Annotated in this window: 51 protein-coding genes, 1 tRNA gene and 1 pseudogene (1 of these 53 running past the window's edge); 14 read left to right on the top strand and 39 right to left on the bottom strand. The window is 65.0% G+C overall.

All coding sequences use genetic code 11. The annotated features are described in order from the left end of the window. From QOH60_RS10840 to QOH60_RS10795, 10 genes and pseudogenes are all read right to left on the bottom strand, one after another. Window positions 1-1,031, bottom strand: the 5' end (the start) of a protein-coding gene (locus QOH60_RS10840) for an NAD-glutamate dehydrogenase (RefSeq protein ID WP_526420022.1). It extends 3,811 nt beyond the left edge of the window; 1,031 of the gene's 4,842 nt are visible here — the first part of the coding sequence; the start codon lies at window positions 1,029-1,031; the stop codon falls past the left edge of the window. Window positions 1,032-1,121: 90 nt separating this feature from the next. Continuing rightward, complete coding sequence (gene ettA, locus QOH60_RS10835) at window positions 1,122-2,795, bottom strand: energy-dependent translational throttle protein EttA (protein ID WP_526420020.1); 1,674 nt, start codon at window positions 2,793-2,795, stop codon at window positions 1,122-1,124. Window positions 2,796-2,865: 70 nt separating this feature from the next. Continuing rightward, the gene (locus QOH60_RS10830; RefSeq protein WP_526420018.1) at window positions 2,866-3,324 is read right to left on the bottom strand and encodes a single-stranded DNA-binding protein; all 459 of its coding nucleotides are present in this window, start codon (window positions 3,322-3,324) and stop codon (window positions 2,866-2,868) included. Window positions 3,325-3,527: 203 nt separating this feature from the next. After that, window positions 3,528-4,375, bottom strand: a pseudogene (locus QOH60_RS10825) (type IV toxin-antitoxin system AbiEi family antitoxin). A gap of 159 nt (window positions 4,376-4,534) precedes the next feature. Continuing rightward, window positions 4,535-6,538: a bifunctional copper resistance protein CopD/cytochrome c oxidase assembly protein gene (locus QOH60_RS10820; protein ID WP_526420016.1), complete on the bottom strand. Its 2,004-nt coding sequence runs from the start codon at window positions 6,536-6,538 to the stop codon at window positions 4,535-4,537. Window positions 6,539-6,567: 29 nt separating this feature from the next. Beyond that, a complete protein-coding gene (locus QOH60_RS10815; protein WP_526420014.1) occupies window positions 6,568-7,023 on the bottom strand; it encodes a PPOX class F420-dependent oxidoreductase in 456 nt (151 codons plus the stop codon). A gap of 196 nt (window positions 7,024-7,219) precedes the next feature. Continuing rightward, on the bottom strand, window positions 7,220-9,559 hold the full coding sequence (locus tag QOH60_RS10810; RefSeq protein WP_526420012.1) for a glycerol-3-phosphate 1-O-acyltransferase: 2,340 nt from the start codon (window positions 9,557-9,559) through the stop codon (window positions 7,220-7,222). After that, on the bottom strand, window positions 9,556-11,175 hold the full coding sequence (locus QOH60_RS10805) for an HAD-IB family hydrolase/lysophospholipid acyltransferase family protein (RefSeq protein WP_526420010.1): 1,620 nt from the start codon (window positions 11,173-11,175) through the stop codon (window positions 9,556-9,558). The genes QOH60_RS10810 and QOH60_RS10805 overlap by 4 nt, the downstream gene beginning before the upstream one ends. Then, window positions 11,172-12,653, bottom strand: a complete 1,482-nt coding sequence (locus QOH60_RS10800) for a wax ester/triacylglycerol synthase family O-acyltransferase (RefSeq protein ID WP_526420008.1) — start codon at window positions 12,651-12,653, stop codon at window positions 11,172-11,174. Before QOH60_RS10800 ends, QOH60_RS10805 begins: the two co-directional genes overlap by 4 nt. Before the next feature lie 257 nt (window positions 12,654-12,910). Beyond that, window positions 12,911-12,983: transfer RNA gene (locus QOH60_RS10795), tRNA-Arg, on the bottom strand. A gap of 64 nt (window positions 12,984-13,047) precedes the next feature. Here QOH60_RS10795 and QOH60_RS10790 point away from each other — a divergent pair. Both QOH60_RS10790 and QOH60_RS10785 read left to right on the top strand, forming a co-directional pair. Next, window positions 13,048-13,491, top strand: coding sequence for a group I intron-associated PD-(D/E)XK endonuclease (locus QOH60_RS10790; RefSeq protein WP_526420006.1), 444 nt, complete (start codon window positions 13,048-13,050; stop codon window positions 13,489-13,491). A 172-nt stretch (window positions 13,492-13,663) separates the two neighbouring features. Next, window positions 13,664-15,028, top strand: a complete 1,365-nt coding sequence (locus QOH60_RS10785) for an NAD(P)/FAD-dependent oxidoreductase (RefSeq protein ID WP_526420004.1) — start codon at window positions 13,664-13,666, stop codon at window positions 15,026-15,028. A 556-nt stretch (window positions 15,029-15,584) separates the two neighbouring features. Here the strand turns inward: QOH60_RS10785 and QOH60_RS10780 are convergent. After that, window positions 15,585-16,325 (bottom strand): helix-turn-helix domain-containing protein, encoded by a 741-nt coding sequence (locus QOH60_RS10780; RefSeq protein ID WP_526420001.1) that lies wholly within the window; start codon window positions 16,323-16,325, stop codon window positions 15,585-15,587. A gap of 199 nt (window positions 16,326-16,524) precedes the next feature. Between QOH60_RS10780 and QOH60_RS10775 the strand changes: the two genes are divergently transcribed. From QOH60_RS10775 to QOH60_RS10760, 4 genes are all read left to right on the top strand, one after another. Beyond that, entirely contained in the window at window positions 16,525-17,136 is a 612-nt protein-coding gene (locus QOH60_RS10775; RefSeq protein ID WP_526419999.1) for an RNA polymerase sigma factor, read from the top strand. 94 nt (window positions 17,137-17,230) lie between these two features. Next, complete coding sequence (locus tag QOH60_RS10770; protein ID WP_526419997.1) at window positions 17,231-18,094, top strand: L,D-transpeptidase; 864 nt, start codon at window positions 17,231-17,233, stop codon at window positions 18,092-18,094. A gap of 40 nt (window positions 18,095-18,134) precedes the next feature. Further along, the gene (locus QOH60_RS10765) at window positions 18,135-18,818 is read left to right on the top strand and encodes a pentapeptide repeat-containing protein (protein ID WP_526419995.1); all 684 of its coding nucleotides are present in this window, start codon (window positions 18,135-18,137) and stop codon (window positions 18,816-18,818) included. Window positions 18,819-18,935: 117 nt separating this feature from the next. Further along, complete coding sequence (locus QOH60_RS10760) at window positions 18,936-19,997, top strand: dihydrodipicolinate synthase (RefSeq protein ID WP_526419993.1); 1,062 nt, start codon at window positions 18,936-18,938, stop codon at window positions 19,995-19,997. Here QOH60_RS10760 and QOH60_RS10755 read toward each other — a convergent pair. The 3 genes from QOH60_RS10755 to QOH60_RS10745 are packed head-to-tail and all read right to left on the bottom strand — an operon-like array spanning window position 19,989 to window position 24,364. Next, window positions 19,989-21,134: an ABC transporter substrate-binding protein gene (locus tag QOH60_RS10755; protein WP_526419991.1), complete on the bottom strand. Its 1,146-nt coding sequence runs from the start codon at window positions 21,132-21,134 to the stop codon at window positions 19,989-19,991. The two genes, QOH60_RS10760 and QOH60_RS10755, sit on opposite strands and share 9 nt — an antisense overlap. Window positions 21,135-21,191: 57 nt before the next feature. Then, window positions 21,192-22,763, bottom strand: coding sequence for a class I adenylate-forming enzyme family protein (locus QOH60_RS10750; protein ID WP_526420053.1), 1,572 nt, complete (start codon window positions 22,761-22,763; stop codon window positions 21,192-21,194). Window positions 22,764-22,798: 35 nt separating this feature from the next. Next, window positions 22,799-24,364 (bottom strand): alpha/beta fold hydrolase, encoded by a 1,566-nt coding sequence (locus QOH60_RS10745; RefSeq protein WP_526419988.1) that lies wholly within the window; start codon window positions 24,362-24,364, stop codon window positions 22,799-22,801. Window positions 24,365-24,512: 148 nt separating this feature from the next. On the opposite strand from QOH60_RS10745, the gene QOH60_RS10740 reads away from it, so the two are divergent. Next, window positions 24,513-25,199 (top strand): hypothetical protein, encoded by a 687-nt coding sequence (locus QOH60_RS10740; RefSeq protein ID WP_526419986.1) that lies wholly within the window; start codon window positions 24,513-24,515, stop codon window positions 25,197-25,199. Here QOH60_RS10740 and QOH60_RS10735 read toward each other — a convergent pair. The 10 genes from QOH60_RS10735 to QOH60_RS10690 form a co-directional block, all read right to left on the bottom strand. Beyond that, on the bottom strand, window positions 25,196-26,425 hold the full coding sequence (locus QOH60_RS10735; protein WP_526419984.1) for a cytochrome P450: 1,230 nt from the start codon (window positions 26,423-26,425) through the stop codon (window positions 25,196-25,198). The genes QOH60_RS10740 and QOH60_RS10735 overlap by 4 nt on opposite strands. Window positions 26,426-26,440: 15 nt before the next feature. Then, window positions 26,441-26,866 carry a VOC family protein gene (locus tag QOH60_RS10730; protein WP_526419982.1) on the bottom strand — a complete coding sequence of 142 codons (426 nt, stop codon included), beginning with the start codon at window positions 26,864-26,866 and terminating at the stop codon, window positions 26,441-26,443. After that, window positions 26,863-27,912: an NAD(P)H-dependent amine dehydrogenase family protein gene (locus QOH60_RS10725; protein ID WP_526419980.1), complete on the bottom strand. Its 1,050-nt coding sequence runs from the start codon at window positions 27,910-27,912 to the stop codon at window positions 26,863-26,865. The genes QOH60_RS10730 and QOH60_RS10725 overlap by 4 nt, the downstream gene beginning before the upstream one ends. A gap of 13 nt (window positions 27,913-27,925) precedes the next feature. After that, on the bottom strand, window positions 27,926-28,363 hold the full coding sequence (locus tag QOH60_RS10720; RefSeq protein ID WP_526419978.1) for a hypothetical protein: 438 nt from the start codon (window positions 28,361-28,363) through the stop codon (window positions 27,926-27,928). A gap of 18 nt (window positions 28,364-28,381) precedes the next feature. Further along, window positions 28,382-28,987, bottom strand: a complete 606-nt coding sequence (locus QOH60_RS10715) for a hypothetical protein (RefSeq protein WP_526420051.1) — start codon at window positions 28,985-28,987, stop codon at window positions 28,382-28,384. 119 nt (window positions 28,988-29,106) lie between these two features. Continuing rightward, entirely contained in the window at window positions 29,107-29,235 is a 129-nt protein-coding gene (locus QOH60_RS10710) for a hypothetical protein (protein WP_526419976.1), read from the bottom strand. A 12-nt stretch (window positions 29,236-29,247) separates the two neighbouring features. Next, on the bottom strand, window positions 29,248-30,051 hold the full coding sequence (locus QOH60_RS10705) for an AAA family ATPase (RefSeq protein WP_526419974.1): 804 nt from the start codon (window positions 30,049-30,051) through the stop codon (window positions 29,248-29,250). 19 nt (window positions 30,052-30,070) lie between these two features. Then, window positions 30,071-31,603 (bottom strand): nitric oxide reductase activation protein NorD, encoded by a 1,533-nt coding sequence (locus QOH60_RS10700; RefSeq protein ID WP_526419972.1) that lies wholly within the window; start codon window positions 31,601-31,603, stop codon window positions 30,071-30,073. 183 nt (window positions 31,604-31,786) lie between these two features. After that, the gene (locus tag QOH60_RS10695) at window positions 31,787-32,389 is read right to left on the bottom strand and encodes a TetR/AcrR family transcriptional regulator (protein ID WP_526419970.1); all 603 of its coding nucleotides are present in this window, start codon (window positions 32,387-32,389) and stop codon (window positions 31,787-31,789) included. Window positions 32,390-32,566: 177 nt separating this feature from the next. Further along, a complete protein-coding gene (locus QOH60_RS10690; RefSeq protein WP_526419968.1) occupies window positions 32,567-33,202 on the bottom strand; it encodes a TetR/AcrR family transcriptional regulator in 636 nt (211 codons plus the stop codon). Between the two features lie 199 nt (window positions 33,203-33,401). Between QOH60_RS10690 and QOH60_RS10685 the strand changes: the two genes are divergently transcribed. Then, window positions 33,402-34,190 carry an SDR family NAD(P)-dependent oxidoreductase gene (locus QOH60_RS10685; RefSeq protein ID WP_526419966.1) on the top strand — a complete coding sequence of 263 codons (789 nt, stop codon included), beginning with the start codon at window positions 33,402-33,404 and terminating at the stop codon, window positions 34,188-34,190. A gap of 13 nt (window positions 34,191-34,203) precedes the next feature. Next, a complete protein-coding gene (locus tag QOH60_RS10680) occupies window positions 34,204-35,307 on the top strand; it encodes an NAD(P)H-dependent amine dehydrogenase family protein (protein WP_526419964.1) in 1,104 nt (367 codons plus the stop codon). Between the two features lie 16 nt (window positions 35,308-35,323). On the opposite strand, the gene QOH60_RS10675 is transcribed toward QOH60_RS10680, so the two are convergent. After that, the gene (locus QOH60_RS10675) at window positions 35,324-35,701 is read right to left on the bottom strand and encodes a hypothetical protein (RefSeq protein ID WP_526419962.1); all 378 of its coding nucleotides are present in this window, start codon (window positions 35,699-35,701) and stop codon (window positions 35,324-35,326) included. Between the two features lie 42 nt (window positions 35,702-35,743). Next, entirely contained in the window at window positions 35,744-36,763 is a 1,020-nt protein-coding gene (locus QOH60_RS10670) for a hypothetical protein (RefSeq protein ID WP_526419960.1), read from the bottom strand. A 117-nt stretch (window positions 36,764-36,880) separates the two neighbouring features. Between QOH60_RS10670 and QOH60_RS10665 the strand changes: the two genes are divergently transcribed. Continuing rightward, the gene (locus QOH60_RS10665) at window positions 36,881-38,194 is read left to right on the top strand and encodes a PE-PPE domain-containing protein (RefSeq protein ID WP_526419958.1); all 1,314 of its coding nucleotides are present in this window, start codon (window positions 36,881-36,883) and stop codon (window positions 38,192-38,194) included. A gap of 7 nt (window positions 38,195-38,201) precedes the next feature. Here the strand turns inward: QOH60_RS10665 and QOH60_RS10660 are convergent, their stop codons facing one another. Both QOH60_RS10660 and QOH60_RS10655 read right to left on the bottom strand, forming a co-directional pair. Further along, complete coding sequence (locus tag QOH60_RS10660) at window positions 38,202-38,366, bottom strand: hypothetical protein (protein ID WP_526419956.1); 165 nt, start codon at window positions 38,364-38,366, stop codon at window positions 38,202-38,204. Next, entirely contained in the window at window positions 38,363-39,754 is a 1,392-nt protein-coding gene (locus QOH60_RS10655) for a purine-cytosine permease family protein (protein ID WP_526419954.1), read from the bottom strand. Before QOH60_RS10655 ends, QOH60_RS10660 begins: the two co-directional genes overlap by 4 nt. Before the next feature lie 164 nt (window positions 39,755-39,918). Between QOH60_RS10655 and QOH60_RS10650 the strand changes: the two genes are divergently transcribed. Then, window positions 39,919-41,322, top strand: coding sequence for an HNH endonuclease signature motif containing protein (locus QOH60_RS10650; RefSeq protein WP_526419952.1), 1,404 nt, complete (start codon window positions 39,919-39,921; stop codon window positions 41,320-41,322). A gap of 141 nt (window positions 41,323-41,463) precedes the next feature. Here QOH60_RS10650 and QOH60_RS10645 read toward each other — a convergent pair whose 3' ends face one another. Next, a complete protein-coding gene (locus QOH60_RS10645) occupies window positions 41,464-42,537 on the bottom strand; it encodes an NAD(P)H-dependent amine dehydrogenase family protein (protein ID WP_526419950.1) in 1,074 nt (357 codons plus the stop codon). A 67-nt stretch (window positions 42,538-42,604) separates the two neighbouring features. Between QOH60_RS10645 and QOH60_RS10640 the strand changes: the two genes are divergently transcribed. Beyond that, window positions 42,605-43,357 (top strand): enoyl-CoA hydratase, encoded by a 753-nt coding sequence (locus tag QOH60_RS10640; protein WP_526419948.1) that lies wholly within the window; start codon window positions 42,605-42,607, stop codon window positions 43,355-43,357. Window positions 43,358-43,429: 72 nt separating this feature from the next. On the opposite strand, the gene QOH60_RS10635 is transcribed toward QOH60_RS10640, so the two are convergent. The 6 genes from QOH60_RS10635 to QOH60_RS10610 all read right to left on the bottom strand — a co-directional run bounded on the left by QOH60_RS10635 (window position 43,430) and on the right by QOH60_RS10610 (window position 51,806). Further along, window positions 43,430-44,734: a 2-oxo acid dehydrogenase subunit E2 gene (locus QOH60_RS10635; protein WP_526419946.1), complete on the bottom strand. Its 1,305-nt coding sequence runs from the start codon at window positions 44,732-44,734 to the stop codon at window positions 43,430-43,432. Then, window positions 44,731-45,759: an alpha-ketoacid dehydrogenase subunit beta gene (locus QOH60_RS10630; protein ID WP_526420049.1), complete on the bottom strand. Its 1,029-nt coding sequence runs from the start codon at window positions 45,757-45,759 to the stop codon at window positions 44,731-44,733. Before QOH60_RS10630 ends, QOH60_RS10635 begins: the two co-directional genes overlap by 4 nt. A gap of 26 nt (window positions 45,760-45,785) precedes the next feature. Continuing rightward, on the bottom strand, window positions 45,786-46,898 hold the full coding sequence (gene pdhA, locus QOH60_RS10625) for a pyruvate dehydrogenase (acetyl-transferring) E1 component subunit alpha (RefSeq protein WP_526419944.1): 1,113 nt from the start codon (window positions 46,896-46,898) through the stop codon (window positions 45,786-45,788). 168 nt (window positions 46,899-47,066) lie between these two features. Then, a complete protein-coding gene (locus tag QOH60_RS10620; protein WP_526419942.1) occupies window positions 47,067-48,248 on the bottom strand; it encodes an acyl-CoA dehydrogenase family protein in 1,182 nt (393 codons plus the stop codon). After that, window positions 48,245-50,227, bottom strand: a complete 1,983-nt coding sequence (locus QOH60_RS10615; protein WP_526419940.1) for an acetyl/propionyl/methylcrotonyl-CoA carboxylase subunit alpha — start codon at window positions 50,225-50,227, stop codon at window positions 48,245-48,247. The genes QOH60_RS10620 and QOH60_RS10615 overlap by 4 nt, the downstream gene beginning before the upstream one ends. A 4-nt stretch (window positions 50,228-50,231) precedes the next feature. Beyond that, on the bottom strand, window positions 50,232-51,806 hold the full coding sequence (locus QOH60_RS10610) for a carboxyl transferase domain-containing protein (RefSeq protein ID WP_526419938.1): 1,575 nt from the start codon (window positions 51,804-51,806) through the stop codon (window positions 50,232-50,234). 62 nt (window positions 51,807-51,868) lie between these two features. On the opposite strand from QOH60_RS10610, the gene QOH60_RS10605 reads away from it, so the two are divergent. After that, window positions 51,869-52,495: an SACE_7040 family transcriptional regulator gene (locus tag QOH60_RS10605; protein ID WP_526419936.1), complete on the top strand. Its 627-nt coding sequence runs from the start codon at window positions 51,869-51,871 to the stop codon at window positions 52,493-52,495. Here the strand turns inward: QOH60_RS10605 and QOH60_RS10600 are convergent. From QOH60_RS10600 to QOH60_RS10585, 4 genes are all read right to left on the bottom strand, one after another. Continuing rightward, entirely contained in the window at window positions 52,492-52,656 is a 165-nt protein-coding gene (locus QOH60_RS10600) for a DUF6131 family protein (protein ID WP_526419934.1), read from the bottom strand. The two genes, QOH60_RS10605 and QOH60_RS10600, sit on opposite strands and share 4 nt — an antisense overlap. Before the next feature lie 46 nt (window positions 52,657-52,702). After that, entirely contained in the window at window positions 52,703-52,927 is a 225-nt protein-coding gene (locus QOH60_RS10595; RefSeq protein ID WP_526419932.1) for a hypothetical protein, read from the bottom strand. A gap of 82 nt (window positions 52,928-53,009) precedes the next feature. Next, window positions 53,010-54,854 (bottom strand): alpha/beta hydrolase family protein, encoded by a 1,845-nt coding sequence (locus QOH60_RS10590; RefSeq protein ID WP_526419930.1) that lies wholly within the window; start codon window positions 54,852-54,854, stop codon window positions 53,010-53,012. A 38-nt stretch (window positions 54,855-54,892) separates the two neighbouring features. Then, window positions 54,893-56,674: an N-acetylglutaminylglutamine amidotransferase gene (locus QOH60_RS10585; RefSeq protein ID WP_526419928.1), complete on the bottom strand. Its 1,782-nt coding sequence runs from the start codon at window positions 56,672-56,674 to the stop codon at window positions 54,893-54,895. Between the two features lie 147 nt (window positions 56,675-56,821). Here QOH60_RS10585 and QOH60_RS10580 point away from each other — a divergent pair, with 147 nt between their 5' ends. Further along, a complete protein-coding gene (locus QOH60_RS10580) occupies window positions 56,822-57,595 on the top strand; it encodes an MmpS family transport accessory protein (protein ID WP_526419926.1) in 774 nt (257 codons plus the stop codon). Window positions 57,596-57,671: the final 76 nt, after the last annotated feature.

Below are 57,671 nucleotides of genomic sequence, written 5' to 3'. Positions count from 1 at the left end.
CGCCCCGACATTTCCAACACCTTGTCGACCCGGCTGCAAATGACCGGGATCTCCATCACGTTCGCGTTGGTCGCCGCGACCGTGAACAGGCCAAGGAGCCGATGCTCGGTGGAGTCGCCGCCGGACTCATCGCGCACGACGATGACGTACGGGTGTGCGCCGTAGCGGAGGTAACTAGTGAGCGTGGACTGCGTCACCGCCATCAGCTGGTCGGCTCTGGTCAGCTGGGGGAAGTCCTCCCGGCGGTGGCGCAGCACGCCGAGGCGGCTTGACTCGTCGACAACCGCGTCGCCGTCGCCAACGGAGCAGCGTTCGTAACCGACCAGCACGAAATGTCCGTCGTCGAGCCACCGCAGCAGACGGGCCACCTCATGGCGGGTCTTGGCCGGGAACCGGCTGTAGGTGTCGGTGTCGACGGAGTCGGCGATTCCGCGCATCACGCTCCGCATCGCGTCGGAGTCGCGGGCGGTCTCCTGCACGCCGGTGACAACCACTGGGAGTTGCTGTCTGAGCTCATCGAGGGACCTGCGTTCCACGCCCTTGGCCAGCTCGACGTGGATCCAGTCTTCCTGGACGCCGGGTCCCGCGTCGTTGTCCGAGGCGACGTGGATGTCCTGCAGGTGGCCGTTGGGGTCGCGGCGGACGCGGAACACGGGGTTCATGATCGAGACGTACGGAACGCGGAGCCGATTGAGCAGGACGGTCACCGCCTCGAGCACCATCGGCAATTCGTCGGTGACGACCTGCAGCGCCGGCGCGGCGCTGTCGAGATCGCCGTCGGCGTAGGTGGCAACGTTCGTCGCGCCCGGTGTCCGCACCGAGCCCAAGCGACCGTGCGCCGCCAGCACGGCCGGCGTCAGTACCTGCAGGGCACGGACCCGAATCGGGGCGGTCAGGCCGCTGTCACCGATGGCGGGTGCCTCACCTTGCGGACCCCGATAGCTTTCGATGTAGGCCTGCGCAAGCCGCGGCGCGACCCTCCCCCAGTCGGCGATCGGGTCGACGCTGGTGGAGTCCGGCCGAACCGTCATGGGGGTGCTCCTCAGTCGACGTGGCGCGCCCTCGTTGGCACGCAGCCGCAGCCCACAGTAACCCCGGCACCTGGCCGGAATCCCGGGACTTTAGTCGCGTGTCAGCCTGCGGTGTGTCACCCGATGCGGACGCGCGGCGTCGGCACCGAGCCTATCCACCTTGTTTTCCTCGTAGGCCGCGAAATTGCCCTCGAACCAGAACCACTTCGCCTCGTTGTCCGCATCGCCCTCCCACGCCAGGATGTGCGTGCAGGTGCGGTCGAGGAACCAGCGGTCGTGGGAAATCACCACGGCGCAGCCGGGGAATTGGTCCAACGCGTGCTCCAGCGAGCTGAGGGTTTCGACGTCGAGGTCGTTGGTCGGCTCGTCGAGCAAGATCAAGTTGCCGCCCTCTTTCAGCGTGAGCGCGAGGTTGAGCCGGTTGCGTTCACCGCCGGACAGGACGCCGGCCGCCTTCTGCTGGTCGGGTCCTTTGAAGCCGAACGCCGAGACGTAGGCGCGCGACGGTATCTCGTTCTGGCCCACCTCGATGTAGTCGAGCCCGTCGGAGACCACCTGCCACACGTTCTTGTTCGGATCGATGCCGGCGCGGGACTGGTCGACGTAGCTGAGCTTGACCGTCTCGCCAACCTTGACGTTGCCGCTGTCCGGTTCCTCGAGGCCGACGATGGTCTTGAACAGCGTGGTCTTCCCGACGCCGTTGGGCCCGATCACGCCGACGATGCCGTTGCGCGGCAGCGTGAACGACAGGTCCTTGATCAGCACTCGCCCGTCGAATCCCTTGTCGAGGTGGTCGACCTCGACCACCACATTGCCCAACCGCGGCCCCGTGGGGATCTGGATTTCCTCGAAGTCGAGCTTGCGCGTCTTCTCGGCCTCGGCGGCCATCTCCTCGTAGCGCTGAAGGCGGGCTTTGCCCTTGGCCTGCCGCGCCTTGGCGCCCGAGCGGACCCAGGCCAGCTCCTCCTGCAGGCGCTTTTGCAGCTTGGCGTCCTTGCGGCCCTGAACACCGATCCGCTCGGCCTTCTTCTCCAGATACGTCGAGTAGTTGCCCTCATAGGGGAACGCACGTCCGCGGTCGAGCTCCAGAATCCACTGCGCCACGTTGTCCAGGAAGTAGCGATCGTGGGTCACCGCCAGCACCGCGCCTTTGTAGTCGGCGAGGTGTTTCTCCAGCCACAGCACGCTCTCGGCGTCGAGGTGGTTGGTCGGCTCGTCGAGCAGCAACAGGTCGGGCTTGGCCAGCAGCAGCCTGCACAGCGCGACGCGGCGGCGCTCACCACCTGACAGGTGCGTGACCGGCTCGTCGGGCGGCGGGCAGCGCAGTGCATCCATCGCCTGTTCGAGCTGGGAGTCGATGTCCCAAGCGTCGGCCGCGTCCAGTTGCTCCTGCAGCCGTCCCATCTCGTCCATCAGCTCGTCGGAGTAGTCGGTGGCCATCAGCTCGGCGACCTCGTTGTAGCGGTTCAGCTTGGCCTTGATCGCCACGCCCTCTTCGACGTTCTCGCGGACAGTCTTCGTCTCGTCCAGCGGCGGTTCCTGCTGCAAGATGCCAACAGTCGCACCCGGCGCCAACAGCGCGTCACCGTTGTTCGCCTGGTCCAGGCCCGCCATGATCCGCAAGACGCTCGACTTGCCCGCCCCGTTGGGGCCGACGACGCCGATCTTGGCTCCCGGAAGGAAGGCCAGCGTCACGTCGTCGAGGATGACTTTGTCGCCGTGCGCCTTGCGGACCTTGCGCATGGTGTAGATGAATTCGGCCATTGCCGGGTGCGGTGCCTTTCGTGGTCTTCGGGGAATGCTCCGCGACCATCCTAGGCACCGCCCAACTGGGCTAAGCGGATAGAGGCAGCGCCTTTCCGTCGTCCGCCGACTCGCCTTCGGCCTCGTCCTGCGGGTTGGCGGCGGTTGACGGCTCCGCGTCCTTGGCCGCGGCCGGCACCGTGTCGGAGATCTGGGCGATCACCTGGGCCAGGTCGGGGCCGACGGAGATCGCCCGCATCTCCAACGACGAGCGCCGCACGCCTTCTTTGTCGTCGTACTCGCTGGTGTACACGTGCCCGACGGCGATCACCGCGCGGCCCTTGCGCAACGACGCGCCGACGCCGGTGACAAGCTTTCCCCAACAGTTCACGGTGATGTACAGCGTGTTGCCGGGCTCCCAGTCGCCATCGGCCGTGCGGCGGCGCGAATTGCTGGCCATCCGGAAGCTGATGACCTCCTGGTCGCCGACTTGACGGCGTCTGAGGTCGGTGATGATGCGGCCGACCACGGTCATAGGCGTTTCAAACATTGCGATTTCCTTTCGTTCACACGTTGCGTGACAACGCCCATTACGCCCGCGGGCCCCGACAACACCGGTCAGTCGTCGGGTCACCGCTTCGCATTTGTGGATGAAGCGGAATCTGTGGACAACCCGCTTCGTCCAGTCGCCGAGATTCACGTTATGCAGCGAAAGTGCGAGAACCGGCTGCATAAGGTGAATTTCGTTGCGGCTCAAGGCTTCCAGCCCCGTGAGATCATGACAGAGCGGGCCTCGGCGGCGACGTCAGCGCGGCGGTCCTCTTTGAATGCGCGCACCACGTACCACCCCATGCGCGCCAACTTGGGCAGTACCCCGCATCCTTGCGGTACTGGTAGCGACTGGTCTGGTGTTGTTCGCCGTCGTACTCGGCCGCGACCTTGAACTCTTCCCACGCCATGTCGACGATGCGCACGAGGTATCCGCGGCTGTCGGCGATCGGAAGCTGAGTCACCGGCTTGGGTAAGCCAGCGTCGACGAATGCCAGACGCAGCAGGCTCTCCTGAGGAGACGCGGCACCGCCGTCGACGAGTGGGAGCAACTCACGCAGCTGCCGGATTCCCCGTGCGCCCGAATAGCGCTTGGCGAGCAACAGCACATCCTCGGTCGAGAACACCATTGACCGCATTAGCGTATCCATCCGCGCCAAAGCGTCGCCCCGCGGCTGGTGCCGGCCGAGGTCGAACGCTGTGCGTGCGCGAGTGGTCACCGGAAGCCTTGCAATACGCGTGATCTCGTCAGGCGCAAGCGTCTCTGTGCGGACGACGAGCCCAGGCTGCGGGCGCAGGTGTCGTGAGATCAATTCGATTCCAATGTCGGCGTCGACCCAGTTCGAACCGTGCAGGCCAGACGCCGCCACGCCCGCGATCACACCCTGGCCATGCGTTGACAACCACGCGCCGACTGTGCGATCACGGAGGGTGACGGTCGTGGCCTTAGGGACGTAGACGTCACGAAAGATTGGGCGATACCACTTCTGCAGTTCGTGCCGGGACAGCAAACCATCCGCGACCGCACTTGAGCCCACGAAGACTTCACTCATAGCCGCATGGTGGAGTCACCCACCGACATCTCACCGAGATTCACGATATGCAGAGAAAGTGCGAGTGACGGGCTGCATAACGTGAATTTCGACGCAAAGGGTGGCGACGACGCACGGGCGGCGACTCGACGGGGGCGACGACGGGGCGTCGACGTCGACTCAGTCGGCTCGGCGTGATTCGCGACGTGCCAATTCGGCCAGCATCGCGTTGTAGGCAGCCAGGTCGGCATCCTCGTCGCGCTCGGCCGCGCGGTCCAACCGCTTCGCGGTGCGCTCGTCACTGCGCCGCCATTGCACGATCAACGCGATAATCACAACGGCCAAAGGGATTTCGCCTGCCGCCCAAGCGATTGCGCCACCCAGCCGCTGGTCTCCGAGCAGATCGGTGTGCCAGCTCAACTGAAGCGACCGATAGAACGGCTCGCCCATCACCATGGTCGAGCCCATCATCACCACCCCGAAGAACGCGTGCAGCGCCAGCGACGCGAACACCATGCCGAGCTTGGCCACGGGCGGAATCGGCCGCGGTGTCGGGTCGATACCGATGACCACCCAGTAGAAGAGGTAGCCGGCCAGCAGGAAATGCAGGTTCATCAGCACGTGCGCCAGGTGACTGCCTGCGACCTGGTCGAAGATGCCGCCCAGGTACAGCGCGTAGAAGCCGACGACGAACAGCACCGTCGCCACGATCGGGTGCGTCAAGAACCGAGACAGCTTGCTGTGCAACGCAATCAGAATCCACTCGCGCGGACCGGGCGGCTCACCCTTGCCCGCCGCCGGGACCGCCCGCAACGCGAGCGTCACCGGTCCACCCAGCGCCAGCAGGATCGGCGCCAGCATCGACAGCAGCATGTGGGCGGCCATGTGCATCGAGAACATCGCCGGCATGTAGCGGCCCACGCCTGACGACGTCGCGAACAGCAGCACGACGCACCCGCTCAGCCACGCGACCGTCCGCCCGAGCGGCCACCCGTCCCCGCGACGGGCCAGTCGACGCACCCCGGCCAGGTACACCAGTGCCATCACGACGGCGGCGGTGCCGAAGAACACATCGAAGCGCCAGTCGAGGAGCAGCCGCGCAACCGTTGGCGGGCCCGGGAGGTCGTATCCGATTGCGACCTGCGTGGCCGACGGAATCGCGCCCGACTCAGGCGGCGGGGTCCTGCCGAGCCCGACGGCGATACCGAACGTCGCGCCGAACACCGCGGCCTCGATCAGGGCGAGCCGGATCAGCGGCCCACGCGCGCCCGTGTCCTTCTCCAGCGCCGTGAGGCTGACGCGGCGCTGCCGCCACCCGAGGACACCCAGCGCGCACAGCGCCAACGCCTTCGCGACAACGAGCCGACCGTAGGCGGTAGCGACGAGGTCTGCGAGGTCGATCCGTACCAACGCGTTGACGGTGCCGCTGAGCGCCATCGCCACGAAGCACCAGAACGCCATCTTCGAGAAACGATGGGCCGCGAGGTCGGCGTGCTCTCCCCCGCGCATCGCATGGGCCAACAACGCAAGCAGGCCGCCCGCCCACAACGCACCCGCGAACAGGTGGATGACCAGGCTGTTCGTGGCAAGGTCGTGCGAGCCGCCCGCCGACGAATGCCCGGTCAGGCCCAGGGGCACCAGCGTCACCAACGAGGCCACGAACAAGAACGGAGTCAGCGCCCACCGCAGCACCGGCAGGCTCGCCAGCGTCAGCACCGCGGCGAGAAACGCCGTCCATCGCCACGCGCCGGCCACACCGATAATGTCGGCGGCCGACCACAGCACCCCCGGGTCCAGCAGATCCCCGACGGGGTGACCGGACACATCGGAAACCGTCAACGGCACCAGCAGCGCCGCGCACACCGCCCATGCCCCTGACGCAACGGTCCCGGTCCGCAGCGCACGGTATCCGGCCGCATCCAGCACGCCGTTGTCTTGAGGTGGGACAAGGAAACTCGCGAGGAGGAACGAGCCGATGGCGATGACGGCCGCGATCTCGCCTGCCGCTCGCACAAAGGGCAGCCCGTAGACGGTGACCGGCCCGGGGTCGGGGAGCCCGGTGGCCGTGAGTGCGGATGCCAACGAGAGCGCGCCGATCCCCGCGGCCGTCGCGCCGGCCAACGCAGCAACGCCGACGAACACCGGCCATACGACCGAACGCGACGTCGTCAGGCCCACTGTCATGAAATCAGCGTATGGCGGTTCGCTGACGGTCAGCCGGGCGGGAACCCGCCGGTGGCGATCGGACCCCAGCGTTCCGGCGTGACCCGCAGCAGACACTTGCACTGCTCGACCATCGCCCGCCGGTACTCGTCCCAGTCGGAATGCTCGCCGGAGATGACCCGGAAGTACTCCACCAGCGGCTCGACCGCGTCGGGCAGGTCGATCACTTCTGCTGTGCCGTCGACCTGCACATACGGGTCGTTGAAGTCGTCGGACAGCACCAGCACGCTGGCCTGCGGATGACGCCGGATGTGCTTGGTTTTGGCGCGCTGCGGGTAGCTGGCGACGACGATCCGGCCATCGTGATCCACGCCACCTGTAACAGGTGAACTATGCAGCGACCCATCACGTCGAAATGTGGTAAGGACCATTCGGTGTCTCGGTCGGACGAATTCGAGGAGGTCTGTAAGACCGACAACGTCGGCTTGTGCGATGCGTCTGGGCATGCCTCGACCGTAGCCGCCGTGTGTCGGTCCCGGAGGTTACGGACATCACGACGTAGGCTCCCGGGCAGGAGAAGATTATGAATGCCGTTGTCTTGGTGCTGTTGTCAATCATCATTGTCGCGCTGGCCGTGCTCATGCATCAGGCGCAGACATCGTTAGAGCGCTGGGAACAGCGCCGTCACGCAGACGACTAGAACTAGCCCGCCTCATGCTTGGCGCGGCGCTGCGCCTCCCGTTCGGCGAACTGCTCGAACGATGCCATCTCGATTCTGTCCATGTCACGCAGGATCGCCCGCACTTCGGCCAGGAACGCCGCGCGGCGTTCGGCAAGATCCGGCGAGGCCTGCAGCAGCTTCTGGTACGCGATCACCTTGTGTGCGGTCGCGAACAACAGAGCCGACACCGACTCGTTACTACGCACCCGGCCCTGCGCCGCATACTGCTTGCCGACCCCGAGCGCGAGCTTGGTCAGATCCTTCTCACTGATCTCGGCGGGGGTGTCGCGCAGCACGTCGGCTGCGATCTCATAGGCCTCCAGGAACGGGCGCAGCATCGCATGAGACATCAGCGGCTTCTTGTCGTGCAGCAGGATTTCGATGCCGCCGGCGCGCACGTGCTCCTCCCAATCGTCGTGCCACGCCATCTCTTCGGCGATGTGCTCGCGGAAAGCCGCCGAGTCGGCGAAGTAGAAGTCGAACTTGAGCAGATCGCGCAGCCGCATCGCCTGAATCCAAAACGCGTCGAGCCGGTCACCGTCCGCGCGTGCCGAATACGCCAGCGCGAGTTCGACGATCGAGGTCTCCAGGAACGCGTCGATCAACGTATTGCGATAGAACGCCGCTTCGTGCTCGTGCTCCGGCGCGATTCGCCAGACCGGCTCGCGTCCGCTGTCCACCTTGGTCACCGGGTGACCGTTCGACATGGCGTCAGCGGCGGTGCGCACGCCCTCGTGCGTGCGGAGTCGCAATGTGCTGTTGGTCATCGGCAGCTGCTTGCGTTCCAGATAGTCCAGCGAGTCCTGCATGGTGTGGTGTAGCTGGTCGAGCGTGAGCGCCCGTCCCCGCGTCGCCAGCAACAGCGCCGACACCAGCCCGGTGGCGTTCACGGGGGTGGCGCGCAGGATCCGCCAGGCCACCTCGAACGCCATCTTCTGCAGCGCAAGGCGTTTCACGGCGTCGTCTTCGGTCATCGGCCCGTGCGGCTCACCGAGGTATTCGCGCATCGAGACCGCTTCGGGGAAGCGGACGTAGATCTTGCCGTAATTGCGGTCGCCCTGCGCCTTGATGTAGTTGTACAGCCAGCTCAGGCCCTCGGGCGTTTTCTCACCGCCGCGCGCGTACGCCGCATATTCCGCCGTCTCGTGCAACTGGTCGAAGCTGATCGACACGGGCTGCAGCAGGATATCGTCGCTGCGACCATCGAGGTACGCATCGGCAACGTAAGCAAGCAGACCGAGCTTGGGCGGCAACATCTTTCCGGTGCGCGAGCGAGTGCCTTCGATCGACCAGCTGAGGTTGAACCGCTTCTGCACGATGTAGCCGACGAACTCGCGCAGCACGTATTTGTATAGCGGATCGTCGAGCTTGCGCCGGAGAAAGATGACGCCCGAGTGGCGCATCAACGGCCCCATGAACCCGAACGACAGGTTGATCCCGGCGAACGTGTGCACGGGCGGCAGCCTGTTCTCCTGCATCGCCACCGGCACGATCACGCCGTCGAGGTACGACCGGTGGGAGAACAGCAGCACCGCCGGGTGATTCTCCAGTGCGGTTCGCATTCGCTCGACTTCGGCGCGGTCGTAGTCGATGTTGGGATCGAAACCGCGGCTGAAGATCGCCCGCCCGAGCGACGGGATCAGGTCGACGGAGAACCGGCTCCACCCCGTGGACAACTCGTCGAGCATCTCACCGGCCTTATCGGCGGTGGCACCCGGAATCTGTTGCAGCCCTTCGACGAAACGTGACGACTCCAGCATCTCGGGTTTGATGAGCCGAGGCGACTTGTATTCGGGTCCAAGCAGCCGCAGTTCCACGCGTTCGATGGCCAGGGCAGCCCGGCGCAACACGAACCGAGCGAAGTCGCGGGGGTTGTTGCCCACGGTGGTGTCGTGCCATTGCTGCCGCAGTTCCGAAACCTTGGCCGGCTCCCCTGCCACCACCCGCGCTCTGCTGGGATCCTTGCGAAGGATGCGGCGCTGCAGGATCTCTGGTGGCCGGTAGGTGTCGCGGCCGGAGATCAGACCGACGAGCTTCGATCGTGTGGGTAGGCCGGCGGGCACCCAGAACACACGCACCGGGACGACGGACCTGTCCTCGTCCGCGCCGAGCGCTTCGACGAGTTGCGCGACGACGCCCGCGGGCGGTTCATCTTCCGCAGGAAGTTGCAGCACCTCGACGTTCGCGTCGGGATGCTCTTTACGCTGATGGGCGAGCCAGTTCTTCAGCAGCTCGAGCTCGGCGGGTGACGACACCGACGCCAGCACCAGCGCGTCATCGGTGGCGGTGAAGCTCGCTAGGTCGCCCGACCGCGCACTCATCGGGTTTCCTTGGCAGTCGCCTTCTTTGCGGGCGCCTTCTTTGCCGGCGCCTTCTTGGCAGGTGTCTTCTTCGCAGGTGCCTTCTTGGCAGGTGTCTTCTTCGCGACCTTCGTAGGCTTGGCGGCCGGCGGTTTCGGCGGGGCCTCGTCGCGCGGCCAGTTTTTCAGCGTGTGCAGGTACAGCTGGCGGACCGCCGCGATCTTGTCTCCCAGGTTATCGACGGTCCAGTCGTCGGTGGGGATCGGCGGTAGGACGACGACGTCGACGATGCCGGGATTCATCGTGCTCGAATCGCGGGCGGCGATCACTTCGGCGTTGCGAATCACAATGGGGACTATGGGGATTCCCGCCGCCATCGCGATCCGGAAGGGCCCCTTCTTGAAGGTTCCCACCTCGGTGGTGTCCAATCGCGTGCCCTCGGGCGCGATCACGACGGACAGTCCCTTGCGCGCGAGTTCCTCGACCTTCTTGAGTTCTTCGATGGCGGCCTTGGAGTTTTCGCGGTCGATGAAGACCGCGTCCATCATCCTGCCCAGCGGCCCCATGATCGGATGGTTCTCGAGTTCCTTCTTGCCCACCGACGTGAAGTTGTCGCGCACCAGCGTGCAGGCGATGATCGGATCGACTTGGTTGCGGTGGTTGAAGATGAACACTGCCGGGCGCTGCTCGGTGAGGTTGTCTTCGCCGAGCACGTTGAGATGAACGCCCGCGGCCGCCAGAAGCACCTCACCGCTGTTCGACGTGAAGAAGTTGACGCCGCGCCGCCTGCTGCCGGCGAGCAGACCCACGCCGACGGCTCCGGCGGCGACCGGCAGCCATGCCGCCATACCGGCGAGCGTGCGCAGCTGCGAGATCGGGCTGCTGCCGCTGCGGCTGGTGAACCGCAGCACCGGCCAGCCGCGCTTGGCGGCCACCGCCGCGAGCTTGCCCTCCGGGTTGGTGGGGCGCGGGTTGCCGACGAGATACATCAGCGCGACATCCTCGTCGCCGTCTGCGTAGAAGTAGCTCTTCTTCAGGTCAATGTCGTTGTCGGAGGCGAACTTCTGCACGGCGTTGGCTTTGCCTGGTCCCCAGATGATCGGCTTGAGGACACCGCCGGTGAGGATCCCGTTGTCGTCGGTCTCGAAGCGGTTGCTCACGATGTTGTCGATGCCGAGGAATCTCGCGACCGGTTCCACCTGTACTGTCAGCGCCGAGGAGCTGAGGACGACGGTGTGGCCGCGCGCCATGTGCGCGCGAACCAGCCCGCGCATCTCGGGATAGATTTTCGACACGATGTGCTGGACGAAAAGGCGCTCCCCGAGCTCGTCGATGTCGTCGAGCGAGCGTCCCTTCATCATCGAGGCGCCGCGGTAGATGAGCTGCTCGAAGTCCGCGCGTCCGAGCTGGTGGTTCAACGCGGCTTGCACGACACCGAGGAACTCGCCGACCCCGATTTCGCGCCGGCGGAAGCGATCTCGCGTCATGATCACACCGGTGAATCCGGCGACGAGCGTGCCGTCGACATCGAAGAACGCGCCGACCTTCGGGCCCGGTGGGCTGGCTTCGATCTCGGCCACCGAACCAGGCAGCCGGGCATCGCGGCGATCGAGCGATCGGTTGGTGGACGGACTCATGACGGTGAACTCCCGTTGCTGGATGCGGGTTCCTGCTCTGTCGATGCCGGCAACGTGAACGACGCCGGGGCGGCGCGGCCGGCTCCGCCGAGCGCCAGCACTTCGTCGAAACCGGTCAGAAGACATCGGGCCCATACATCTTCGTCAGTCACCGAAGCGCGATCGTATCGAGTGGTAACCGTGCACATTCCACCCCGGGAGATCAGCACGGCCATCATCGCGACGCCGGGCAGCGGGCCAAGACCGAACTGACGCAACACCTTTGAGCCTGCGAGGAAAGTGTCTCCCGCATAGACGGGCACGTTGCTGGCTTGGACGTCGGCCGATACCACAGAGCCGGCCACGGATTCGAGGATCGGGTCGGGCAGCAGGCCGAGCAGCGGGGCGACGGCACCGATCACGTCGATCGCGGCTTCGTCGCGTCCCTTGATCATCTGGGTGCGGACGCTGCGAATACGGGTGGCCGGGTCGGCGATCCCGAGGGGTGCCGAGATCATCACACCGGCGAAGCGGTTACCGCCGGCCGGGTCGGCTTCAGCGCGCAGATTGACGGGGACCGCCATCGGCAGCGCCTCGACCGGCATGCCGAGCTCGTCGTGATAGTGGCGCAGCGCGCCGCAGAGCGCGGCCAGGTAGGCGTCGTTGATCGAGCCTTCGGCAGCCTTGGCCGCGGCGCGGATATCGCCGAGTTCCATCTCGATGGCCTCGGTGCGCGATGAGAGGCTGCGCCGGCGGAGCAGCGGTGAATGGGTGGCGGCTGTGGACATCACCCTGCTGCCGGACCGTGCGTACTCGACAACTCCACCCACCGCGGAGGCGGGATCGCTCAGCACCTTGCCGACGGCCTTGGCCGCGCCAGCGAGGGCACCGCGAGAGCCACGAATGATGTTGTTCGGCAACCGGTTCAGGCCGACACGGGCCAGCTCGTTGGCCGTCAGATCTTGCGGAATGGGCAGCGGCGCGGGCTTGCGTGGCGGCGGGTCACGTTCGAGGTCGTAGATGTGGGCGAACATCTCGACGGCACCCACGCCGTCGGTCACGGCGTGGCTCATGTGAAGCAACGTCGCGGCGCGACCGCCTTCTAGGCCTTCGACCAAGGTTGCCGTCCACAGCGGACGGGAAATGTCCATCGGCGACTGCACGCTGACTTCGGCCAGGTCGAAAACCTCACGCAGCGTCCCGGGCTCGGGAACCCTGACGCGGCGGACGTGGTAGTTGATGTTGAAGTCAGGATCGACGACCCAGCGCGGCGATGCGGTGGGGACGGTCGGCACGACGACCTTCTGCCGGAGCCGCAGGACGTGGCGTGACGCCTGTTCGAACACGTCGACGAAGCGGTCCCAGGGCGGAGTGCCGTCGAGAACCTCCAGCGCCATGATTCCCGACCGGGTCCGCGGGTTCGCCTCTCCGCGGTGAAGCAATAGATCCAGCGCGTTGAGTCGCTCCGGCAGTCCAGCCGCGTCCAGAGTGTCAGCCACCGAGCCGCCTTTCCGTCGTTGGTCCGTGGACAACGCTAGTCCGCTGGCGGTTGGTGCGGGAGGGGTTATTGGTGCGCCCTGCTTGCGGGGGGCCGTTCGATTGAGTTCGCGCGGTGCCCCCGACTGTCCGCGCAGATGACTGCCAATCTGATACCTCACCCAGTCACGTGCGGAACAACTCAACTTGTGATGTCAAGGATCAGCCGGTCTAACACTCGAATGGATCCGCCGGGCATCACCCGGCGTCGTACACCGAGCACCCCCGGCAGGAATTGAACCTGCGACCTACCGCTTAGAAGGCGGCTGCTCTTTCCGCTGAGCTACGGGGGCAGCGGCCTAACCCTATCTGAATCCTGCCAACCGATGGATGGCCAATCCCTTACTCTAGAGATCGATGATAAGACACCACACGAAAGACAAAGGTGATCTAGCCGTCGCGAAAGCCCATGCCGACCTCGCAGGCAAGGGGTTCACGGTCCTGTTTCCAGCGACGGAGCACGCGCCGTTCGATCTGGTGTCATATGCAGCTGGCGAGTTCTATCGCCTTCAGGTCAAGTACCGGTCTGCTCGTGCGGGTGCCGTCATCGTGAAATTTCGGTCTACATGGGCGGACCGGAACGGCACGCACATGACACCGTTGGACAAGGACGCGATCGACATAATGTGTATCTACTGCCCGGACACCGATGAGTGCTATTACATCCGGCCGGACACACATGGCGCGTCAGTCACTCTCCGGATCAGGCCAAGCAAGAATAATCAGCAAGCAGGAGTGCTGGACGCCGCGGCATTTCGCGATCTACCGCCCACAGTTCGTCGCCGATCCCAACATCCGTGAATTTATCCTTGGGCTGGTAGCGCCCGAATGGCATCGACCGAGATAGAGTGCGTCGGCATCGCGGGCGGCTGCGAAACGGTGTCGGCATCAGATGCCGGCGGCGGTGGTCGAGCGATAGTTCGTAGACCGGCTGCAGTCTCGCTTTATCGACTCGGACGAATACCCTCGATCCGTGAGCAACAGTCGCATCAGCGTGTTGGTCATAGGAGGCGGCTTCGGCGGCCTGTTCTGCGCGCGCAGGCTTAAAGGCGCCGATGTCGAGGTCACGCTGCTCGATCGCGCGGCGTGCCACGTCTTCCAGCCGTTGCTGTACCAGTGCGCGACCGGCACGCTGAGCATCGGACAGATCAGCCGGTCGCTACGCGAGGAGCTGGCACGCCACCGCAACGTCACCACCCTGCTCGGCGAAGCGGTCGACCTCGATCCTGAGGCGCGCCGGGTTACCGCTCGCCGTCCCGACGAGACCACGTTCACTGTGGACTACGACGTGCTGGTCGTCGCTGCCGGGATGAGGCAGTCCTATTTCGGTCATGAGGAGTTCGCGCACTGGGCACCGGGGATGAAGACGCTTGATGATGCCCTGAGCATCCGCCGACGGTTGTTCAGCGCGTTCGAAATTGCCGAAACACTGCCGCCCGGACCCGAGCGCGACAGCTGGCTCACCTTCGTCGTGACGGGCGGCGGTCCCACCGGTGTCGAACTCGCGGGCCAGATACGAGAAGTGGCCACCCGGGCCCTGTGCAATGAGTTCCACAGTATCGCGCCCGAGGCCGCGCGCGTCCTGCTCTTCGACGGCGGCGAGCGCGTTCTCGCAAGTTTTGCACCGGCGCTGTCGACCAAAGCCGCCCAAACCCTCGAAAAGCTCGGCGTGGAAATACATCTCGGTGTTCACGTCACCGATGTTCGTGGTCACGGAGTGACCGTGTCTCCGAAAGCAGGTGGCCCTGCCCAGGACTATGCGGCGCGTACGGTCTTGTGGACGGCAGGCGTTGAGGCGGTTCCGTTCGCACGGCGAGTCGCCGAAGTGCTCAGTGCGAGTTCGGATCATGCGGGGCGCATCGCCGTCGATCCCGATCTATCGATAGCCGGACATCCCGAGGTTTTTGTCATCGGTGATCTCGCCGGCCGCGACCACTTGCCTGGCGTCGCCGAGAACGCGATGCAGGGCGGAATACACGCCGCCGCGTGCATTCGTCGCGACCTCGCGGGTCGGCGACGACGACCGTACCGCTACCGCGATCTCGGCTCGGCGGCATATATCAGCCGCGGACATGCACTGTTACAAGCCGGACCGGTCAAGCTGGCTGGTTTCGTCGGCTGGTTGGGATGGGGCCTCATCCACATCGCATTCCTCATCGGGCTGCAAAACCGCGTCAGCACCCTGGCCACTTGGCTGGGCACGATCGCACGGGCCAGACGCACCGACCGAACATTCTTGATTAACAGTCCGAATCCGCTGGAACACCACCACAACTGGCCGGCATCGGTTCACGCGCCGAAGACGCATCCATCCGATCGTTCGACGCCGCCGCAGTGACGTAGGCATCCCAGAACTCAGAAGTGGTCTGCGGGTCGACGTTGGTCATGGTGGTTGCTCCTCGGGTTCGGCGCTGCGCTCCCGCAGGCCGTCTTTACCTCCAATGGAATTCACGACGAGCACGTGAACCACGTTCGACCAATGTGACGCGTTCCTCACTGACTTGTGGCGTTGCCTGTGAGCGCGGTACGCCCGAATTCATTGGGATGCAGGACCTTTGTGATCTCCCGCACTCGATGAACACACCGCGAGTCGCCAGTCGTGCCACAGATAGCGTGCAAGTCAGGAGGCAAGACCACGAAATTCCCCTACCTCACAACGCTGTTGGCGGCCGCTAGCGTCGCGGCATGGATAGGTATCACGCCGACGGCCTCGGCCGACTCGAGTGCCGACGAGCAGTCGTGCACATCCATGGGCGTTGCTAGCGAGTGCCAGTCGCCGGGAAACGTCCAGATCAACGAATCGCCACCCGTGCAATTCGGTCCGCAATACCCTTTCTGGGAGGGCGATCTGTTCAGCCGCTTCCACGCTGTCAGGGGTCGTCGGTAATCCCGGATCAGCGAACAACGCTGCGCGAGACGGGATCCCGTGTTGGCGTTGGCTGTGCCGGTCGGAGTAACCCGGTAATCCGCGAAGCGGCCGTTCGCGTGAGTGTCAACAGCTCAGCCGGTGGTCGCGGACCCGTGTATAGCGCTGACACCGCTACATATTGACCCGGTCCCACACCGATGGGGACTGCGACGCAGCTGAGGTCGCGCAGGACCCCACCGGCGTCAACAATCGGTGCGCTGCGAGCGAATGGGGCATGCGCCCGCGCTTCGGCCGTTCCCGGCGGTACTGCGGCGCCGGCTTCGGCGACAAAAGGCTGCCGAACGCGGGCCTCGATGGTGTCCAGATACACCGAGTGACCGTCGATGGTGGCAGACAGGTTCACCGCCGCTCCCGTCGCGGCGGCCAGTTCAGCGATGGGCCGGCGGGCGGCGACGCGCAGTCGACGCTCTGGGGTCACCCGGCTGCCCAGGCCCAACAGGCTCGCCCCGAGGCAGTACCGCTTGCCCTGGCGACGAACCGCCCCTACCGCGATCAGCTGATGAAGCAGTCGGTGGACTGTGGGGCGCGGTATTCCCGTGGCGTGCGCCAGGTCGTGAAGCCGTGCGGGTTCCAACGCGCCGATGTGATCGAGGAGACAAAATGCAGTTTGGATGACGCCGCGATCGGCACCAGCAGTCGCGTCGACTTCGTTCAGTTCGTTTGGCGCGGCAGGACCTTGGATGTCCGCGGCTGCTTCGAGCGTCATGGCAACTCAATCAATCCAAACCTATATAGGTTCCCTATGCGTCAATGTACTCCCGTAACGACGGTATGGCTCGCGTCCCCATCGCTTTCACAGGTACCCGGGTGGATACACACAGGTTCACCATCAAGACCCCGTCAAGAGATTTCACTCAGCGGACTATCGGTCGTAAGTCGTCGCAGGTGTTTTTACCCTCGGGGAAATGACAACCGCATATGCGCCGGGACTGAGCCCGGTAACAAACGATCCCGACTCCGGGGTGTTGCAACGACTCTACGACGAGCACGCACCGGCGCTGTTGCGCTATGTCGTCGGGCTGACCGGTGACCGAGCCCGCGCCGAGGACGTCGTGCAGGAGACGCTGCTGAAGGCGTGGAAGCACCCGGAGGTGACAAACGACCAGCAGAGGTCACCGCGGGCCTGGCTATTCACTGTGGCACGCAACATGGTCATCGACGAGTGGCGCACTGCACGCTTCCGGAACGAGTCCGCGATCGCAGACCCCGGCAGGACATATGAGCGCGCCGGCGCGGACGAGGCAGATTCCGCAGTCGACCGGTTGTTGTTGAGCGACGCCCTAACCCGCTTGTCCCAAGCGCACCGTGAGGTGATCCAGCGGTCGTATTACCAAGGGTGGAGTACCGCGCAGATCGCTGCCGACCTCGGCATTGCCGAGGGCACCGTGAGGTCAAGACTGCATTATGCCGTGCGGGCGCTGCGCCTCGTGTTGGACGAAATGGGATACGGCAGCCCAGGTGATGGAGACAGTTCCGTAACCACGCTGTTCTTAACCCGTTGTCCCGCAAGCAAGTAGCTGTCGACCCCATATCGAACGGTGACCATTCCGATGTCGGGCCCGGCTAGCCTCACTGTGAACCGGTTCCGATCTCACAAGCGAGAGCGCGTATATGCGACGTTCCAAAGTCATCCGCGGCATCGCCGCGGCGGGTGCATCAATGGTGCTCGCGGCTCTGGTGTTCGCACCATGCGCGTTGGCCGATCCCGACGATGATTCGTCCGTGCCGAGCGATCCGCCGCAGGCAGCGAAGGTCAACGCTGCGGCCGTCACACCTCCGTTCAACCTCTCGTCGATCAACCCCTCAGACGGAGCGAGTGTGGGCGTCGCGAAGCCGATCATCATCAACTTCGCAGCACCCGTGGCTGACCGCGCGAGCGCGGAGGACGCCATTCATGTCACGTCTGATCCGGCGGTGCCGGGCAAGTTCTACTGGCTGAACGACCGCCAGGTGCGCTGGCGGCCACTTGATTTCTGGCCCGCGCATGCGACGGTGGATATCGATGCGGCCGGGACCACGTCCAGTTTCACCACCAGAGATGCCCTAATCGCGAACGCCGACAACGCTACTCACCAGCTGACCATCACACGGGACGGCAATGTCGAGCAGACATTCCCGATGTCGATGGGCAAGCCCGGCCACGACACCGCCAACGGGACATACTATGTGCAGGACAAGTCCCCTGATGTCGTGATGGACTCGGAAACCTATGGGGTATCGCATGATTCACCCGAAGGGTACTACCTGCATGTCAAGATGACCGTGCAGCTCGACAACAGCGGCAACTACGTCCACAGCGCGCCGTGGTCGGTCAGCGACCAAGGCGTTCGAAACGTCAGTCACGGCTGCATCAACGTCAGCCCCGACAACGCGAAGTGGTTTTACAACAACTTCGACATCGGTGACCCCATCATCGTGACCAATTCCGTCGGCGACTACACCCAGAACGACGGTGGCCAGGACTGGCAAATCTAGGCACTGAGCCCGTCGTGCAGGTGTCCACTATGATCCGGTGGTGCCAGCCCGCCGTCAGCGCGTCGTACCCGAACCACCCAGCCTGCCGAACGAACTCATCTCTGCAGCAGGCGATTTCAGCGACATCGCGGAGTGGGACGGCCTCGTCGCCGATTCCGCACTGACGCTGCCGGACGTCATTCACGACCTCGCGATCACCGAATGTGTATGGCGCGGGGTCGATGCCAGTTCCCGGACGTTCACCAACCTGCAGGCCCGGGACGTCGTCTTCGACCATTGCCACTTCGCCGGCGCAGTCCTCGACAGCGCGGTCCTCACCCGCGTGGCGTTCATCGAGTGCCGGCTGACCGGCATCGTGCTCAGCGGCGCGCAACTCGGCGATGTCGTTATCGAGGGAGGTGTGGCTGATTTGGCCAATTTGCGGTCCTCGGTGTCATCGTTCCTCTGGGTCACCGCCACATCGATGAAAGAGGCCGACTTCTACGGCGCCCGGTTGCACCGGTCCGCCTTGCTCGACACTGACCTCTCCTCGGCAAGCTTCGACTCGGCGACCGTGGAGCACCTGGGCCTTCACGGTTCGATAGTCGACACATTGCGCGGGACGAGCGCCTTGACCGGAGGACACGTCGGCGTCGATGCGAGCCAGCTCGTCACCCTGGGCGGCGCTGCGCTCGCCGAGATGGGCGTGCGCGTGGCCGACCGCCCCGGTGGCCCGAGCGATTAAGACCAGGCTCAGGCATCGAGGAAGCGCCTCGCGGGGAGTGCGATCTCGATAGATTGCAGCAATGGCAACCGAATCAGCACCCACGAATCAGTCAGGAGCGCTCGATTGGTAGTCCGGGTGGCGCAGTGGGCGACCGGCGCCGTCGGCCGCGCCGCCTTGCAGGAACTCGTCGAGAATCCTGATTTCCAACTCGTCGGCGTTCTGGTGTACGACCCAGCGAAGGACGGCCTCGACGCGGGTGAGCTGTGCGGGCTCCCGCCGACTACCGGCGTCATGGCGACATCAGACAAAGACGCCATCTTCGCCCTAGGCGCCGATGTCGTGGTGCACGCGGCCAGCAAGGCACACGCCGTCGAGACGAACGCCGAGGACATCTGCCGCCTGCTCGCATCCGGCACGACCGTCATCACGACGACCTCTTACAACCATCTGCCGACCTACGGTGCCGACGTCGAAGCCGCCTTCCGCGATGCGTGCGAAAAGGGGCAGTCCCGATTCCACGCTGCCGGTGAGAATCCCGGCTTCATGTTCGAACGGCTGATCGCGACGATCACCGGCCTGAGCAAGAACGTCGACCGCATCGACGTCTACGAAGCCGTCGACGTCTCCGGTCTCGACAGCAGGCCGATGCTCGTCGACCTGATGGGCATGGCACGCCCACCCGAAGACGTCAGCGCCGATTCGGTGATCATCAAGAAGCTGGACATGGCGTACCGACAAGCCCTCAACGCCACCGCTGACGTCCTCGGCATCACGCTGTCGGACATCGCGGTGACCGTCGACTGCACCACCCTCGACCACCCGATTGAGATCGCCATCGGCACCGTTGATCCGGGATTGGTTGTCGGTCAACGCTTTTCCTGGGTCGGCAGCTGGGCAGGCCGCGACGTGCTGGCCATCCACGAAGAATGGGTGCTCACCCGCGACCTGCCGCAATGGGGACTTCGTCCGCTGGCCGCTGGTGAGAAGGTACCGATGATCCGCGCCGTGATTCGTGGGATTCCGAGTTTCGAGCTGCAGCTCGACGTCGGCTGGGACGAGGTCCCGCCGGGCTTCGAGGGAGCCAATCCAGGACATCTGATGATCGGGATGAGCGCCGTACGCGCCATCCCTGACGTGCTGGCGTCCCCGCCTGGCATCGTCACCGCACCGGTCTTCGGCGCACTGCGGCTACGCTGACGCGACGGCACCCACCATCGAAATGCCGGCGCTCGGCGCGGCATGAAACACGTGGGCGCTCGCGTCGGGCAGCACCCGCCGTGCAACGAGGTAGTCGACGCCCATCCAGCCCTGCCGGATGTAACGCCCGAAGCGCAAGCACGTGCCGGGCGCGCCGCTGGCGCTGGGCACCAGCTTGACGTCCTCGATCGCGTCTTTGACTCCGGCGCCGGTCAATGGGCGTGCGCAGGCCAGCGAGCGCACGATCACTGTCGCCACGTCGGCGCACAAACATGGCATGAAATACGCTGGGCGCCTGCCGTATCGGGCCTCAAACCTGTCGAGGAAAGCCTGCCCCACCTCATTGCGTTCGTCGTAGCTGTCGAGCCCGATCCACCCGGCGAGGTGCCCCATCCACACAACGTTGATGTGCGCCATCTCGAACGCCGTCGTCGTGTAGCGCGGCGGATCCCAATTCGCCGCTGCCAGAGCGGCATTGAAACCCCAGAGACCGTGCCCGAAGCCCACGTGGACGATTGCGTCAGGATCGGCGGCGCGAAGTTCCGCGACCGCGTCTGTCTTGTCGGCCTCGACTTGCGGGATGGCGACGGTCGCGACGAGCTGCAAGCCGGCGTCCGCGCACGCGCGCTCCGCGTACGCCAGGTACTCCTTGCCGATCAGCGACGACTCCCGTGCGATGGCGATGCGCCGGTGGCCGTCGACGTGCAACACGGCGGCCAGCATCCGTGGCTCCTCTGGCATCGAGCCGTTGTTCAACGCGAAGCACCACTCACCGAGGGCTCCTTCAGATCCGGACAGCGAAATGATCGGTACCTTCGCCGTCAACTCGACGTGAGAACGCAGTGGTACGGCATTGTCGGATACGTACGGCCCAAAGATGACCAAACATCCTTCGTCGACGAGTTCGTCGAACGCCCGCTCGACGGCTTGATAGGTGCCGTTGGGCAATCCGATCACGTCACGGCGGACGAACTCGACAGGCCGGTCGAGAACGCCCGCGGCGACGGCTTCGTCGATCACCAAGGCCAATGCGTCAAAGGCGTTGTCCTCGGTGTCGGCTTGCGTCGGATAGTCGTTGAGCAAACCAACTTTCAGCGGTGCTACCGACCCGTATGCGCGATTGCCTGCGTCTGTCATGCTGGCAACATACACGACGTATCACGCGAGGAGACCCGGGCGTCAACACCCGGGCTCCTAATGAAAGCGTGACCGCAGTTCGGTCTTGAGTACCTTGCCGATCACGTTGCGCGGCAACGCTTCCACCAGCTCGAGACGCTCGGGTGTCTTGTGCCGGCTCAGCCCGTGCGCCTGGCAGTGATCGGCGAGTGTCGCCAGCGTCACCTCCGCGCCGGGAGCGGCGACCACCACTGCGCATACGCGTTCGCCGGTGCGGCGATCCGGCACCCCGATGACCGCGACATCGGCGACGGCGGGATGCGTGTTGAGCACGCCCTCGATCTCCAGAGCGGAGATGTTCTCGGCATTGCGGATGATCGCGTCCTTGATCCGGCCGGTGATCACCACATTGCCGTCGCCGTCGATCCGGCCCTGGTCGCCACTGCGGAACCAGCCGCCCGCGTCGAACGCGTCGGCATTCAGAGAGGCGTCCACGTAGCCCAGAAAGCATTGTGGCCCTTTGAGCCTCAACTCGCCCTCGTCACCCGGTGCCGCCTCTCGCTCGTCGCTGTCCACCACCCGGACCCGCACACCGGCGACAGGCGGCCCTACGGTGTGGTCAAGCACCGCCGGATCGGCGTCCAACATCGGCGACGTCACGACAGGAAACTCCGTGAGCCCCCACGAGTTGGCCACGCCCGGCACCGAAAGTGTCTCTCGCACTTGGCGCGAGAGTTCGGGTGTGATCGGCGCTCCACCTGCCAAGCACGCACGGACATCGGAGAACAACGGCTCGGTACCGTGTGCGTGTTGGGCGGCCATGTATGCGACGAAGAACGGCGTGGCCGAGCCGAGAATGGTCGGCCCGTGAGCGGCAATCGCGAACGGCGTGGTCGCGTCGAAGACATCGAAGAGCACCAGTCGCATCCCGGTCAACAGGGCAGCCGCCAGCATCGCCGAACCACCGATGTGCGTGATGGGGAACGCGACGGGGTTGACGTCGGTGTTCGGTGTGCCGAGCATTCCGACTACTCCGGCCGAGCCCGCGATCACGGATCGGTCCGTGTGACGAATCCCCTTCGGCGCCGCGGTCGTCCCGGACGAGTAGTAGATCCAGCGGGCTTCGGTGCCGGTAGCCGGTGGATCAGGCAGGTCGCTGACGTCGCCTGTCGGCAGCCGTAGAGTCCCGGGTTCGGGTGCCTGCGCGTGGTCGACGACGATTGTGGTCACGTCGCGTTCGGCGGCCAGCGCGTGGGCCAACGCCGCGTGGTCGAAGTCTCGCCACACACCGGGCACGACAACCGCCTCGGTGTTCAGCTGCGTTGTGGCGAAACGAACTTCGCTCTCGCGCCAGATCGGCAAAATGGGGTTTTGCACCGCGCCGAGTCTGGTGAGCGCGACCATCACCACCATGGCCTCCAGCGTCGTCGGCAGCTGCCACGACACCACCGTGCCTGTTCCGACGCCTTTCTCGGCGAAGGCCGCGGCCGTCACGGCGGCCGCGTCGCGCAGCTGCATCGTCGTCAGACTGCGGCCGTAGTCGTCGGACAGCACCAGCCGCTCGGGATCCTTTGCCGCCGCCCACTCGACGATGCCCCAGTACGTCTGTCTTGCCGCGAGATCGACACCACGGTCGTGCTGCTGGCTGATTTCACAGCCCTGGTGTAGATCTCGGCGAGGGCCCTTCACTCGGTTTCCGATACGCAGCGCGCGCCGGGCGGCGGCAGGACGAGATCGACCAGGTAAGCGGTCACGATGTCGTCGACGCAGGCGTGCCCGTAGAAGGCTGCCGTGTGCTGGGTGGCTTCAACCGTTAGCAGTGATCCCCCCAACTGCTCGGCGACGCTCACACCTTCCTGATACGGCGTGGACGGGTCGTGGGTTGTCGAGACCACCAGCACCGGCGCCACACCGGGGGCGGAGTATCGCTTTGGCTGCTGGGTGGCGCCGACGGGCCAGAACGCGCAGATGCCCCTTGGCGCGGATCCCGTGAACTCGCCAGCGGTTTGAAAAGGCGCCGCATCTCGTAATCGCTTGTTGGCCTCCACCCACGACTCGGGGTCCTTCGGAAACGCCTCGTCCCGGCATTCGACTGCGGTGAAGGCGTCCTGCAAGTTCGAGTAGTGACCGTCGTCCCCACGCCCCGTCAACTCGTCTGCGAGCACAAGCAGGTCGTCGGCCTGATCACCGCGGGTAAGTGCCGTCAAACCCTTCGTCAGTTGATCCCACGCCGCCGGCGAGTACATCGCCGACACTGTGGCGATGAGCGCGTTGAAATAGCTGACGCCGCGCGGATCCTTGGCCCGCGCAGGCTGTTTCGTCAACGGATCGACCAACGACCGATATACCTCTACGGCTTTTGCGGGATCTGTCCCGAGTGGGCAGTCCGTCGATCGCGCGCAGTCGGCGGCATAGTCGTTGAAGGCCACTTGGATCGCGGTCGCCTGCCCTAACCAGCGGTCGATGGGCTCAACCGACGGGTCCATCACTCCGTCGAGCACCATGGCACGCACGCGGTTCGGGTATGCCTCGGCGTACAAGCCGCCGATGAGGGTGCCATACGAAAACCCGATGTAGGACAGCTTGTCGTCGCCGAGTGCCGCGCGCAGCGCATCGAGATCCTTGACCACGTCCGCAGTTCCGACGTGCGCGAGGAAGTCTTTGCCGGTGGTGTCCACGCAACGCTGCACGACGCCCATGAGCGCGGCTTCGTTCTTAGCGACTCCGCCGGGGCTGTAGTCGACTCCAGGCAGCCCGTCGGGCACATAATCGAGGACGGGATCTGCATGGTAACGGTCGATTTCAGCGTCGGTGAGGCATCGCACGGCGGGGCGGGAGTAGCCGACACCGCGCGGATCGAATCCGACGAAGTCGAAGTGCTCCCGGACAGGGGCGGTCAGGTCACGGACGATCGCAGCGGCCGCCTCGACCCCCGATCCACCGGGGCCACCCGGGTTCACCACGAGCGAGCCGGTCTTCGCGCCGGTGGCCCGAATGCGGATCACGGCGAGGGTGGCGACGCCGTTGTCGGGATTGTCGTAGTCGATCGGCACAGCCATCTCGCCGCACTCCGCACCTTGCGGCATGTGCTCCGGTGGCAGTGGCTGGATCTGGCAAGGTCCCCATTGAATCGGGGCTCCGATCGGGGGGTGATCCAGCTGCGGGCTGCCGCCCACCACCCTCGTGCAGCCGGCCACAGCAACCGCGACGACGACGACAGCCGTTGCTGACCGGGCCCGTCGCAGCGTCATGCACCGATGTTCGCATGACCGCCAGCAAATATGGGCGATTCGGCTGAAAAGACTCCCTGACTTGAGTCACCCAAAAAGAACCCTCTCTTGGTGACTGCAGTCAGTTTTGTTATGGTGGCCAGCACAGGCGGCGCGGCGAGGAGGGTCTTTGAACACTGCCCCCCAGAGTCTTTCGCTCGACGAACACGCGGAGCAATCGCGCGTCGCGCAGCGCCAGGCGGACAAGTGGCTGATCTCGGGCAGCCTTTTGATCGGCACTGCCGCGTTGGGGATTTTCGGCCTTCCGCTGTTCCTGCGCGGAGTGTGGCTGCTGCGGGGCGCACAGCGCAACGGGCTGTCGGTACGCCCGATGCTCGTCACACTGTTGGGCTACCTGGTCATCATCGACGCCGCGATCAACACCGTTGGGTGGGCGCTGGATCTGGTGGCCAACCACACCATCCTCGCGCGCGTGCTCCTCAACGGGTGGGGCAACATGTTCGACGCCGGATACTTCTGGCACTACAACGAGCTGTGGGTGGGCGGCGCTGCCGGGCCGGGTGAAAAGGCCTGGGAGGTAGGACTGATCCTGACAGTCTTCACGATGCGAATCGCGGCTGCCATCGGCTTCTTGCAGATGAAGCGCTGGGGTCATCAGTGGATGGTGATCACGTGCTGGATGGGCGTGGTGATCTGGGTCGGCTACGTGTTGAACATGACGATGTTCGCCGACGTGCGTTATGCGGGAGTGGTCCTTCCGGTCGTCGGGTGGTGGCTGTACGACATCTTCTACATCACACCATTCTTGGCGATCCCCTATCTGCACACCGTCAACCGCGAGATCTTCTCCGACTAACCTTTGTCGAATTCTATTGGAAGACTGGTGGGTCCGCTCATGCCGAGCAGTGGCCTCCAGGGCGCCGGCCCGACGAGCCGCGGATTGGGCATTCTGTGCGACAGGATCTTCAGCGCCTCACTGAGCTCACGCCGTGCCAAGTTCGCGCCAAGGCAATAATGCGCCCCGCCACCGAATGTCAGGATCGCCGGCGGGTCGTTACGTGTGATGTCGAAGCGAGTCGGATCGTCATAGATGGCCGGATCACGATTGGCGGCGTAGGTGTTGATGAGGATGAATGTGCCGGCGGGAAAGGTGCAGTTGCCAACGGTCACATCCTCACTGACGCTGCGTAGCGTGCTGCACATCGACGGCGAGTGACGCATCGTCTCCTCGACGGCGTTCATCGCCAGCTCGGGACGGTCTCGCAGCAGTGCCAGCTGCTCGGGGTGGTCACACAACGCCTGCATCGATGCGGCCAGTTGCGTGCGCGTCGTGTCCGTTCCGGCGATGAGAACACTGAAGGCCAGCATTCGCACTTCGCCGGCGTTGAGCCGGTCGCCGTCGACTTCGGCTCGAATCAGTTCCGAGAGAAGATCATTGGTCAGCTGACTGCGCCGGTAGGCGATCATGTCGTCGACGTAGGCGTCGAATTCGTCCCACGCCTTCAACACCACCGGCTGCTGTTCGGCCAGGTTGATGTCGAAACTGACAATCTTGAAGATGTCCTCTGCCCACTTCGAGATCTGCTTCCAATCCGCCCGCGGTGCACCCAGCAGCGCACAGATCACCGGGATCGGATACGGACGGGCGATCTGCTCGACGAACTCGCACGCCCCCTCAGATTCCACAGCGGCGGTGAGCTCGTTCATCACGGAGTGGATCGTTTCGTCCATCCGCGCGGTCGCGCGTGGCGTGAACGCTCTCGACACGAGGCCGCGCAGCCGGCGATGCTCATCCCCTTCCATGCACAAGATGCTGCGAGTCACCCTGTCCCACAGTTCACCTGACGTTATGCCGTGGGCGGTGAGGTGAATACCGGGAGGAATACCGAAGCGGGGGTCGCCGAGCACTGTCCTGGCGAGGTCATACGACAAGACCTCTGGCCCGATCGGACCCAGCGCGATCGGCGAAACCTCCTGTGCCGCCCGAAATTGCGGGTAGATCTCCTGCGGGGTCGCCGTCACGTCGTACTCAATCGTGGGCAAATCCGACTCGAAGATGTTGGTTTCGCGCAAGCCCGTCATCGGCTGCATCCAGGGTCACGGAACATTGGTCGACAAGAAGGTCAGGGGCAGCCCGTGCACCGACAGATCGATCTCGTCGAGATAGGAGCCCTCGCCCGAGAAGCTCTGCCGGAAACGGGAGACCGAACCGTAGCGCTCGGTGAGCGCCTCGGCTGCCGACGCGTCGGCAACCCGGAGCACGACGGTGTAGACGCCGTCGCCGTGCCTTTCGATGAAAGCGTTGACCGACGCCGCGACGTCGGCGGTCGACCCGGGCAGTGCACTGATGAGTTCGAGACCGCCGTTCCAATCGAGTTGGACATAGATGCCGAGTTCGGTGAGCTCCGCGCCGTCGAACGTGAACCCGAGATCGGTGAACATCTGGCCAACGGCGGCCTGCCGCTCTGGCGCTACCGCGAATACCACGTGGTGAAGCGTCGGACGTTCGAGACTGGCACTCATGTGGCGACAACTCCGCGCGGCAGCAGCAACGGGAGGTTCGTGTAGGTCGCGATGCCCGGCGGGGCCGCCACGACGGCAGGGATCGCGGTGACCACGGGTACCGCAACAATCGAGAGCCCCATCGTGATGTAGTCGTCCAACGTCTCGCCGACAAAGCCGGTTGGCGGAAGGAAGTTCAGCGTGGTCTTGATGGTCGGTGTGCCCTGTACTTCGATCGTGTAGCCCATGTCGAGCTCCCAATCGGGCTGCAGTGTCTGGCCTTTTCGCCATCGCCCGCGGATCTCGATGACCTCCCGGCCGTCGATGATCCCCTTCCACCCGACGTCGACGCCGGCGACACAACCTTTGGCGATCGTCCAGCTGCCAGGCAGGTGCAGGTCCTCAGTTGTCTGCGCGTACTCGACGTCGCAGCGGATGTCGTCGAGCTCGACACCGAGGGCGTCGGCAATCAAGAGCACCCCGTCGCGGAAGATGCCTGAGCCCTTCGTGGTGATGTCCTTCAGGTCCGGCTGGTCGATGGGATAGCCGAAGCCCATTGGCCTTTCGGTGGCGGGTGAGTCATAGATCGTGGTGTCGATGGCCTCGACGACGGACACCTTTTCCACCCGTTCGGACAATCCGGCGGACACGATCGCCAGCAGCTGTATCACACCCGGGTTGATGCCACTGCCGAAGATCGTCGATGCGCCCTGTTCACAGGCCTTGGCTATGCGGTCGCGGTGCTCACCGAGGTAGTGGCCCGTGATGAACTCTGAACTGGACACGATGTTGATGCCGGCACGCAGGATCCGAATCATCACCTCGACATCGGCGAACATCGGGTTGTACACCACACAGTCCGGTCTCAGGGCGAGCAGTGCTTCGACGTCGTCGGTGGCCTGCACGCCCAGCGGCTCGATCCCGCACAAGACGCCAACATCCTTGCCGACCTTGTCTTTTGCCCAGGCGTAGCATCCGACCAGCTCGAATTGGGGGTTGAATGCGACCGCGCGCACCGACCGCTTGCCGACGTTTCCCGTCGTCCACTGCACGATCCGGTAGGTCACGTGCGCAAAGTCCTCACGGTGCGGCAGCGGTGTGCTGTTGGGCGGCTTTACGCGCCTCGCGCTCCTGGTGGATGCGGACCAGTTCGCGGAAGCCGATGCGCTTGTACTCCGGGACCGGCTGGATCCCCCATTTGTCCTTGGCGGTGTCCTTGCCCTCTGCGCCCTCGGGTGGACCCAACATGGGATAGGGCACTTTGCATTCAAGGGTGTCATCGGAGTAGCGGATCTTGAGTAGCTCACTGCAGATCTCGGTCAGGCTCAGCGTCGGATACCCGTAGTAGACCGCCATAAAGGGCAGTGTGAATGCGCCTTCGATCACCAACGCGACCAGGCAGACCAGAACCCCCCGTTGGATGTATCTGTGCATCCGCGCGTAGTAGGGCGTGGTGCCCGCCGGCAGATCCTCCGCTGGATCCTTTTGCACATTGGGCGATGAGGATGAGCTCGTCATTGTCGTATCCAGTCCTGTTCAGTCGGAGAAGATTTCGCGATTGACCGTGTGCAAGTACGGAATCGCCAAGAACGGCGTGATGTAGAAGATGTCGTACGCCCACCACCCCACGACGGGAAATATGGTGCCGGCATAGCGAACATCGGCGTACATCGTCATATTGAGCACATACGTGGACCAGATCACCACGCCCATCCAGCAGGTGATGATCATCCATTGGTGGCCCCACCGCTTCATCTGCAGGAAACCGATCGCCGCCGCCACGCGCATGGCGAACACGGTGAAGATGAAGCCGATTACGTACGCCTTCTCGCCAGGCCCTGCGGCACCACCGACCCAGAGCTCGTTGTAATGCCAGAAGTACCCGCCGTCGAACAGGTAGCCCCACCCGGCCGTCAGCACCCGATTGATGAGCGTGTGGTTGGCGACCAGGTCCAAAGACCAGCCGAGAGTGTTGAGCATCCCGTCGATCAGCACCAAATAGCCGATCAGGGTGACGATCATGGGTCGGACGGACAACCCGGCCCGCAACGCTTCGCGCTGCAGCCACACGCCACGCATGAAGATCGGGAACCCGATGATTCCCGGCGCCCAACAGCCCATCAAACCGGCGCCGATAATCATCCACTTGTCGGCGCGCCGCTGCGCTAGCCGGGATTCCTCGTCATGCTGTCCGAGATTGACGTAGCCGCCCGGCTCGGTGGCTGGCTTCGGTCGCGAAAAGCGGTCAATCAAGCGAATATTCACAGATCCCACCACCCCCGGGCGAACGACATATACAGCTGTATGGAGAACATCAACAGCAGATATCCGTAGATGACGATCTGGAAGACGATGAGCGCCCTTTTGCGCTGTCTTTCTTTCTCATCCATTCCGTTTCCCTCCTAGAGTGTTGTGCTCGAGCTGTCAGCGCCGGCCAGGCTCGCGATGGCGACCTGACGCAGGCCGTCGGAGATCGCGCCGTCGGTGGAAAGCGGCGCAAGAATGCACGCCTCGGCCGCCTCCAGTTCCGTTGCCCCGGCGGCGATCATCTGCGCAGCGGTGACCAGAACCCTGGTGGACGGCGGTTCGAAGTGAAATGCGACGTCGGCAGTCCTGACAGCGGTCGCACACTTGACGAGCCTTGCCGCGCTTGCTGATTCGATTCCCGCTTCAGCGACGACCACCTCTGCCTCTCGGTCGGCCGGAAGATACCGCATGGGCAGCGTCACGAACCGCTGCCGGAACGACGGCTTGAGTTCTTTGAGTGAGCTGCGATACGCCGGGTTGTACGAGCACACCAGCATGAACTCCTCCGGCGCCCGCACAACCTCGCCGGCGCGATCGAGGTAGAGCGCGCGGCGGTGGTCGGTCAACGAGTGCAAGATCGCCAACGAGTCGTGGCGGGCTTCCACGACCTCGTCGAGGTAGCAGATCGCGCCCGCCTTGACCGCGCGCGTCAGCGGCCCGTCGGTCCACACGACGTCACCGCCGGTCACCATGAATCGCCCGACGAGGTCGGAGCTCGTCAGATCGTCGTGGCAGCTGATCGTGACCACCGGCCTGTTCAGCAGGATGCCCATGTGTTCGACGAGCCGTGTTTTGCCACATCCTGTCGGGCCAGTCAGCATGACGGGAAGGCGCTGCTGGTATGCCTGTTCAAACAGCTGGACTTCGTTGCCGTTCGAGTAATAGGTATCGGTGGTCATCTGTTCCTCATGCGGGTGGTCATACGGCGACGAGCTGGCGATGGACGTGTGCGAGCACGCGCGGAAGGTCCTCGACTCGCCGGATGCGTTGGGAGCGAAGGGTTCCGAAGACGTCGGGGAGTGGATCGACGCGCGTGGGCCCCACGCCGATGTAGTACATGGACACGCCGGCGTCCGTGGCTTCTTCGACGGCGTGCGCCGCGTCTGCCCATGCGTAGCGGCCCTCGTACCCCTCGTCGGAGATCAGCCCGTCACCGATGACGATGAGCAGCCGCCGTTCGGATGGCTGGGCCAGCAGCCGGCTGGTCAAATGGCGCAGCGGCGCGCCGAGTCTGGTGTACCCGCCCGTCGCCAGGCCAAGGCTGCCCGGCGGGACGAACCGACGGTCGGGAAAATCCTTGAGGCAGGTGACTTCGACGCGGTGTCGCGTGTTGCCAGTGAAGACGAAGATGCCATGACGCTCGCGTGCCAGCGTCATCGCCCGCGACAGCGCGTCGGCACAGGCCAATTCGAGTTTGAAGATCGTGCCTCCGTGCACGCCCAGCGACGAGCTTCCGTCAAGAAGCAGAGCGGTCGTGACGTCTCGGCTGCTGGGTAGCAGCTCGCGGAAGATCCGGGGTTCGATCGCCTTGCCGGTGGTCAGATCGATGAAGTGACTGACGTACTGCTCGACGTCGAGATCGGACCCGTCCTCGAGGCGGCCCTTCATCGAACGATGGGTTCGCTCTTCGAACCACTTCCGAAGTTCGGCGGACGTGACTTCGGGTCGGTCGTCGTGTCCCACGTACGGGCGTTCGAGCACCGCGACGTGATCAGGCATGAAGGTTGAAGTCCACATATTCCATTCGGGGTAAGGGATGCCCGGCCGGTGCGCTGGTGTGATGTCGAGATCGTTGTCATGCGGGCGGCTGGGCGGCGGCAGGTTCGGGTTACGGACACCTCCGTCACCACCAACCGGAACGGAGTGCGGTCGTGGCACCCGCTTTTGGGTTGTGGTCCACGGCATTCTGCCGCGACTGCGTCGCAGCCTGTCCACCAGGCCTTGCGGCGCCGTGTGCGCCGCAGGCAGTCTGCCGATCAGCGGATCAACGGCTAGGGATCCCTCTGTGCGCGCCTTGACGATTGCGCGGTTCAGCATCTCGACGGCGTCCACATCGGCGGCAGCGATATCGATGCTCGGCAGAACCCGACGCAATTCGGGCACGAGGCCGGGCCAATTCGCGGCGATCCAGCCCATCGCGACGCCCGCTTCGACGAGGGTCAGTGCACGGAGTTCGCGTGCGGACAGCTCGTTGAGCCGGTAGCCGAGAACTCGGTCCTTCGACGGCGAACACTGCAGCGCCACACCGCAGGTGAGGGTGGTGCGTGTCCAGGCCAGCTCGACCGACGGGTGTGGCACGTACACGAAGTCCAACGCCGAGCTCAAACTGAACGCACGATTGGCACCGGTGACGAGCCGTACCCCCTCGCGACGTTGCCCGCTCAGCGCGACCGCCGTCAAGGCGCAACTTCGCTCCAGCGCCATCGCGTGCGCGTCGGATAGTTCAGCCATCGCACGGGCCGCCGCGTGCTGAGCATGCTGTCGCGATCAGAACGTCCCGATCCTGGAAAACAGCCAGTACCAGAACCAAATGATCAAACAGGTTCCGCCCCATGCTGCGACGTAGCGAAGAATCTCCCAGATCCAGTCCATCATCAGAACTCCACCTTCTTGGGTTGTGCCTGAACGAAAGCTTCATCGGGCCTCCAGCCCGCGCAGGGCCGTGGCAACCAGTTCTGCGAGCATCGCTTGGCGAGACGCGACACTTTCGGTGGTGGTCAGCACTCCGTAGACGCCGAGGAGGAAGAACGTCGCGTTGTAAAAGATGTCCACCTCGGGATGTATGACGACCTCGGCGCGCGCCCGTTCGATCTCACGAACCAACAACACGACCAGAGGGTGATCGGTCCAATCATCCGCCTGCGGGCGCGACGGTGAGAAGTGCAGCGCCAGAAACTCTTTGCACAACTGGGCGCCCAGACGCTCTTCTAGTTCGGCGACGAGGTCGACGACCTTCTTGAGTGCGGTTTCGAGGTCGTGGTCCTGCTCCAGAAACTTCGCGAAAGTTCCTGCCATGCGGGCCTCTTCGCGTCTCTCCAGCTCGAACAGGACGTGCTCCTTGGTGGGAAAGTGAAAATAGAAGGTCCCGTGGGCAACCCCCGCCGCCACGACGATGGTCGCCACATCCGCCGCACCCATGCCTGAGCGTTTGAACTCGGCGATCGCGGCGCCGAGGATCCTCTGCCGCGTCTGTTGCCGACGCGCGTCGCGCACCGAGTGCCTGACAACTGGCGGCATCGCATCTTTGTAGCCTACGGACTGACCTTAGTCAATATTTTGTCGGGCTAGCGCCTGGGTCGGCAGTCCCCCGCTCACCAATATCACCAGCTCACGGCATTAGAATCGCCGTCATGGCGTTACCCGCGGTCGCCCTGGATCTTAGGTGCTCGTTGACAGGACTCATCGGCGCGAACTTTACGAGGAGGACGACGCCCGCGGCTGCCGCGACTTCGACGGCTCCATGCTTCGCATTGACCTCAAGACGTAGTCATCGACCAGCGCGCGACGCGTCGGCCAATCGAATGTGGTGATCAACAGTGCGTAAAGCCCGAGGAGGAAGAACACTGCACTATTCATCGGATTGACCTTCGCATCGATCTCACCCCGGGTGCGCGCCTGGTCGATCTGTTCAGCCACCAAGACGATCACGGGATGATCGTTTCCATCCTCCAGCGGAGGACGGGTTTGCGAAAAATGCAGAGCGAGAAAGTCTTTGAATAGGTCATCGCCAAGTCGACGCTCGAGCCCCACCACCAGCCGCACCGCCTCATTGAGAACGTCGCGCAGTTCACTGCGCGTCTTCAAGAACTGGCCGAACTGTTTGACGATGCGTTCCTCTTCGCGGTGCTCGAGTTCGAGAAGCACGTGTTCCTTGGTGGGAAAATGAAAGAAGAACGTGCCGTGCGCGACGCCCGCTGCCGTCACGATGGCGCTGACGTCGGCGTCCGCCATTCCCGAGCGTTTGAACTCCGCGATCGCTGCGCCGAGAAGTCGCTCGCGGGTCTGCAGCCGCTTGGCCTCGCGCGCAGACACGCCGTCAGCTACGGCCATCGTTCGTCCTTCGCCTTCTGGCCCGGCGCACCCGGGAATTTCAACTGTTGATACCACGACATTATCGCTTCGAAGCGAATCCGGCGTGATCCGCCCACACATGACTGATTCTAGTCGCCAAACATAAGTCATTGACTTCAGTCAACAGCCGACGTTAGATGAAGCGCGACACATCTATTGAGTCACTGAGGAGTCCGTGGTGGCGCTGGAGCAGTTCGATCTGAACGGACAGGTGGCGATCGTGACGGGCGCCGGCAAGGGCGTCGGTCAGGGCATCGCCAGAGTGCTGGCGGAGGCCGGCGCGACGGTCGTCGGCACCGCGCGGACGGAGTCAGACATCGTCGCAACAATCAAAGGCATTGAAGACGCGGGCGGGAAGGGGTTGGCGCTCGTCGCCGACGCCATGAGCCGCACAGACGGCGAGCGCGTGGTCCAAGCCGCGATGGATGACTTCGGGCGCATCGACATTCTCATCAACAATGTGGGCGGATCCACCTACGCGCGCTTCCTCGACATCACCGACGAGGACTTCCGGCACACCTTCGACTGGTGCGTCACGTCGGCGTTCATCATGAGTCAGCTTGCCGCCCCCCACATGCTTGCTGCCGGGCACGGGTCGATCGTCAACATCTCCTCGGGCGCAGGGCGTTTCGGCATCAGGGCACTCACCGCATACTGCGTGGCAAAAGGAGGGCTCGAAGCGCTCACCCGCGCGATGGCGCAAGAACTGGCACCCAAGATTCGGGTCAACGCGATCGCGCTCGGTTCCTTCGCCACTGACGGACTGCAGGGCAGCCTGGACTTGATGCCGGGATCACTGGAGAAGATGAATGAGGCCACGCCGCTGCATCGCCTGGGAGATGTCGCAGACCTCGGACGCCTGTGCGTGTATCTGTCGACGCGCGATTGCTATGCGACGAACGCGATCTTCCACGTGGACGGCGGCATCGACGGAAACAACTCACCGCTCCCGATTCCTGATTACTGACAAAGGGGCAGCAATGGCCGAGCAGTCGCCGACTGACAAGAAGTACCGAGTCATCCAGTGGGGCATAGGAAATGTTGGGTCGATAGCGCTGCGCCATTTCATCGGCAACCCGGCCTACGAGGTAGTCGGGGTGCTCTGCAACCGCCCGGAGAAAGTCGGCAAGGATGCCGGGGAGCTCGTCGGCGCAGGCCCGATCGGAGTGCTCGCGACCGACGACAAGTCGGTGATCGAAGCCATCGACGCGGATTGTGTTTTCTACGCACCACTGTGGTCTGACCCCGACGAGGTCTGCCGTCTGCTGCGCGGCGGCAAGAATGTCGTCGCGTCAGGCGGCGCGTGGTGGTTCCGAACCGAACACAGCACGGCGGACATCGACAAGATCGACGCGGCATGTCACGACGGCGGCACATCGTTTCACGCCGGCGGCGTCAATCCCGGGTTTGCAGGAGATCTGCTGATTCTGACGCTGGCTCGAATCGTCAGTCGGATCGAGAGCATCAACATCTACGAGGTGGTGAACTTCGGCAAGGACACGTTGAAGTACTTGTTCGAAATGGGGATGGGCAGCGATCCGGACGAGTTCCGTTCCGGCCCAAACCTACTCGGCAACGCATGGCCGTTGTTCGCGCAGTCGATGGCCATGGTGGTGGACGGATTCGGCGAGACCGTCGACAAGTACACGACAGAAGTCGACCTCGGCGTGGCCACCCGCGACATCCCCTTCGAGGGCGGCCCGACAAGCGACATGCCGGGCTTCAAAGGTGTGATCAAGAAGGGCACCGTCGCGTCCCAGCATCACAAATGGACCACGTGGGTGGACGGAAAGCCGTTCATGACGTTCCACGAGATGTACACCATGGACACATACGATGCCATTGAGCCGCAACCTGATTGGGGCGGTCACTACCACTACCGGATCGTCATCGACGGCGACGAGCCAACAGAACTGATTCTGCAGGCGCCACCGGACCCGCAGGGCAATTACCAGAAGCCCGGCTACACATGGACGGCGATGGGCCCGGCGAACGCGATACCGGCGGTGTGCGACGCCCCGCCTGGGTTTCTCACCCACAAAGAGCTCGGGCTTGTGCCGCTACCCGGACTCATCCGCGCGTAGCGGGGCGGCCTTACCGCTAGGGGTTGTGCGTAGTAAGGCAGTCGATGACGTCCTGCGCACCCGTGACCAGTCTCTGGGCGACGCCCGGATCCAACTTGGGCGGCGCGGCGGCGGCAAGCCCGGTCAAGGAATTCTGGAAGTCGGCCAGGATGTCGTACGTATCCGGGGGTGCCTGGGCACCTGTGAGCCTCGGCCAGGTGATGATGACCTTGTTGAAGTTGGCCGTGAAGTCGGCGTCATTTGTGAACGATGGCCTGGCGTCGTAGGTGTCCTTGCGCAGGGCCAATAGCTCCGGCTGGCACGTGGTAGGGGTGATCGCCGATGAGGTTGTCGCGACGACTCCGTTCACGAACAGCAGCCCAACCACGACGGGGACGACGCGTATCAGTCTCATGACGTCTGATTGTCGCCCATCGCGGGGTCCATTCACTAGCTTTCAGTCCAAGCTCGGCAGCGCGGACCATTTGTCGGTGATCAGGTCGGCCGTCGGGTGGACGCCGATTTCGTGGCCCTCGTCGACGACCTCGCGGATGTAGTAGGAGACCGGGAGGTTGAGATCCCGCTTCTCGGGAACCGTCAAGGTATGGGCGGCGAGCTTGTGCCACTTGTCGTCGCGCCGCCACGTCGTGGTGCCCAGGGCCGTCATGGCCTGGATCATTCCCATGGACACTCCGGTGCTCAGCGGCCAGCGCAATTTCGGCGGGAGCGCCTGCCGAAACCATTCCTGAGCGGCGCGAACGGCCTCGTCTTGAGTCGGTGCGGTGGGCGGACGGAGCTGCATGACGCTTGACAGCGCCTCGTCGAGAACCGAGGACACCGCGGTCCAGGCGTAGAGGATGTCACGGACGTGCTCGCGCTCCCCCTCGTCGACCCGGTCGGCCGCCGCCTTGCTGAAGTACAGGTAGCTGTCGCTGCCCGACGACGACGGGATTCCGTGCAGCCCGGGTGTCGGGGAGAACGCCTCGACGTGAGGTTTACCCGGTAGCCAGGCGCGGGTGACCGATGCGGACCACCGGCCGTCGGTGTCTTGGGTCGGGATGAAACGCACGCCCGGCATCGAGGTGTCCTTGATGGAGGGCCAGAGGGTGACGCCGAGGGTGCCTTGACCCGCGTCACGATAGCGGATGTAGCCCATCACGGCGCGCACCGGTTCGCTTCCCGCGATGACCGATTCGTCGTAGGCGGGCAGTCCCGGTGCGGGTTTCGGCGGCGGATCCCGGGACACCACCCCGCCGGTAGCTGTCGGCGCGCGCATCACCGTCGGCGTCGTCGCCGTCGCCGGCGGCTGCTGCTGGGCGATCAGTTGGGCGACAGCCTGGTTGCCGGCGGCGTGTTGCAGCGCCAGCACCCGGGCCGGTGCCAACGGTCCCCGGACAGCAAGGGTGAGCAGCGGATCGCCAGCCGCGGGACGCTGGGCGAGACGTTGCGGCCGGATGGCGCCGTGGCGCGCACGCATGGCTTTGACTGTAGTAGCGCTTCACAGGTTCGCGGGCAATCGACGGGTACAACGTCAGTGACCGTGCTACCGTTTGCCCGTCTTTGGGGGAGTTCGGCGTGTTAGGGATGAGGCTCCATGGCCGGTAGGCACCGCAAACCGTCGCGACGTCGGTCGGCTGTCACCCGCCGGGGAGGCACGAGTCTCGCGGCAGCCGCGGTCAGCGCGACGAGCGTCTCGGCGGCGTTGGTGACCGGGACGACGACGACCGTCGGGCCGTCAGTCGAGCTGACGGCGTTGGTAACGCCGTCCAACTCGACGTCGCAGTTCTTTGCGGGCACGACGTATTACGGCCACGACTACACCACCACGGACGGCCCCCAGCAGGTCGTGCCGTTCCTCCTCGGGCCGCAAGGCATCGTCAACGCCATTGATCAGAACGCGGGCGACCCCGACGGGATCGTCGTCCTGTCCTCCGGTTGGGGCGCCGGCCAGACGGGCACCGCGCTCGCCATGATGGAGGCCAGGCCGGGCGGGCCGCCGAACAACATCAAGCTGGTCATCCTCGACAACAATTCCAACTTCCCCGCTGGCGGTTTCTGGACGACGTATTACCCGTTCGCGCCTTTACTGTTCACGTCGGCCGAGCCGTCACCCAAGGACGTCACGGTGCCGGTGATCGAGACGGCCTACGAGTACAACGTCAATTCCAACGCCGTCACCTATCCGATCAACCTGATCTCGGATGTCAACAGTCTGGTCGCATACGCGTATGGCTATGGCGGTGAGGCCCGAGCTCCGATGCCGTCAGAAGCGTTCGAAGCTACGCCCGACGGCGCACATTTCCACTATGTGGTTGCGCCGAACGGAGATGCGGTTCCTGTCTATGAACTGAACCCAGAAACGGACGGCAACGTCACCTATGTGACCTTCAAGTCCGACGGGTTGCCGCTGCTGCGTCCGGTGCGCCTCCTTCCCGGCGGCGACATTCTCGCCGACACGCTCGAGCCGGTGCTCACGGAGATCGTCAACGCGGGATACAAGGACAACGAACCGATTCAGGCGAATCCGACCTTGACGCGACCAATGGGTCTGCTGCCGGCGTCGGAAACCATGACCATGCTGAGCAGATTGCCCGGCGCGGTAGAGACCGGCGTGCACAACGGCCTGGCCACGGCGCAGGCCGATCTCTCGTCACCCGCGAATTTTGTGACGAAACCGCTCGCCGAGGTGGGCAAGCTGCCGGGGATATCGTCGCCCAACTCAGCGTCGACAGCGTCGACGCTGAAGACGAACACGGTCACGACGAACGGCACAAACAAGTCGTCGTCCGCGCCGGACAAGACGAGCGTCGCTGCTCCCCCTGATCATCCAAAGCCCTTGAAGCGCATTGCCGAGAAGATCACCGGTGGCAAGCACGCGAAGGCTGACGACGGACCGTCAGCCAAGTAACGTCTGCTCAGTCTGATTCGCCGTCCTGCGCCGGTCCGCTAGGAGTCGCACCGCCCTCGTCGGCCCAATCGGCAGGGCCTTCAGCGCCCTTCTGCGGGTCGCTTTCGACGTCGTCCTCGGCCGCGTCGTCGCCCGTGCCCACGCCGACACTCTTCGGGTTCTCGGTACTCATCGCGCACGAATACCCCGTCGGTTCACGCGGTAACCGCCGTACAGCAGCGCCGCGACGAAAAACGCGACGAAGTAGGCGGTGTCGGCACCGTGCCACGCGGAGGCGACCGGACCTTCGATCAACGACGTGTGCATGAAGGGGATTGCGGCCACGTAAGACAGGACGAACACGACTATCGCTGCGACCGCGTCGGCTCGGCGCGTCGTCTCCATCGCGGGGTTGATGGTGGCGCGGTCGCGCGTGCGGATCACCCAGTCGATGGCAGTCACCGCGACGAATCCGGGAATCCAATAGCTCACCAAGAGCAGAACGTCCGTGAACCGCGTCGACATGTCCCCCGAGTGCAGCCACATGATGAGTGCGAACGCCAGCACTGCCACAACAAGCGCAGAGATGGGCCTGCGGATGCGAATTCCTATGGTTTGCAACGCCAGTGAGCCGCTGTAGTCGTTCATGGCCGCCGATCCGACAGCCGCCAACGCGATCGCCAGCAGTGCCAGTGCACCGAGCACGCCGCCGCCCATCACGGTCCGCACTCCTTCGGCGGTCTGATCGGACAACACGGAAGCGGCCGCCAGCCCGATCGCCTGGACAAAGACGTACGAGCAGACGAGCCCGGCGAATGTGAAGCCGAAGACTTGCCCGCGTGGCGAATTGGCCGGCAGGTAGCGGCTGAAGTCGGCTGCGTAGCTCGCCCACGAAATCGCCAGGCTCAGCGCCAGCGTCACCTCGAAGACGAACGCGCCGATCAGGTCGGCGCCGTGAATGGTGGCCGGGACGACGATCTGATGGCCGCCGACGAGTTTGACGGCGAACACAAGGAACATCACGAACAAGACGACGGTCAGCACGGCCTGCAAACGATGGATCACCTCGTAGCCGAAGAACCCGACCACGCCCTGCACCGCGAGAACGATCAGCACGGCCGTCCAGAACGGAGTGTCCAGCAGGACCGCGAGCGCTTCGGCGCCGAACAGACCGACGAGGCCGTCCCACGCGATCGAAGACAGCCATTGCAAACCCGCGGGCAGGACCACGCCCGCGCCGAATGCCATTCGCGAGATGGGTAATTGGGCGCTTCCCGTCCGCGGCCCCCACGTCGACAGGTACGCCACGACCAGTGACCCGAGCACCGTGCCGACGATCATGGCCACCATTCCGAGCCAGAAGCTCAAGCCAAGCGCGATCCCGAGGGTGCCGGTGAAAACACCGGTCATGGTCACCTGAGGCGCGAACCAGACGGTGAACAACCGGGCGGGCTTGCCGTATCGCTGATCCTCACCGATGGGGGCGATTCCGTGTGTCTCCACCGCGAGGTCCCCGGAGCGGGTTGGTCGACGTCCGCGGAAGACGGGCGCGTCCAGCGCTCCTGCCGCCTGCTGTGTCATGCGCGTGCTCCCGTCGTCGAAGACCTCACCATAGCGTCACGGGTGAGGCCGGGCCGTACCACTTGGGTCTGACAAAACTGTTTGCGTGAAAGATGGTTATCCACAGGGGTTTTGGTTGTGGATTGGTGCAGTCTAGTGTCGGCGGGCGGGGATAGTATTCGAATATGCGTTCGAGTTCGGGACCCGGCCGGGAGGCGGTGATGGCTGTCCTCGCCCGCCTGGGCGAGGCGGCCGCCGCGGCGGCAGCGCTGCCCGCCGAAGCCCTGGACACGCTCGGATTCGCCGACCTGTGCACCGTGCTGGACACCACCGAAGCCGTGCGACGCCTACTGCCCGTCGTCGAGCACGCCGCCATCAACACGCTGACCCAGCAGGCCAGCGCCGAGCAGATCGGCGGCTCACTGAAGCAATACCTGGCCGACCGGCTGCACATCCGCTCCGACGAAGCCCACCGGCGCATCGCCGACGCCGAAGTCCTCGGCACACGGCGCACCCTGACAGGCGAACCTTTGCCACCGCGGTGGCCGGCCACCGCAGCCGCCCAACACGCCGCAACGATCAACGAGGGTCACGTGCGTGAGATCGCCCGGTTCTTCCACAAGCTGCCCAGCTGGGTCGACGCACCCACCCGCGAACACGCCGAAGCCGACCTGGCCGCCCACGCCAGCACACTGCGCCCCGACGAACTCCGAACTATCGCCGACAAGCTCGCCGACTGCCTCAACCCGGACGGCAATTTCACCGATGACGACCGCGCCCGCGCCCGCGGCATCACCATCAGCCGCCAAGACATCTACGGCATGAGCCGGATAATCGGATGGCTCACTCCCGAAGCACGCGCGAGCCTTGATGCCGCCTACAGCAAGTTGGCCGCGCCCGGCATGTGCGACCCGAGCGATGAATCACCGGTCGTGGACGGCGAGCCCTCCGAAGCCGCACAGCAGGCCGACCGGCGCAGCCAGGCCCAGCGCAACCACGATGCACTGAACGCACTATGTCGCAGCGTGCTGTCCTCCGGCGAACTCGGCTCCCACCACGGGCTGCCGGTATCCGTGGTGGTCTCCACCACACTGCAAGAACTAGAGTCTGCGGCCGGGGTCGCCCACACCGGCGCCGGCACCACCGTGCCCATGTCCGACCTGATCCGCATGGCCAGCCACGCCCGGCACTACCTACGCATCTACGACAAACACACCAGCCGCGAACTGTATCTAGCCGAAACCAAACGCATCGCCACCCCCGCGCAGCGGATCGTGTTGCACGCCAAAGACCGCGGCTGCAGCCGACCCGGCTGCACCACACCCGGATACCTCTGCGAGGTCCACCACGTCAACCAATGGGCCCGCGGCGGGCGCACCGACATCGACAACCTGACCTTCGCCTGCGGACCCGACCACCGCCTCCTCGACCAGGACGGCTGGACCACCCGCAAAACCGCCGACGGCATCACCCAATGGATCCCCCCACCACACCTGGACTTCGGCAAACCCACCACCAACGGCTACTGGCACCCACAGCGCTACCTCCGAAACGACGACGAAGACGACCCCGAGGCAGGCGAGAGTTGAGGCGCGCCAAGGGGTTCAGCTATCGCTTCCGGCGATGCCTTGGGCCTCAACGGCACCTATGCTGCGACGTCCAACGGCGACTTGGCGAGAACGAACGGATCGCGAGCAGACGCAAAAGCCCCCATTTCCACCCGAAATCAGCTATTTGCGTCTGCACGCGCCGAGGAGCCGCGGATGCGCGCGGCCGGCGACCAGTGGTAGATCCAGCGAGGTGACGATGCCGGGCGGTGCATCACGCACGTAGGGCACCGCGTTCACGCAATGCAACGCTGTGGCAACGATTCCCGGGCTCGTCAGCAGTTCACCGTCGACGAGTTCGGGCGTCCAGCCCTTGATCATCACGACGGTGTCGGGATTACCCTTGACCTCGATCTCGTAGCGCTCCCCGCCTGCGCCGAAAGTCCATGCGGGATCGAGGCTTTCCTCACCCATGAGCCACGTGACGCCGGTCCGCATGACGACTTCGCCTTCGACGACGGCCTCCCAGTGGAACTTCTGGCCTGCGACCTGGCCAGGCTGAATCGTGCCGATCGGCGACTCGATCGGGGCCGTGGCCACCGCGGACTCGTGAATGGTGCGGATCTCCGCGCGACCCGTAAGGCCCAGCCCCTCCATCACCATGTGTATCGACTGCTTGAAGCCGCCGCTGAGCGCCTTGACCATGATGCCGTTATTGGCCTCTTCGGGCGTGCCGCCGAAGCACATGACGTGCCGGATGACATCGGGCGCGCCGTAGGTCCTGATATCCGAAAACTCCTCGGCGCGAACGAATGTGACTGCCGACGACATCGCCGAGAACATCAGCGGGAAGATTTCGGTGACGCCACCCGGGTGGATGCCGGTGCCGTGCACGCTCGAGTTCCCCTGTGCGCACGCCGCCACCAGCGGGGCGGCCTGGCGCTCGGACGGGTAGATCGGCCCGACCGGGCTGACGACGTCCTTGCCCGACGCCAGCAGCGCGGCCACTTCGTCGGCATTCCACAACAAAGGGGCGTACACCACGGAGTCCGCGGCGAGGGCGAGGATCTCGTCGATGCTCGACGTCGCGATGACACCCAGCGGTGGACCACCGATGATCTCGCCAACATCCTTGCCGTCCTTGTCTTTTGAATGCACCCAGCATCCAACCAGCTCAAGCTCCGGGTGGTTGAGAATGCCTTCGATCGCGGCCTTGCCCACCCCACCGGTGGCCCACTGGATGACCCGTAACGCCATGCCCGCTCCTTTGCGCATCATGAGACGCCTCGAATGTAGCCCGCGTGCGCGCCGTTACTGTGGACGGATGGCAGATCCGGTCCTGTTCGAAGTGCGCGATCGCGTCGCGCTGATCACGGTCAATGACCCCGACCGACGCAATGCCGTCACCGGCGACATCTCGGCAGGGCTGCGGGCTGCGGTGGCGCGAGCCGACGCCGACCCGGGCGTGCACGCGGTGGTCGTCACCGGTGCGGGTAGCGCGTTCTGCGCCGGCGCGGACCTGTCGGCGCTGGGATCCGCCGAGCAGGACGGCCTCAAGCAGCTCTACGACGGCTTCCTGGCAGTGGCCGACTGCACGTTGCCGACCGTCGCCGCGGTCAACGGCCCGGCGGTCGGCGCCGGGCTGAACCTCGCGCTGGCCTGCGATGTCCGCATCGCCGGCCCGAACGCGTTGTTCGACGCCAGGTTCCAGAAACTTGGCATTCACCCGGGCGGCGGCATGACGTGGATGCTGCAGCGCGCCGCCGGACCCGAGGTGGCCCGCGCCGCCCTGCTGTTCGGCATCCGCTTCGACGCCGAGAGCGCGGTGCGGCACGGCGTGGCGCTCAGCCTCGCCGACGACCCCGTCGCCGCCGCGTTGGAGCTAGCGGCCGGGCCCGCGTCGGCGCCCCGCGAGGTCGTCGTCGCCACCAAGGCGACCATGCGCCGCACCGTCAGCCCCGGCGCCGTCGACAGCGAACAGCACGCGTACGCCGTCGGCGCAGAGGTCGGCCCGCAGGCGCAGTCGATCCGATCACCGGAATTCGCCGCGAGGCTTGCCGCCGCGAAGAAGCGCTAGTTTCGCCGAGACGGAAGCCAGCGTCGTAAAAGCTCCCGAATCACTACATGGAATTCCATTTCGCGGGAGAAGTTAGAGGTCGAGCAGCGCCATTTCGGGCGACTCGATCAGCTCACGCAACTCGCCAAGGAAGGCGGCCACCTGAGCGCCGTCGGCGATGCGGTGGTCGAACGCGCACGTCAGGGTCATCGTGTGGCGGGGCACGATTTCGTAGCCCTCCTCGGTCTCGACAACGACGGCGCGGGGCTTCAGCGATCCGACCCCGAGGATCGCGGCCTCCGGGTAGTTGATCACCGGAACCCCCTCGTCGAGGCCGAGCGCACCGAAATTCGACACCGTGAACGTCGAGCCTTGCAGCTCAGTCGGTTTCAGCGTGCCTTCCCGCGCGCCGCGGATGAGCTCGGACACGCTGTCGGCCAGTTGGGGTGTGGTCTTCGTGTGCGCGTCGGCGATCACCGGGACCAGCAGACCGCGGTTGGTGGCGACCGCGAACCCGAGGTTGACCATCGTGTGAGTGTGCACTTGTGGCCCGCCGGGCGAATCCACCCACGTCGAGTTGAAAATCCTGTTGTGGTTCAACGCGATCACCAGCAGGCGCAGTGTCAGCACGAACGGCGTGATGTGCCTGCCGCGCTCTCCCACCGCCGATTTGAACCGCTCGCGAAGCGTCAGCAGATTGCCGCAGTCGACCTGCACACTGGCATGCGAATCCGGAATCCGGCTGCGCGACAACGCTATCCGCTCCGCCATCCACATCTTCACACCGCGCACCGGCAACACGTCGTAGGGACGGCCAGGACGGGTCTGCGGCGGCGGATCCGACGCGGTCTCCCCCGCAGCGGTGAGCACGTCCTCGCGGGTGATGATGCCGTCCTCCCCCGACCCGGGATAGAGCTGCGAAAGGTCGACCATCAGATCCGCGGCCAGCTTGCGGACGGGCGGTGCGGCCCGCGGCCGCAGCCGCTCCGAAAGCGGTTGGTCCACTTGAGCACCCTTCGGCGGCGTGGCGCGCCTGCTGCGGTCGAGTTCGTCGTCGGTTCCGTACCCGACCAGCACCGCGGTGTGCGACGCGCCGTTGCCGTTCTCGCCGTCGAGGTGTTCAGACAGGTCCGCCGGCGCAGAGCCGAACGAAGTGTCGATCCGGACCAGGACCGATCCGACGTCGAGCGTCTGGCCCTCGTCACCGCCGAGTTCGACAACCCGCCCCGAGTACGGGCTGGGTATCTCGACTTGCGCCTTCGCCGTTTCGACCGAACACAGCGGCTGGTTCAGCTCGATGTCGTCGCCGACGTTCACATGCCAGGTCGCGATCATCGCGTCTTCGAGGCCCTCACCGAGGTCCGGCAACAGGAACGGCTTGACGGCCTCGGTCGTCATGGTTGTCTCAGCGAACGCTCGACGCAATCCAGGAGCCGGTCGACCCCGGGCAGCCACAGCTTCTCCAGCCGGGCAGGCGGATACGGGGTGTCGAAGGCGGTCGCGCGCATCACGGGTGCCTCCAGCTCGTAGAACAGCCCTTCCTGAATGCGGGCTGCCAATTCTGCACCGTAGCCCAATGTCCGTGAGCCTTCGTGCAATACGACGGCGCGGCCGGTCTTGCGGATCGAGGCTGCGATCGTCTCGAAGTCCAGCGGTGACAGCGAGCGCAGATCGATCACCTCGATGCTCCAGCCGTGGTGCTCCTCGGCCAGCTCGGCCGCGCGCAGCGCGGTGTCGACGACGCCGCCGTACGTGACGACGGTGACGTCGCCGCCGGTGCGCCGCACCGCCGCCTGGCCGAACGCCAAGCCCGGCGTTGCGGTGTCGACGCCTTCGCGACTCCAGTAGCGCCGCTTTGGCTCGAGGTAGATCACCGGGTCCGGGCACGCAATCGCGTACCGTAGCAGCCAGTACGCATCCGACGGCGTCGACGGGACGACGACCTTCAGGCCTGCTGTGTGGGCCCAATACGTCTCGGTGGACTCCGAATGATGTTCTGCCGCACCGATTCCGCCGAACGACGGGATGCGGATCGTCACCGGCATCGCGATCTCGCCGCGGGTGCGCATGCGGTACTTCGCCAGATGGCTGACCACCTGGTCAAAGGCCGGGTACGCAAAACCGTCGAACTGGATCTCGGGCACCGGGACCAGTCCGCGGATCGCCATGCCGATCGAGATGCCGATCAGCGCGGACTCCGCCAAGGGCGTATCGAAACATCGCTGCGGACCGAACGCGTCGGCCAATCCCTCGGTGACCCGGAAGACGCCGCCTTGGGCCGCCACGTCCTCGCCGAACACCAGCACCCGCTCGTCGGCGGTCATTGCGTCATGCAACGCACGGTTGATCGCCTGCACCATCGTCATGTTGGCGCTGGCTGATGCCACGCTGCTGGGGGTCGGCCCCGGGTTGCCCATTGTCATGTCAGACGCTCGCTCTGCGGTATCGGTCACTGCGCCTCGCCGCGGACGTGAGGAGCAGGAACGGATTGTGCTAGTTCGGCGAGGAGCTGGTCTCGTTGCGCGATCAGGTCCGGCGTCATCTCCGCGTAGACATGCTCGAAAAGCTCCGTGGCATCGACATCAGGCGCACCGAAGACGGCGTCGCGCAGCTCTGTACGCAGCCGCGCGGCGCGCCCCTCGATGACGCTTTCGGTTCGCGGGCTCCAGACACCGATCGATTCGAGGTACGTGCGGTAGCGCACGATCGGATCGAGCGCAGACCATCGATCGAGCTCGTCCTGCGTCCGGTACCGCGTCGGGTCGTCGGAGGTGGTGTGCGGCCCCATCCGGTAGGTGACCGCCTCGATGAGCGTCGGCCCGTCGCCCGCGCGCGCTCGCTTGGCAGCCTCGGCCATCACCGCGAAGCACGCAAGCGGATCGTTGCCGTCGACGCGGATGCCCGGCATTCCATAGCCAATCGCCTTGTGCGCCAAGGATGGTGCCGCGCTCTGCCGGCTCACCGGCACCGAGATTGCCCACTGGTTGTTCTGGACGTAGAACACGCACGGCGCCTTGAACACCGCCGCGAAGTTGAGCGCCTCGTGCACGTCGCCGGTGCTGGTGGCACCGTCACCGATGAACGCCACAGTGATCGAGTCTTCACCGAGCCGCTGGGCGGCCATCGCGGCGCCGACCGCGTGCAGGGCTTGAGTGCCGATGGGGATGCTCATCGGCGCGCACCGCTTCTTGTCGAACTGCAACCCACCCAGCCAGGTGCCGCGCCACATCAGGCCGATGTTGCCGGGCGGGATGCCGCGCACCAGGTAGACGCCCAGCTCGCGGTATTGCGGGAACAGCCAGTCCGTTTTGCGCAAGGCCGCGGCCGCGCCCACCTGCGCGGCCTCCTGGCCGTTGCTGGACGGGAACAGCGCCAACTCGCCCTGCCGCTGCAGGTTCACGAATTCGCTGTCGAGCGCGCGGGTGACGACCATCATCTCGTAGAGCCAGGACAGGGTCTCGGTGGGCAGCTCGCGGGAGTACCGGTCTTCGTCGGTGGGCCGCCCGTCAGGTCCCACCAGGCAGACGGGCTCCAGTGCGACAGTGGTCAACGGCTCAGACAAACCGCCTCCTCAGTCTCGCGTCCGAACGTTCGGAGGGCCACCGCTCGAACTCGCCCTGTGAGTTCAGGGTACGCGCGGTCAGCCAGGTTGCCAGTTAACGCCAACGCCCGGCAAGTCGCAGCGCAGCAAAGATCGCCGAGGTTGCTAAGGTTTTCGGGAACGCGGAACTCAGAGTCCGTGCAGGCGCGCGATCACCATCAATTGGACTTCGGACGTGCCCTCGCCGATCTCCAGGATTTTGCTGTCGCGATAGTGGCGAGCGACGGTGAACTCGTTCATGAAGCCGTAGCCACCATGAATCTGCGTGGCGTCGCGTGCGTTGTCCATCGCGGCCTCGCTGGCCACCAGCTTGGCGATCGCGGCCTCGCGCTTGAACGGCTTCCCAGCGAGCATCAGAGCGGCCGCGTCATAGTAGGCGGTGCGCGCGGCGTGGGCTCGCGCATCCATCCTCGCGATCTTGAAGGCCACCGCCTGATGCCTGCCGATCGCCTTGCCGAACGCGTGCCTGTCCTTGGCGTACTTCACGCTTTCGTCCACGCACCCCTGGGCGGCACCCGTGGCAAGCGCGGCGATCGCGATACGGCCCTCGTCGAGAGTGCGCAGGAAGTTGGCGTAGCCACGGCCACGCTCGCCGAGCAGGTTCTCCTTGGGCACCCTCACGTCGCTGAATGTGAGGGGATGCGTGTCGGATGCGTTCCAGCCGACCTTGTCGTAGGCGGGGCCGACGGTGCATCCCTGTGCCGGCAGCGGCACGACGATCGACGAGATCTCCTTGTGCGGGGAGGAGACTTCCTTGTGGCGCTGGGCCCGATTGGTCACGGCCGTGACGGTGACCAGCCGGGTGATGTCGGTTCCCGAGTTGGTGATGAACTGCTTGCTGCCGTTGATCACCCACTCGTCGCCGTCGAGGATCGCCGTGGTCTTGGTGGCCCCGGCGTCCGAGCCGCCGTCGGGCTCGGTCAGGCCGAACGCGCCGAGCGCGTGGCCACTGGCCAATTCGGGCAGCCACTCCTTCTTCTGGGCTTCGGTGCCGAACCGGTAGATCGGCATCGCGCCCAGCGACACACCGGCTTCCAGTGTCACCGCGACGCTTTGGTCGACTTTCGCGAGTTCCTCCACCGCCAGGCACAGCGCGAAGTAGTCGCCGCCCATCCCGTCGTACTCCTCGGGGAAAGGAAGGCCGAACAGGCCCATGTCGGCCATCCCGGCCACCACCTCGTAGGGGAACGAGTGCTCGGCATCGTGTTTGGCCGCCACGGGGGCAACGACCGTCTTGGCGAAATCGCGTACGGTCTTCGCGAGCTGGTCGTAGTCATCCGGTAACGCGGCTGTCGACAAGAAATCCGTCACGGTGTTTCCTTCTGGTGAGCGGTGATCCGGGCCAGTAACTGCCCGACTTTGACTTGGTCGCCGACGTTGACGAGCAGTTCGGCGGTGCCGTCGACAGGCGCGGTGAGCGCGTGCTCCATTTTCATGGCCTCGACGGTGACGACGACGGCGCCCGCGGTGACCTCGGCGGCGGACTCGACCCCGAGCGCGACGACGGTGCCCGGCATCGGGCTGGTCAGATCGGCATCCCCGCTGTGTGCGTCGTCGGGCCGCACGGCTTCCTCCCGCACCTCGGTCACCACGACAGTGCCTGCGGGGCTGGCGAGCCAGATGTGGTTGTCGTCGGCGGCGACGGCGTACTCGCGACGGATACCGTCAATCGTGACCGCGACCGTCCCATCAGTCAAAGTAGCTGTCAGCGTGCGACTTTCGCCGTCTTCGATGCGCACGGAGGCGTGCCCGGGCCGCCCGGAAATGTGGACATGGTCGGTGCGCGCGCCGGCGTGCAGCCGGGAGCTGGTGGACGCCCGGTCACCGACACGCCATCCCGACGGCTGGGTCCACAGGTCGCCGGAGGCGTTGGCCCACGCCAACACCCAGCGATATGCGGCCGCCGCGATCAGCTGATCGTCGGTCGGTACCGGCTCGGAGAAGCCGCGACGGTCGAGCAATCCGGTGTCGAGTCGACCGGCCACCACGTCCGGATCGCCGAGTGTGTCGCGGAGGAAGTCGATGTTGGTCACCACACCGAGCACCGCGGTCTGGCTGAGCGCCCGGTCGAGGAGGCGTAGCGCCGCGGCGCGGTCTGTGCCGTACGCGATGATCTTTGCCAGCATCGGGTCATAATCGCTGCCGATCGTGATCCCGGCGGCCAGCCCGGAGTCGATGCGGACACCGGAAATACCTTCCGGCTCAATAAGGTCGAGCACTGTGCCGCCCGTCGGCAGGAACCCGTGTGCGGGGTCTTCGGCATACACCCGAGCCTCGATCGCGTGGCCGGTGAGCGTGATGTCGTTCATCGTGGCGGGAAGCTTCTCCCCTGCTGCGATGCGCACCTGCCACTCGACCAGATCCCAGCCGGTGACCATCTCGGTGACCGGATGCTCGACCTGCAGCCGCGTGTTCATCTCGAGAAAGAAGAACTCGTCGGGGCGGTCGGCCGAAACGATGAATTCGACTGTGCCCGCACCGGTGTAGTCGACGCTGCGGGCGGTCTCACAGGCCGCACCGCCGATCCGGTCGCGGGTCGCCGCGTCGAGCAGCGGCGACGGGGCTTCTTCGATCACCTTCTGATGCCGGCGTTGCAGGCTGCACTCCCTCTCGCCGAAATGCACAACGTTGCCGTATTGGTCGGCAAGCACCTGCACCTCGATATGCCTGGGCTGCAAGACGTATCGTTCGAGGAACAGCGTGTCGTCGCCGAAGGCAGCGGCCGATTCGCGGCGCGCCGCTGCGAGCGCGTCGGGCAGCGCCGACGCGTCGTTGACCACCCGCATTCCCTTGCCGCCGCCGCCGGCGGACGGCTTCACCAGGATCGGGTAGCCGATGCCGCCTGCCGCGTCGATCAATTCGCGGTCGGTCATCGAAGGCCGCGCGATTCCCGGTACCACCGGCACCCCGAACGGCGCGACTGCCGCCTTGGCGGAGATCTTGTCGCCCATCGTCTTAATCGCGTCGGTCGGAGGCCCGATGAAAACAATGCCCGTGGCGTCCAGCGCGCGCGCGAAATCAGCGTTCTCGGAGAGGAATCCGTACCCGGGGTGGATCGCTTGTGCGCCAGTGCGGCGCGCGGCGTCCACGATGGCTTCGATGTTCAGATAGCTGTCTCTGGCCGGTGCGGGGCCGATCCGCACCGCGACGTCCGCGTACGCCACGTGTGGTGCCCCGGCGTCGGCGTCGCTGTACACGGCGACCGACCGGATCCCCATGCGCCGCAGCGTCCGGATCACTCGGACGGCAATCTCGCCGCGGTTGGCGACCAGCACAGTATCAAAAGTCATGCGGTCACATCCGGAAAACGCCATAGGAAACCGACTCGACCGGCGCTCGGCCGGCGACTGAAAGTGCGAGGCCGAGAACAGTTCTGGTGTCGGCAGGATCGATGATGCCGTCGTCCCACAGCCGCGCGGTCGAGTAGTACGGGCTGCCCTGTTCCTCGTACTGCTGACGAATCGGCGCCTTGAACGCCTCCTGCTCTTCGGCCGGCCACGGCGTGCCCTGCGCCTGGCGGCCGTCGGCCTCCACGGTGGCGAGCACGGATGCCGCCTGCTCGCCGCCCATCACCGAGATCCGTGCGTTCGGCCACATCCACAGAAACCGTGGGGAATACGCGCGTCCGCACATCGAGTAGTTGCCCGCTCCGAAGGAGCCCCCGATCACCACCGTCAGTTTCGGGACGCGCGCACACGCGACCGCCGTGACCATCTTGGCGCCGTGCTTGGCGATCCCGCCCGCCTCGTAGTCGCGCCCGACCATGAACCCAGAGATATTCTGCAGGAACAGCAGTGGCACTGTGCGTTTGTCGCAGAGCTCGATGAAATGCGCTCCCTTGAGGGCTGATTCGCTGAACAACACACCGTTGTTGGCCACGATACCGACGGGGTGGCCGTGAATCCGCGCGAAGCCGGTGACCAGCGACGAGCCGTATTCGGCCTTGAATTCCGAGAATTCGCCTCCGTCGACGAGGCGCAGGATGACGTCGTGCACGTCGTACGGGATGCGCTGGTCGGTGGGCACCACGTCGTAGAGCTCGGTCTGGTCGGCGATCGGATCGACGGTCGGCGCCACATCCCACAGCAGGGCCGACTGCGGGCCGACCGTCGCCACGATCCGCCGCACGATCGCCAGCGCGTCGCGGTCGTCGTGCGCGAGATGGTCGGTGACGCCCGATGTCTTGGCGTGCAGTTCTCCGCCGCCGAGCTCCTCGGCCGTCACTACCTCGCCCGTCGCCGCCTTCACCAGCGGCGGACCGCCGAGGAAGATCGTGCCCTGATCGCGGACGATCACCGCCTCGTCGCTCATCGCGGGCACATATGCCCCACCGGCCGTGCACGAGCCCAGCACCGCGGCGATCTGCGGGATGCCCTCGGCGCTCATCGTGGCCTGGTTGAAGAAGATGCGGCCGAAGTGCTCGCGGTCGGGGAACACCTCGTCTTGCCGCGGCAGGAACGCACCCCCTGAATCGACGAGATAGATACAGGGCAACCGGTTTTGACGGCCGATCTCCTGAGCGCGTAGATGCTTCTTCACCGTCATCGGGTAGTACGTGCCGCCTTTGACGGTCGCGTCGTTGGTGACGATCACGCACTCGCGACCCGATACCCGGCCGATCCCGGTGATGATCCCTGCGCCGGGGCTCTCGTTGCCGTACATGTCATCTGCGGCCAGCGGGGACAGCTCGAGAAAGGGGCTGCCCGGGTCGAGCAAATCGTTGACCCGATCCCGCGGCAACAGCTTTCCCCGGCCTACGTGGCGCTCTCGTGCGCGTTTGGACCCTCCGACCGCCGCCGCAGCGAGTTTGCGGCGAAGCTCAGCTACGAGCGCGAGATGATCGTCTCGGTAGGAAGTTTTAGGTGCCACGTCCCGATCGAATTCTAGTTAATGGTCGCTAACTGACACGATGTTAGTTAGGATTAACCGAAATGTCCATCGAAGCCCACAGTGATACGCGTCGCAGCAGGCTGAAGTCCGATCGCCGATCGAAACTTCTCGCGGCCGCCGAGAGCCAGATCGCCGAGCGCGGCTATCACGCTGTGCGGCTGGAGGACATCGGCGCTGCGGCCGGTGTCAGTGGGCCCGCGATCTACCGGCATTTCCCGAACAAGGAAGCGATGCTGGTCGAACTGCTCGTTGGCATCAGCACACGGCTGTTGGCCGGTGCCCGTTCGGTCGTCGCGACCGCGCAGAACTCCCGGGACGCGCTGGACGGATTGGTCGACTTCCATCTTGACTTCGCCCTTGACGAGCCGAATCTCATCGGTATCCAGGACCGCGACCTCGCGCACCTGCCCGACAGGGCGAAACGTCAAGTGCGCAAGGCCCAGCGGCAGTATGTCGAGATCTGGGTCGACCTGATTTGTGAGCTCGACGGCACCGACGAGGCGGACGCGCGGCTCATGGCTCACGCGGCTTTCGGCCTAATGAACTCGACGCCGTATGCCTTAAAGGCATACGGCGCCAAGAATATTGAATTGTCACGGTCTCGCCAGCTGCTGCGGGAGATGACCGTTGCGGCGCTCTCAGGCGAGAGCCGCGGCGACTCTCGTTAGTACCAGTAGCGGCGGCCGGCGACGGGGCGGTTCACCGCGCCAAGGATCCACAACACCACTCCGACGACTATCAGGATCCAGCCGATCGTGACGAGCACTGATGCGATGGTGGTCGGAACGAGATATCCGACGAGCAGCAAGATAATTCCTAGGACAATCATGATAACTCCAATCTTTGCGCTGTTGTGGTTGTTCCTGACGGCTGTACTAGCTCGGCTGCGGCAACTTCGACTGGTCGATCTTGCAGTCTTCGACCTTTGGCCTCAGGCCGAAGTAGTTCAGCGGACCGGCGACGATGTTCAGAGCGATCGTGCCCGCTTTCGCACAATCTGCGGTCGGGCCCCCGAACAATCCGCGCTGATATGTAGCCAGTACCCCTATTAGCAGCCAGATCACTACGATGATCCCGATGATCCCACCTGGACTTCGCATCTTCGCGCCTCCATCCGCACGTTCGGGTGTAATGCTTTTACCCAACAGTTAAATGGCGCAAACCACAAGGGGCCGCCGGTAGTTACGGGGGCGGGTGACCTGCAGAAAACGCAGCACAGAGCCACTCGCACATCTCGCTGTTCAGCACGGCCCGATTTTCCTGCTTGACGATGTCGTGCCCGTCGTCGTCGAACACCAGGTAGCGCACCGGCCGGCCCAGGTCCTGCAGGGCCGCGACGATCTGTTCGGACTCGCTGACAGGCACATTGGTGTCGTTTCCGCCGTGCATTACCAACAGCGGCGCTGTCAATGCGTCGACACGCCGCAACGGCGACAGTTCCTCGAGCAATTCCCGATCACCTACCGGATGACCGTATTTCGGGTACGCGGCCGCAGCGATCCACGGCTCGGTGTTGCGATAGAAGGTGGTCAGGTCACTCATACCGCAGATGCAGATTCCCGCCGCCCACGCCGTGGGGTGAAACGTCAGCGCCGCCAGCGTCAGATAGCCGCCGTAGGACCATCCGCCGCATGCGACCCGGCTCGCGTCCACCAATCCCGAGTCGACGAGGAACCGGGCACATTCGGCGACGTCGTCGATCGCGGCGAAGCGATTCTCTTTGTCGTCGGCGTGCATGAAGGTGCGGCCAAGACCGCCAGATCCCCGCACATTCGGTGTCAGCACTGCGATTCCGGCGTTGAGGAGATCGGGAAAGAACTCGTGATAGCCGGGCCGTGACTGTCCCTCAGGTCCCCCGTGCAGGTACACCAACGCCCCGATCACCCCGGCTGAAGGGGGTGGTCGGTGCAGCCATGCGGCAAACGCCTGCCCGTCCCGACCGGTGATGGTGTGCAGCGTGGGGCCCGGCGCGCCTGCTGCGACCACAGGGCCGCTGCTCGGTTCCTTATCGACGCGCTGCCATTCCCCTGTGCGCGGATCCACCAGTTCGACTGTCCTCGGCAGCGAGGGACCCTCGACGGTGACCGCGAGCATCGAGCCGCCCGCGCTGATCGAGAGCTCACTGGCGACCAAGCCGGGCAACGGAATTGGGTCGGCGAGCGTGTTGTCCGTGTACTCCAAAATCTGCAGCTCGCTGCCGCCGTCGATGTTCCACAGCAGTGCGATGGTACTGAGGTCATCGCTGACGACGAACTCGTCGAGGTCACAGTCTTGACGTTCGGCCACCACGTAGTACGAGACGCCGTCGGCCGTCGCGGTGACCTCGAGCAGCCGTGTGTGCTCACAGCCGTTGGTGCTGCGAATCAGCGCGCGCACATAGCCTTCCGAACTGTTCACGTCGTAATCAATCGCCGGCTGGTAGAGCCTGGTCTCCTCGCCCGTCGGCCCGTACCGGATTCGCCGTGGAAAGTGGTCGTCGAGGATGACGCCCGTGTTGGTGACCGATCCCGGATCCGATGGCAGCAGCGCGATCTCGGTCAGCCCACGCAGAAGAAGCAACTCCTGATAGCCGCGCGGGCCGACCCTGACCAGCGAGCCCCCGCACCAGGCGTCAACCAGCCGGCCACCGGAACGGCGGTCCAGCACAAGGCGATTGCCGTTCTCAGGATCGATCAGGCAGGATTCGCCGACCCCGTCCTCGCCCATCAGCATCGCGGCCACCCGGGTGCCGTCCCACCCGACGAGCTCGGCCATCCCGTCGTCGTGGAAGTCGATGCGGCGGGCCATGCGGTCGTCCGGGTCGGTGGTCACCACCCAGATCTGCGACCTGGTGCTGCCCTCCGGCGCAACTTCGCACGCCAGCCAGTGACCGTCGGCGGAGTGGATGACGCGGAGCACTGGCCCGTCCACGGGGAGGACAACGTCACGAGACGAGCTCGCCCGCCACCCACGCAGAAACCGTTGCACCGCACGCGGATAACCGCCGTCGTCGACGATGTGTGCGAACGCGGTCGCATCTGGGGACATCGAGGCCCCGTAATTCGCGCGGACCCGCTGCAAGAGTATTAGCCCTCCATGCTCTGCAGCCACATCTCCAGCACCGCGAGCTGCCACAGCGAGTTGGCACCGAGCGTGGTGCGGCCCTCGTTCGGCTTATTCAACAAGGCTTTCAGCGTCTCGCGCCGGTACAGGCCACGGTTGCGGGCCGACCGGTTCGTCAGGGCATCGCGGACAAGGTCGAACACCTCACCCTCGATATGACGAATCCCGGGCACGGGGAAATAGCCCTTCGTGCGGTCGATCACCTCAGCGGGCAGCAGTGCTCTCGACGCGTCCTTCAGCACACCCTTGCCACCCGAGGCCAACTTGAGGTCCGGCGGGCAGGTGGCGGCGAGCTCGACGAAGTCGTGGTCGAGGAATGGGACCCTCGCCTCCAGCCCCCACGCCATTGTCATGGTGTCGACGCGCTTCACCGGGTCGTCAACCAGCATCACCTCGGTGTCCAGGCGCAACGCCGCATCGACCGCCGTGTCGGCGCCCGGCGCGCTCTGGTGCGCGGCGACGAACTCGCGGCTGGCGTCGACATCGAGGCAGTACTCGGGAGCGAAGATCGCGTTCACGCTGCGGTGGTCGCGGTCGAAGAACACCTTGGCGTATGCGTCGGTGACCTGGCCGCGGTCGATGTTGGCCAGCGGCGGGTACCAGTCGTAGCCGGCCAGGATCTCGTCGGCACCCTGGCCTGACTGCACCACCTTGATCGACTTGCTGACCTCCTCTGAGAGCAGATAGAACGCGACACAGTCGTGGCTGACCATCGGCTCGCTCATCGCGGCAATGGTTTTCGGCAGTGCGGGCACCAGTCGCGAGTTGTCGATGTGGATCTTGTGGTGGTCGGTGTCGAACGCCTTGGCCACCATGTCCGAGTAGTAGTACTCGTCGCCCGATTGCCCGCCCGCCGAGTCGAATCCGATGCTGAAGGTGGCCAGCCCGTGCTGGCCCTGTTCGGCGAGCAGCGCCACGACCACTGACGAGTCGATGCCTCCGGAGAGCAGTACACCGACGGGAACGTCGGCCACCATCCGGCGCGACACCGCAACACGCAGGGCATCGATCAACGCGTCTTGCCAGTCCTGATTCGACCAGCCGCTGCGCCCAGGATCCCGGCGGAATTCCGGTGACCAGTACACCGTGTCGGCAAACCTGCCGTCGGGCTGAATCACCCGCACAGTCGCGGGCGGCAGCTTGCGGACGCCCTGGTAAATGGTGCGCGGAGCCGGCACCACGGCGTGAAAACTCATGTAGTGGTGCAGCGCATAGCGATCCAGCTCGGTGTCCACGTCACCGCCGTCCAGCAGCGCGCGCACCGACGACGCGAAGCGAAGCCGCCCCGGCGACTCCGCAAGATACAGCGGCTTGATGCCCAGCCGGTCGCGTCCCAGCGTCACCACTCCGGAATCGCGGTCTGCGATGGCGAACGCGAACATTCCCTTGAAGCGCTCGACGCATTGCGGGCCCCACTTGTGGAATGCCTTGAGCAGCACCTCGCTGTCGGCGGTGGAGAAGAAGCGGTAGCCCGCGGCCTGTAGTTCCTCGCGCAGCTGCTTGTAGTTGTAGATGCAGCCGTTGAACACCAGCGTCAGCCCGAGCTCGCTGTCGACCATCGGCTGCGCGCCGTGGCTGGACAGGTCGATGATCGACAGCCGACGATGCCCGAACGCCACCGGTCCGTGTGCGACGACACCGTCGGCGTCGGGGCCGCGCGCCGTCATCGCCGCCGTCATCCGTGTCACCGCCGCGACGTCAGCCGACCGTCCGTCGAACCGGACCTCTCCGCAGATACCGCACATCCCTCTACCCTCTCGCAACACCCTGGGTCGCCGCCATTCCTGTGCCCACGACGACGCGAGACAAACCGCTCAGATGAGCGCAGACCCACGGTCCCGTTCCGCAGGTACCCTCGCTGCTATGGGTGTGGATATCACCGAGAGGTGGACATGACCGACCCGCGTGGCTCGGGCCCGGTGCCGTCGGATCCCACCGAGGCCTACACGGGCTCGCATGCGTATTCGGACCCGGCATACGGCGGCACCGGGTACGGGTCCCTGTATTCCGCACCGACCGGCCTCAGCCCGACCGAGCAACTGCCCCCATATTGGACGCAAACCAACCCGGCGCCACCGCCCACAGGCACGACGCCCGACACCACACCGCCAGATCCGCCGCGCGGCAGTCGGCCGTGGCTGTGGGGCCTCGCGGGCTTCGCCGTCGCCGGCGTCATCGGGCTGGTCGCCTACCTCGTATTCGTCGTCGCCAGCCCGTCGAAGGAGAAATCAGTCGCTGCGCCGTCGTCGCTGACGCCGACCTCCCGGCCGTCGGCGCGGCAGCCGTCGCTGCCGTCGCTTCCGCCCGGAATGCCATCGTTGCCGCCACTGCCGACGGGGATTCCGTCGCTTCCGCCCATCCCCATACCGGGGCCCCCGGGCGGGAACACGTCGGGCGAGACCGAATCGGTGTCCTACGACGTGACCGGCGACGGCATGGCGCTCACCATCAGCTACAACGACACCGGCGGCATGCTGCAGAGCGAATTCGGCGTGGAGTTGCCGTGGCACAAGGAAGTCGAGCTGCCCAAGCCGGCGAAGGAGTCGGCGAGCATCATCGTGACCAATTCAGGCAAGAACATCACGTGCTCGATATCGGTGGACGGCAAGAAGGTCGTCGAGCGAAAAAGCGCAATGCTCACGGTGTGCCCTCCGGCGACTCGTTAGCGGCGTTCGGCGTCCTCACGAGCAGCATCGCCACAAACCCGGCGCCGAGCACCACCAGCAAACCGCCGATGCCGGC

Source organism: Mycobacterium sp., assembly GCF_032159765.1.
GTDB lineage: Bacteria > Actinomycetota > Actinomycetes > Mycobacteriales > Mycobacteriaceae > Mycobacterium.
The sequence above is the reverse complement of the archived record's forward strand: the minus strand, read 5'-3'. Positions and strand labels throughout refer to the sequence as shown.

Excerpts from the sequence above, each read along its gene's own strand:
- QOH60_RS10595 (WP_526419932.1), bottom strand. The coding sequence starts at position 52,927 with ATGCGAAGTCCAGGTGGGATCATCGGGATCATCGTAGTGATCTGGCTG.
- QOH60_RS10650 (WP_526419952.1), top strand. The coding sequence starts at position 39,919 with ATGCGTTCGAGTTCGGGACCCGGCCGGGAGGCGGTGATGGCTGTCCTC.
- QOH60_RS10670 (WP_526419960.1), bottom strand. The coding sequence starts at position 36,763 with ATGCGTGCGCGCCACGGCGCCATCCGGCCGCAACGTCTCGCCCAGCGT.
- QOH60_RS10590 (WP_526419930.1), bottom strand. The coding sequence starts at position 54,854 with ATGTCCCCAGATGCGACCGCGTTCGCACACATCGTCGACGACGGCGGT.
- QOH60_RS10780 (WP_526420001.1), bottom strand. The coding sequence starts at position 16,325 with ATGACGCTCGAAGCAGCCGCGGACATCCAAGGTCCTGCCGCGCCAAAC.
- QOH60_RS10720 (WP_526419978.1), bottom strand. The coding sequence starts at position 28,363 with ATGACGAGCTCATCCTCATCGCCCAATGTGCAAAAGGATCCAGCGGAG.
- QOH60_RS10735 (WP_526419984.1), bottom strand. The coding sequence starts at position 26,425 with ATGACGGGCTTGCGCGAAACCAACATCTTCGAGTCGGATTTGCCCACG.
- QOH60_RS10705 (WP_526419974.1), bottom strand. The coding sequence starts at position 30,051 with ATGACCACCGATACCTATTACTCGAACGGCAACGAAGTCCAGCTGTTT.
- QOH60_RS10820 (WP_526420016.1), bottom strand. The coding sequence starts at position 6,538 with ATGACAGTGGGCCTGACGACGTCGCGTTCGGTCGTATGGCCGGTGTTC.
- QOH60_RS10690 (WP_526419968.1), bottom strand. The coding sequence starts at position 33,202 with ATGGCCGTAGCTGACGGCGTGTCTGCGCGCGAGGCCAAGCGGCTGCAG.
- QOH60_RS10600 (WP_526419934.1), bottom strand. The coding sequence starts at position 52,656 with ATGATTGTCCTAGGAATTATCTTGCTGCTCGTCGGATATCTCGTTCCG.
- QOH60_RS10655 (WP_526419954.1), bottom strand. The coding sequence starts at position 39,754 with ATGACACAGCAGGCGGCAGGAGCGCTGGACGCGCCCGTCTTCCGCGGA.
- QOH60_RS10710 (WP_526419976.1), bottom strand. The coding sequence starts at position 29,235 with ATGGATGAGAAAGAAAGACAGCGCAAAAGGGCGCTCATCGTCTTCCAG.
- QOH60_RS10605 (WP_526419936.1), top strand. The coding sequence starts at position 51,869 with ATGTCCATCGAAGCCCACAGTGATACGCGTCGCAGCAGGCTGAAGTCC.
- QOH60_RS10700 (WP_526419972.1), bottom strand. The coding sequence starts at position 31,603 with ATGGCTGAACTATCCGACGCGCACGCGATGGCGCTGGAGCGAAGTTGC.
- QOH60_RS10770 (WP_526419997.1), top strand. The coding sequence starts at position 17,231 with ATGCGACGTTCCAAAGTCATCCGCGGCATCGCCGCGGCGGGTGCATCA.
- QOH60_RS10585 (WP_526419928.1), bottom strand. The coding sequence starts at position 56,674 with ATGTGCGGTATCTGCGGAGAGGTCCGGTTCGACGGACGGTCGGCTGAC.
- QOH60_RS10645 (WP_526419950.1), bottom strand. The coding sequence starts at position 42,537 with ATGGCGTTACGGGTCATCCAGTGGGCCACCGGTGGGGTGGGCAAGGCC.
- QOH60_RS10630 (WP_526420049.1), bottom strand. The coding sequence starts at position 45,759 with ATGACAATGGGCAACCCGGGGCCGACCCCCAGCAGCGTGGCATCAGCC.
- QOH60_RS10815 (WP_526420014.1), bottom strand. The coding sequence starts at position 7,023 with ATGCCCAGACGCATCGCACAAGCCGACGTTGTCGGTCTTACAGACCTC.
- QOH60_RS10640 (WP_526419948.1), top strand. The coding sequence starts at position 42,605 with ATGGCAGATCCGGTCCTGTTCGAAGTGCGCGATCGCGTCGCGCTGATC.
- ettA (WP_526420020.1), bottom strand. The coding sequence starts at position 2,795 with ATGGCCGAATTCATCTACACCATGCGCAAGGTCCGCAAGGCGCACGGC.
- QOH60_RS10810 (WP_526420012.1), bottom strand. The coding sequence starts at position 9,559 with ATGAGTGCGCGGTCGGGCGACCTAGCGAGCTTCACCGCCACCGATGAC.
- QOH60_RS10775 (WP_526419999.1), top strand. The coding sequence starts at position 16,525 with ATGACAACCGCATATGCGCCGGGACTGAGCCCGGTAACAAACGATCCC.
- QOH60_RS10745 (WP_526419988.1), bottom strand. The coding sequence starts at position 24,364 with ATGACGCTGCGACGGGCCCGGTCAGCAACGGCTGTCGTCGTCGTCGCG.
- QOH60_RS10615 (WP_526419940.1), bottom strand. The coding sequence starts at position 50,227 with ATGACTTTTGATACTGTGCTGGTCGCCAACCGCGGCGAGATTGCCGTC.
- QOH60_RS10790 (WP_526420006.1), top strand. The coding sequence starts at position 13,048 with ATGATAAGACACCACACGAAAGACAAAGGTGATCTAGCCGTCGCGAAA.
- QOH60_RS10715 (WP_526420051.1), bottom strand. The coding sequence starts at position 28,987 with ATGATTATCGGCGCCGGTTTGATGGGCTGTTGGGCGCCGGGAATCATC.
- QOH60_RS10755 (WP_526419991.1), bottom strand. The coding sequence starts at position 21,134 with ATGACAGACGCAGGCAATCGCGCATACGGGTCGGTAGCACCGCTGAAA.
- QOH60_RS10680 (WP_526419964.1), top strand. The coding sequence starts at position 34,204 with ATGGCCGAGCAGTCGCCGACTGACAAGAAGTACCGAGTCATCCAGTGG.
- QOH60_RS10830 (WP_526420018.1), bottom strand. The coding sequence starts at position 3,324 with ATGTTTGAAACGCCTATGACCGTGGTCGGCCGCATCATCACCGACCTC.
- QOH60_RS10675 (WP_526419962.1), bottom strand. The coding sequence starts at position 35,701 with ATGAGACTGATACGCGTCGTCCCCGTCGTGGTTGGGCTGCTGTTCGTG.
- QOH60_RS10805 (WP_526420010.1), bottom strand. The coding sequence starts at position 11,175 with ATGAGTCCGTCCACCAACCGATCGCTCGATCGCCGCGATGCCCGGCTG.
- QOH60_RS10730 (WP_526419982.1), bottom strand. The coding sequence starts at position 26,866 with ATGAGTGCCAGTCTCGAACGTCCGACGCTTCACCACGTGGTATTCGCG.
- QOH60_RS10695 (WP_526419970.1), bottom strand. The coding sequence starts at position 32,389 with ATGCCGCCAGTTGTCAGGCACTCGGTGCGCGACGCGCGTCGGCAACAG.
- QOH60_RS10635 (WP_526419946.1), bottom strand. The coding sequence starts at position 44,734 with ATGACGACCGAGGCCGTCAAGCCGTTCCTGTTGCCGGACCTCGGTGAG.
- QOH60_RS10580 (WP_526419926.1), top strand. The coding sequence starts at position 56,822 with ATGACCGACCCGCGTGGCTCGGGCCCGGTGCCGTCGGATCCCACCGAG.
- QOH60_RS10665 (WP_526419958.1), top strand. The coding sequence starts at position 36,881 with ATGGCCGGTAGGCACCGCAAACCGTCGCGACGTCGGTCGGCTGTCACC.
- QOH60_RS10660 (WP_526419956.1), bottom strand. The coding sequence starts at position 38,366 with ATGAGTACCGAGAACCCGAAGAGTGTCGGCGTGGGCACGGGCGACGAC.